General features: G+C 65.2%; 51 protein-coding genes and 1 tRNA gene (1 of these 52 running past the window's edge). 29 read left to right on the top strand and 23 right to left on the bottom strand.

Annotated features, from left to right (window positions below):
* The 3 genes from ychF to OPU69_RS16515 all read right to left on the bottom strand — a co-directional run.
* Positions 1-654, bottom strand: partial view of a redox-regulated ATPase YchF gene (gene ychF / locus OPU69_RS16525; protein WP_498512555.1) — the 5' portion only. It extends 447 nt beyond the left edge of the window; 654 of the gene's 1,101 nt are visible here — the first part of the coding sequence; the start codon lies at positions 652-654; its stop codon lies off the left edge, out of view.
* 90 nt (positions 655-744) lie between these two features.
* Positions 745-1,740 carry an SDR family oxidoreductase gene (locus OPU69_RS16520; protein ID WP_498512553.1) on the bottom strand — a complete coding sequence of 332 codons (996 nt, stop codon included), beginning with the start codon at positions 1,738-1,740 and terminating at the stop codon, positions 745-747.
* 127 nt (positions 1,741-1,867) lie between these two features.
* A complete protein-coding gene (locus OPU69_RS16515) occupies positions 1,868-3,769 on the bottom strand; it encodes a PhoX family protein (RefSeq protein WP_498512551.1) in 1,902 nt (633 codons plus the stop codon).
* A 215-nt stretch (positions 3,770-3,984) separates the two neighbouring features.
* Between OPU69_RS16515 and aac(3) the strand changes: the two genes are divergently transcribed.
* A complete protein-coding gene (gene aac(3) / locus OPU69_RS16510; protein WP_498512549.1) occupies positions 3,985-4,782 on the top strand; it encodes an aminoglycoside 3-N-acetyltransferase in 798 nt (265 codons plus the stop codon).
* On the opposite strand, the gene OPU69_RS16505 is transcribed toward aac(3), so the two are convergent.
* The 5 genes from OPU69_RS16505 to OPU69_RS16485 form a co-directional block, all read right to left on the bottom strand.
* A complete protein-coding gene (locus OPU69_RS16505) occupies positions 4,779-5,609 on the bottom strand; it encodes a hypothetical protein (protein ID WP_498512547.1) in 831 nt (276 codons plus the stop codon). The two genes, aac(3) and OPU69_RS16505, sit on opposite strands and share 4 nt — an antisense overlap.
* Positions 5,606-6,175 (bottom strand): aminoacyl-tRNA hydrolase, encoded by a 570-nt coding sequence (gene pth, locus OPU69_RS16500; protein WP_498512545.1) that lies wholly within the window; start codon positions 6,173-6,175, stop codon positions 5,606-5,608. Before pth ends, OPU69_RS16505 begins: the two co-directional genes overlap by 4 nt.
* Before the next feature lie 113 nt (positions 6,176-6,288).
* The gene (locus tag OPU69_RS16495; protein ID WP_060979890.1) at positions 6,289-6,900 is read right to left on the bottom strand and encodes a 50S ribosomal protein L25/general stress protein Ctc; all 612 of its coding nucleotides are present in this window, start codon (positions 6,898-6,900) and stop codon (positions 6,289-6,291) included.
* A gap of 119 nt (positions 6,901-7,019) precedes the next feature.
* Positions 7,020-7,940, bottom strand: coding sequence for a TraB/GumN family protein (locus OPU69_RS16490; protein WP_060979891.1), 921 nt, complete (start codon positions 7,938-7,940; stop codon positions 7,020-7,022).
* Between the two features lie 38 nt (positions 7,941-7,978).
* Positions 7,979-10,315 (bottom strand): patatin-like protein, encoded by a 2,337-nt coding sequence (locus OPU69_RS16485; RefSeq protein WP_060979892.1) that lies wholly within the window; start codon positions 10,313-10,315, stop codon positions 7,979-7,981.
* A gap of 122 nt (positions 10,316-10,437) precedes the next feature.
* On the opposite strand from OPU69_RS16485, the gene radA reads away from it, so the two are divergent.
* The 9 genes from radA to OPU69_RS16440 all read left to right on the top strand — a co-directional run bounded on the left by radA (position 10,438) and on the right by OPU69_RS16440 (position 19,235).
* Positions 10,438-11,817 carry a DNA repair protein RadA gene (gene radA, locus OPU69_RS16480; RefSeq protein WP_498512542.1) on the top strand — a complete coding sequence of 460 codons (1,380 nt, stop codon included), beginning with the start codon at positions 10,438-10,440 and terminating at the stop codon, positions 11,815-11,817.
* A gap of 11 nt (positions 11,818-11,828) precedes the next feature.
* Positions 11,829-12,332, top strand: coding sequence for a CvpA family protein (locus OPU69_RS16475; RefSeq protein WP_498512540.1), 504 nt, complete (start codon positions 11,829-11,831; stop codon positions 12,330-12,332).
* 20 nt (positions 12,333-12,352) lie between these two features.
* Positions 12,353-12,787, top strand: coding sequence for an iron-sulfur cluster assembly scaffold protein (locus OPU69_RS16470; RefSeq protein WP_498512538.1), 435 nt, complete (start codon positions 12,353-12,355; stop codon positions 12,785-12,787).
* A 4-nt stretch (positions 12,788-12,791) separates the two neighbouring features.
* Positions 12,792-14,582, top strand: a complete 1,791-nt coding sequence (locus tag OPU69_RS16465) for a monovalent cation:proton antiporter-2 (CPA2) family protein (RefSeq protein WP_498512536.1) — start codon at positions 12,792-12,794, stop codon at positions 14,580-14,582.
* Between the two features lie 74 nt (positions 14,583-14,656).
* Entirely contained in the window at positions 14,657-14,935 is a 279-nt protein-coding gene (locus OPU69_RS16460; RefSeq protein ID WP_060979896.1) for a hypothetical protein, read from the top strand.
* 122 nt (positions 14,936-15,057) lie between these two features.
* Entirely contained in the window at positions 15,058-17,781 is a 2,724-nt protein-coding gene (secA, locus tag OPU69_RS16455; protein ID WP_060979897.1) for a preprotein translocase subunit SecA, read from the top strand.
* A 6-nt stretch (positions 17,782-17,787) separates the two neighbouring features.
* Entirely contained in the window at positions 17,788-18,540 is a 753-nt protein-coding gene (locus OPU69_RS16450) for a sulfite exporter TauE/SafE family protein (RefSeq protein WP_498512534.1), read from the top strand.
* Positions 18,541-18,597: 57 nt separating this feature from the next.
* Positions 18,598-18,855, top strand: a complete 258-nt coding sequence (locus OPU69_RS16445) for a type II toxin-antitoxin system Phd/YefM family antitoxin (RefSeq protein WP_498512532.1) — start codon at positions 18,598-18,600, stop codon at positions 18,853-18,855.
* Complete coding sequence (locus OPU69_RS16440) at positions 18,852-19,235, top strand: type II toxin-antitoxin system VapC family toxin (protein ID WP_060979900.1); 384 nt, start codon at positions 18,852-18,854, stop codon at positions 19,233-19,235. The genes OPU69_RS16445 and OPU69_RS16440 overlap by 4 nt, the downstream gene beginning before the upstream one ends.
* An 8-nt stretch (positions 19,236-19,243) precedes the next feature.
* Here OPU69_RS16440 and OPU69_RS16435 read toward each other — a convergent pair.
* Both OPU69_RS16435 and OPU69_RS16430 read right to left on the bottom strand, forming a co-directional pair.
* Positions 19,244-19,318: transfer RNA gene (locus OPU69_RS16435), tRNA-Asn, on the bottom strand.
* 94 nt (positions 19,319-19,412) lie between these two features.
* Complete coding sequence (locus OPU69_RS16430; RefSeq protein WP_060979199.1) at positions 19,413-20,201, bottom strand: NAD kinase; 789 nt, start codon at positions 20,199-20,201, stop codon at positions 19,413-19,415.
* Between the two features lie 189 nt (positions 20,202-20,390).
* Between OPU69_RS16430 and OPU69_RS16425 the strand changes: the two genes are divergently transcribed.
* Entirely contained in the window at positions 20,391-21,929 is a 1,539-nt protein-coding gene (locus OPU69_RS16425) for an EAL domain-containing protein (RefSeq protein ID WP_498512529.1), read from the top strand.
* A 177-nt stretch (positions 21,930-22,106) separates the two neighbouring features.
* On the opposite strand, the gene mfd is transcribed toward OPU69_RS16425, so the two are convergent.
* Together mfd and OPU69_RS16415 are read right to left on the bottom strand one after the other, a co-directional pair.
* Positions 22,107-25,604 (bottom strand): transcription-repair coupling factor, encoded by a 3,498-nt coding sequence (gene mfd, locus OPU69_RS16420; protein WP_498512527.1) that lies wholly within the window; start codon positions 25,602-25,604, stop codon positions 22,107-22,109.
* A gap of 28 nt (positions 25,605-25,632) precedes the next feature.
* Positions 25,633-25,899, bottom strand: a complete 267-nt coding sequence (locus OPU69_RS16415) for an FAD assembly factor SdhE (RefSeq protein WP_498512525.1) — start codon at positions 25,897-25,899, stop codon at positions 25,633-25,635.
* 102 nt (positions 25,900-26,001) lie between these two features.
* Here OPU69_RS16415 and recG point away from each other — a divergent pair, with 102 nt between their 5' ends.
* Positions 26,002-28,059 carry an ATP-dependent DNA helicase RecG gene (gene recG, locus OPU69_RS16410; RefSeq protein ID WP_498512523.1) on the top strand — a complete coding sequence of 686 codons (2,058 nt, stop codon included), beginning with the start codon at positions 26,002-26,004 and terminating at the stop codon, positions 28,057-28,059.
* Positions 28,060-28,074: 15 nt separating this feature from the next.
* Here recG and OPU69_RS16405 read toward each other — a convergent pair whose 3' ends face one another.
* Positions 28,075-28,509 carry an MAPEG family protein gene (locus tag OPU69_RS16405; protein ID WP_498512521.1) on the bottom strand — a complete coding sequence of 145 codons (435 nt, stop codon included), beginning with the start codon at positions 28,507-28,509 and terminating at the stop codon, positions 28,075-28,077.
* Positions 28,510-28,694: 185 nt separating this feature from the next.
* Between OPU69_RS16405 and rpmF the strand changes: the two genes are divergently transcribed.
* The 5 genes from rpmF to OPU69_RS16380 all read left to right on the top strand — a co-directional run bounded on the left by rpmF (position 28,695) and on the right by OPU69_RS16380 (position 31,768).
* Positions 28,695-28,871, top strand: coding sequence for a 50S ribosomal protein L32 (gene rpmF / locus OPU69_RS16400; RefSeq protein ID WP_023837736.1), 177 nt, complete (start codon positions 28,695-28,697; stop codon positions 28,869-28,871).
* A gap of 49 nt (positions 28,872-28,920) precedes the next feature.
* The gene (gene plsX / locus OPU69_RS16395; protein ID WP_060979193.1) at positions 28,921-29,991 is read left to right on the top strand and encodes a phosphate acyltransferase PlsX; all 1,071 of its coding nucleotides are present in this window, start codon (positions 28,921-28,923) and stop codon (positions 29,989-29,991) included.
* On the top strand, positions 29,988-30,980 hold the full coding sequence (locus OPU69_RS16390; RefSeq protein WP_498512519.1) for a beta-ketoacyl-ACP synthase III: 993 nt from the start codon (positions 29,988-29,990) through the stop codon (positions 30,978-30,980). The genes plsX and OPU69_RS16390 overlap by 4 nt, the downstream gene beginning before the upstream one ends.
* A 115-nt stretch (positions 30,981-31,095) precedes the next feature.
* Positions 31,096-31,395, top strand: coding sequence for an integration host factor subunit alpha (locus tag OPU69_RS16385; RefSeq protein ID WP_081097194.1), 300 nt, complete (start codon positions 31,096-31,098; stop codon positions 31,393-31,395).
* The gene (locus OPU69_RS16380; RefSeq protein WP_498512517.1) at positions 31,388-31,768 is read left to right on the top strand and encodes a MerR family transcriptional regulator; all 381 of its coding nucleotides are present in this window, start codon (positions 31,388-31,390) and stop codon (positions 31,766-31,768) included. Before OPU69_RS16385 ends, OPU69_RS16380 begins: the two co-directional genes overlap by 8 nt.
* Positions 31,769-31,776: 8 nt before the next feature.
* Here the strand turns inward: OPU69_RS16380 and OPU69_RS16375 are convergent, their stop codons facing one another.
* From OPU69_RS16375 to OPU69_RS16365, 3 genes are read right to left on the bottom strand one after another with little or no spacing between them, the layout of a single operon-like run.
* Positions 31,777-32,319, bottom strand: coding sequence for a GNAT family N-acetyltransferase (locus tag OPU69_RS16375; RefSeq protein ID WP_498512515.1), 543 nt, complete (start codon positions 32,317-32,319; stop codon positions 31,777-31,779).
* Positions 32,312-32,857 carry a SixA phosphatase family protein gene (locus OPU69_RS16370; protein WP_498512513.1) on the bottom strand — a complete coding sequence of 182 codons (546 nt, stop codon included), beginning with the start codon at positions 32,855-32,857 and terminating at the stop codon, positions 32,312-32,314. The genes OPU69_RS16375 and OPU69_RS16370 overlap by 8 nt, the downstream gene beginning before the upstream one ends.
* Positions 32,854-35,685, bottom strand: coding sequence for an ATP-dependent DNA helicase (locus tag OPU69_RS16365; protein ID WP_498512511.1), 2,832 nt, complete (start codon positions 35,683-35,685; stop codon positions 32,854-32,856). The genes OPU69_RS16370 and OPU69_RS16365 overlap by 4 nt, the downstream gene beginning before the upstream one ends.
* 67 nt (positions 35,686-35,752) lie before the next feature.
* Between OPU69_RS16365 and OPU69_RS16360 the strand changes: the two genes are divergently transcribed.
* The 3 genes from OPU69_RS16360 to OPU69_RS16350 are packed head-to-tail and all read left to right on the top strand — an operon-like array spanning position 35,753 to position 38,920.
* A complete protein-coding gene (locus tag OPU69_RS16360) occupies positions 35,753-37,321 on the top strand; it encodes a lysine--tRNA ligase (RefSeq protein WP_498512509.1) in 1,569 nt (522 codons plus the stop codon).
* A complete protein-coding gene (locus OPU69_RS16355) occupies positions 37,318-38,298 on the top strand; it encodes a magnesium and cobalt transport protein CorA (RefSeq protein ID WP_498512507.1) in 981 nt (326 codons plus the stop codon). The genes OPU69_RS16360 and OPU69_RS16355 overlap by 4 nt, the downstream gene beginning before the upstream one ends.
* Before the next feature lie 58 nt (positions 38,299-38,356).
* Positions 38,357-38,920: a type 1 glutamine amidotransferase domain-containing protein gene (locus OPU69_RS16350; protein ID WP_498512505.1), complete on the top strand. Its 564-nt coding sequence runs from the start codon at positions 38,357-38,359 to the stop codon at positions 38,918-38,920.
* Positions 38,921-38,929: 9 nt separating this feature from the next.
* On the opposite strand, the gene OPU69_RS16345 is transcribed toward OPU69_RS16350, so the two are convergent.
* The gene (locus OPU69_RS16345) at positions 38,930-39,871 is read right to left on the bottom strand and encodes a fatty acid desaturase family protein (protein ID WP_498512503.1); all 942 of its coding nucleotides are present in this window, start codon (positions 39,869-39,871) and stop codon (positions 38,930-38,932) included.
* A 233-nt stretch (positions 39,872-40,104) separates the two neighbouring features.
* On the opposite strand from OPU69_RS16345, the gene OPU69_RS16340 reads away from it, so the two are divergent.
* The 4 genes from OPU69_RS16340 to OPU69_RS16325 all read left to right on the top strand — a co-directional run bounded on the left by OPU69_RS16340 (position 40,105) and on the right by OPU69_RS16325 (position 42,855).
* A complete protein-coding gene (locus OPU69_RS16340) occupies positions 40,105-40,629 on the top strand; it encodes a DOMON-like domain-containing protein (RefSeq protein ID WP_498512501.1) in 525 nt (174 codons plus the stop codon).
* 31 nt (positions 40,630-40,660) lie between these two features.
* The gene (locus tag OPU69_RS16335; protein ID WP_498512499.1) at positions 40,661-41,857 is read left to right on the top strand and encodes an exo-beta-N-acetylmuramidase NamZ family protein; all 1,197 of its coding nucleotides are present in this window, start codon (positions 40,661-40,663) and stop codon (positions 41,855-41,857) included.
* A 108-nt stretch (positions 41,858-41,965) separates the two neighbouring features.
* The gene (locus tag OPU69_RS16330; RefSeq protein WP_060979180.1) at positions 41,966-42,388 is read left to right on the top strand and encodes a hypothetical protein; all 423 of its coding nucleotides are present in this window, start codon (positions 41,966-41,968) and stop codon (positions 42,386-42,388) included.
* 71 nt (positions 42,389-42,459) lie between these two features.
* On the top strand, positions 42,460-42,855 hold the full coding sequence (locus tag OPU69_RS16325; protein ID WP_498512497.1) for a hypothetical protein: 396 nt from the start codon (positions 42,460-42,462) through the stop codon (positions 42,853-42,855).
* Positions 42,856-42,858: 3 nt separating this feature from the next.
* On the opposite strand, the gene OPU69_RS16320 is transcribed toward OPU69_RS16325, so the two are convergent.
* A complete protein-coding gene (locus OPU69_RS16320; protein WP_060979178.1) occupies positions 42,859-44,091 on the bottom strand; it encodes an SEL1-like repeat protein in 1,233 nt (410 codons plus the stop codon).
* A gap of 110 nt (positions 44,092-44,201) precedes the next feature.
* Between OPU69_RS16320 and OPU69_RS16315 the strand changes: the two genes are divergently transcribed.
* Both OPU69_RS16315 and OPU69_RS16310 read left to right on the top strand, forming a co-directional pair.
* Positions 44,202-45,347, top strand: coding sequence for a sterol desaturase family protein (locus OPU69_RS16315; RefSeq protein WP_498512495.1), 1,146 nt, complete (start codon positions 44,202-44,204; stop codon positions 45,345-45,347).
* 188 nt (positions 45,348-45,535) lie between these two features.
* Complete coding sequence (locus OPU69_RS16310; RefSeq protein WP_498512493.1) at positions 45,536-47,224, top strand: PAS domain-containing sensor histidine kinase; 1,689 nt, start codon at positions 45,536-45,538, stop codon at positions 47,222-47,224.
* Positions 47,225-47,245: 21 nt separating this feature from the next.
* Here the strand turns inward: OPU69_RS16310 and OPU69_RS16305 are convergent, their stop codons facing one another.
* Positions 47,246-49,777: a TonB-dependent receptor domain-containing protein gene (locus tag OPU69_RS16305; RefSeq protein WP_498512491.1), complete on the bottom strand. Its 2,532-nt coding sequence runs from the start codon at positions 49,775-49,777 to the stop codon at positions 47,246-47,248.
* 409 nt (positions 49,778-50,186) lie between these two features.
* Between OPU69_RS16305 and OPU69_RS16300 the strand changes: the two genes are divergently transcribed.
* Positions 50,187-50,438, top strand: a complete 252-nt coding sequence (locus OPU69_RS16300) for a type II TA system antitoxin, ParD family (RefSeq protein ID WP_060979174.1) — start codon at positions 50,187-50,189, stop codon at positions 50,436-50,438.
* Entirely contained in the window at positions 50,435-50,746 is a 312-nt protein-coding gene (locus tag OPU69_RS16295) for a type II toxin-antitoxin system RelE/ParE family toxin (RefSeq protein ID WP_066113988.1), read from the top strand. The genes OPU69_RS16300 and OPU69_RS16295 overlap by 4 nt, the downstream gene beginning before the upstream one ends.
* 8 nt (positions 50,747-50,754) lie before the next feature.
* On the opposite strand, the gene OPU69_RS16290 is transcribed toward OPU69_RS16295, so the two are convergent.
* The 4 genes from OPU69_RS16290 to OPU69_RS16275 all read right to left on the bottom strand — a co-directional run bounded on the left by OPU69_RS16290 (position 50,755) and on the right by OPU69_RS16275 (position 55,849).
* Complete coding sequence (locus tag OPU69_RS16290; RefSeq protein WP_060979172.1) at positions 50,755-51,156, bottom strand: hypothetical protein; 402 nt, start codon at positions 51,154-51,156, stop codon at positions 50,755-50,757.
* A gap of 176 nt (positions 51,157-51,332) precedes the next feature.
* Entirely contained in the window at positions 51,333-53,342 is a 2,010-nt protein-coding gene (gene rpoD, locus OPU69_RS16285; RefSeq protein ID WP_066044448.1) for an RNA polymerase sigma factor RpoD, read from the bottom strand.
* Positions 53,343-53,511: 169 nt separating this feature from the next.
* The gene (dnaG, locus tag OPU69_RS16280; RefSeq protein WP_498512487.1) at positions 53,512-55,383 is read right to left on the bottom strand and encodes a DNA primase; all 1,872 of its coding nucleotides are present in this window, start codon (positions 55,381-55,383) and stop codon (positions 53,512-53,514) included.
* 10 nt (positions 55,384-55,393) lie between these two features.
* Positions 55,394-55,849: a GatB/YqeY domain-containing protein gene (locus OPU69_RS16275; protein ID WP_060979169.1), complete on the bottom strand. Its 456-nt coding sequence runs from the start codon at positions 55,847-55,849 to the stop codon at positions 55,394-55,396.
* A gap of 225 nt (positions 55,850-56,074) precedes the next feature.
* Between OPU69_RS16275 and OPU69_RS16270 the strand changes: the two genes are divergently transcribed.
* The coding region (locus OPU69_RS16270) for a carbamoyl-phosphate synthase domain-containing protein (protein ID WP_498512485.1) at positions 56,075-56,735 on the top strand (661 nt) is incomplete at its 3' end.

Raw genomic sequence — 56,735 nt, 5'->3', positions numbered from 1 at the left:
GCCGGTCGCCGCGCTGCCTTCGTCGACATTGCAGACATAGAGCACGGGCTTGGAGGTGAGCAGCTGCGCCTGCGCGAGCACGCGGGCTTCTTCGTCATCGGCAGGCTCGGTCAGCCGCGCGGGCTTGCCTTCGCGCAGCAGCTCGAGCGCCTTGCCGAGCACCGACGCGCCGATCTTCGATTCCTTGTCGCCCTGCTGCCCGCGCTTGACCAGACCGGGGACGCGCTTCTCCAGGCTCTCGAGATCGGCGAGCAGAAGCTCGGTCTCGACCGTCTCGGCATCCGAGATCGGATCGACCTTGTTCTCGACATGCTGGATGTCGTCATCCTCGAAGCAGCGCAGCACGTGGACGATGGCATCGACCTCGCGGATATTGCCGAGAAACTGGTTGCCCAGGCCCTCGCCCTTGGATGCGCCGCGCACCAGGCCCGCGATATCGACAAAGGCGAGCTGGGTCGGAATGATCTTCTGGCTGCCCGCGATCGCGGCCAGCTTGTCGAGACGCGGATCGGGCACCGCGACATTGCCGACATTGGGCTCGATCGTGCAGAACGGATAGTTCGCCGCCTGCGCCGCCTGCGTCTCGGTCAGCGCGTTGAACAGCGTGGACTTGCCGACATTCGGCAGCCCGACAATACCGCATTTGAAACCCATGATTTTCCCAGCCTGAAAGTGTTTGTCGGCGCCTGCGCCGATCCTGGCTGCGCCCTAGCGCCATTGCCGGGGCAATTCCAGTGCCTCCGCTCAGCCGATTTCGTGCACTGCCTTGACCCAGGGGCCATAGGGGGAGCCGCCCAGCATCTGGACCTGCACCTTCGCAGAAACCTCGTTGATCGCCTCTTGCGGCTTGGGACCGGGATGCACAGCGCGGCGCAGGGGACGCTGGCCGGCGGGCAGCGCCATGATCTCGGCGATGGCGCGGGGCACATCCATCGGATCGGCCGAGCGACCGCTGCCATCCTCCGTGCCCATGCGCGCCACCACCGCCGGATAGGCCGCCGCGCGCACGGCATCGAGCCGCGCCTTGAGCGCGCCGGTATAGCGGTTGCGGTTGCGCCAGACATCGGTGGGATAGCCGCCCGGTTCGATGATCGTCACGTCTATGCCATGCGGCACCAGCTCATAGGCCATCTGCTCGCTCAAGGCTTCGAGCGCGAACTTGGTCGCGGAATAATGCCCGCCATTGGGGACGATCACCCGGCCGAGCTCCGAGGAGATGTTGACGATCAGGCCCCGCTTGGCCTTGCGCATCGCGGGCAGCGCCGCGCGGGCGACGCGCTGGGCACCGAACACGTTGGTGTCGAAGATCAGCTTCGTTGCCTCCATGTCCTGCAATTCGACCGGGCCGGTAATGCCGATCCCGGCATTGTTGATGACGACATCAAGCGCGCCACCGGCTTGCGCCTCGGCTTCGAGCACGGCCCTCGCGACCATGGCCTCCGAAAGGACATCGAGTTCGAGCACGGTGATGTCCAGCTTTTCGGTCTCCGCCGCGTTGAGCAGTTCGCTGGCCTGGGGGCGGGGCAGGTTGCGCATGGTCGCGAAGACCTTCGCACCGGCGCGCGCATAATACAGTGCGCCGAGAAAGCCGAAGCCGGTGGCGGCGCCGGTGATGAGAATGGACTTGCCCTTGAGATCGGGGGCTACCGTCGCCTGCGCGGCGACACGAGGCGCAAACGCCGCCATTCCGGCAAGAGCGCTACCGCCAAGCACGTCGCGGCGATGGGGAAATTCGGCCATGGCTGTCACTCCTGAAAGACTGCGGCCGCCAGCATCGCAAAACCTGCTGGCGGCCGCAAATGTTTCAGGGACTTGGGCGTTCCTGTTACGGTTAACCCTCAGCCCGCAGCGCAAGATTGCGGAACGATCAGTTGCCCACCGGCTGCTTGTCGGTGCGCGTCACCACGATGGTCGACGAGCGCGGCTTTTCGCCGGCGATCGGCCAATTGCCTGTCGGGTGCTGGATGTTGATGAAAAAGTCGGTGAGGCTGGGCGTATAGGCGATGCCGGTAATCTCGCAGCCGAGCGGACCGACCAGGAAGCGCTTGGACTGCTTCGTGCGCTGATCGACATGGAACATCGCATTGTGCCCGAACGCCTGGTCGATGGTCACGCCGCTGACGCCCGATGTGCCGGGGACCGAGTGGTCGGTCTGTACCCAGAGGCGGCCCTGCGGATCGATGCGGATGCCGTCGGGGCTGGAGAAGGTGTCGCCGTTGATATTGCCGACGAGGTTCTCGCCGCCCGGACGCAGCGCCGGATCGCCCGCCAGCAGGAACAGTTCCCAGGTGAAGGTGGTGGCGAGCGGCGAATCGCCCGATTCGCGCATCTTGAGGATATGGCCGTGGCGGTTGGTGACGCGCGGGTTGGTGGCATCGGTGACGCGGCGACCCGAATTGTTGGTCAGCGCGACGAAGATCGCGGTGTTGTCGGGCGCGACGGTGATCCATTCAGGGCGGTCCATCACGGTGCCGCCGGCGACGCGAGCGGCCGATTTGGTGTTGATCAGCACATCGGCCTGGTTGCGGAAATCGACGACGGTCGGGGTCGGTGGCGTGGTCGACTGGCTGACATTGCCGGGATCGCGTGCACCCACAACCAGGCCGTTCTGACCCTGCTGCAGCAGACGCCATTCGCCGGTGCCGTCCGCGTTGAAGCGCGCAACGAACAGCTGACCGAAATCGAGCATGTCGATATTCGCCGCGCGGTTCGTGGCGCTGAACGCGCGTTCGCAGACGAACTTGTAGATGCAGCCCGGGGTCGCATCGTCACCCATGTAGAAGGCGACGCGGCGATCGGCATTGGCCATGAACGCGGTGTTCTCATGGTCGAACCGGCCCATCGCGGTGCGCTTGGTCGGCTGGGCGAGCTCCTGGAACGGATCGATCTCGACCACCCAGCCATAGTCAGTCGCAGGCTGGCTCGGGTCGAAATAATTGTCCGTGGTTTCCTCGCAGGTGAGATAGGTGTTCCACGGCGTGCGGCCGCTGGCGCAGTTGTTGAGCGTGCCCTTGATCGGGTTGCTCAGCAGCCCCGCCGCCGGACCGCCGACGCGATAGGCCGAGTTGCCGGTATAGCGCTTGTTGTAGCGCGAATTGGGCACGACCGACCATTTGCCGTCCGCGCCCTTGGCGATTTCCACCACGCCGACGCCGACCGCCGAGAGCGCGAGCTGGCGCTGCGCGGCGGTGGCCGATGCCGGGTTGCTGGTGACCGCAGCCACGTCTGCATCGCTCATCAGGATGTTGAAATCGGGATATTCGAAGTTCACCGCCAGCACGCCTGACGTGTTGGCATCGGTGTTGGGAATGGCGAACAGCTCCATGCCGTCATGGTTGCCGCCGGCCCATTTCTCGGCCTGGCCGGGAGTGGGGAAGGAGCCGTTGAAGGCTGCAACGCCGGGCTCGATCAGATCGCCCGCCTTGAGCAGCACGGCGGTCTCATATCCGGTGGGCACGGTGACGCGGTCGTTCTGGTTGGCCGGGACCGAGTTGAACGTGACCGAGAAGCTTGGGGCAGGGGCCGGGGTCGGTGTCGGCGTCGGTGCGGTTCCGGTATTGGGGGGCAGCGTGACATTGTTGCCCGCGCCATTGCCGTCACCGCCACAGCTTGCGACCATCGGCGCCAGCGCCAGGCCGAACAGGCCGTTCACCAGGATCTTGCGGCGCGACGGATTGGCCGCGACGATCGCTTCCAGGCTGTTGGGATCGTCATGGTCGGCATTTTCGATGCGATAGGGCGCGCGCGCCGCGTCGGTCAGGTGAGACAAGGTGATTCCCCCGAAAAATCATGGTGTTGATGCCGCGTTCAGCCCCGCGCTGATGCGGCGTGCGCGTGTGTTGCCCGAATTGCGCGCGATCGTGATGGCGGCGCGATGACAGGTCGAAGAAAGCTGTGCGTCACGAACAAGACATCGTTTCGGGGGCAATTTGCCGCTCCCCCAAGGACTTGTCTCAGGACCCGTCCGCACACATCTGCGCGAGCATGAAAGCCTTTTGGACTGTTGACGATCTCGCGCGCGATCTGGCGGCGCTGGGCCTGGGGCAGGGCGATATCGTGCTGGGTCATGCCGGTCTGCGCAGCATCGGGCCGATGATCGCGGGGCCGGATACGCTGATCGCGGCGCTGCGCCAGGTGGTGGGGGCCGAGGGCACGATCATGGCCTATGCCGACTGGCAGGGCGCCCCCGAAGCGGCTTGCGACGAGGAAGGGCACATACTGCCCGAATGGCGCGATCATGTGCGGCCGTTCGATCCCGCCGCATCGCGCGCGATCCGCGACAATGGCGCGTTTCCCGAGTTCCTGCGCACCACGCCCGGTGCGCTGCGCAGTGTCAGCCCCGGTCCTTCGATGGTCGCGCTGGGGGCGAAGGCCGCATGGCTGATCGATCCGCACCCGCTCGATTATGGCTATGGCCCCGGCACCCCGCTGGCGCGGCTGGTCGAGGCAGGCGGCAAGGTCGTGATGATCGGCGCGCCGTGGGAGACGATGACGCTGCTCCACCATGCCGAACATCTCGCCGATATTCCGGGCAAGCGCTTGGTGCGCTGGGACGTGCCGTTCTTGGAGGACGGGCGGACGGTGTGGCGCACGGTCGAGGAGTTCGACACCGGCAATCCGGTGGTTGATGGGCTGGACGACGACTATTTCGACGAAGTGGTACGCGATTTCGTCACGGCGGGCGGCGGACGGCAGGGCAAGGTCGGCGCGGCCGATGCGCTGCTGGTCGATGCGCCCGCGATGACGCGCTTTGCGGTCGAGTGGCTCGAGCGCCGCTTCTAGCCGCGCCGCGCCGCGAGCAGACCGATGCCGAGCCACAGGCCGAGCGGGAAGCTCATGCCTGCGCCGACCAGCGGAACTGGGAACCAGCCGAAGATCGGCGCGGCGCAGGCGACTGCGATATAGAGCGCGAGCGCGCGCGCGGCGACATCGTCCAGCCGCAGCGCGAAAAGAATCGCGGGGATGGCCGCCAGGCTCGCTACGGCGGCCCAGGCGAGTGCAGGCGCGGACGCATGCGCAAGCTGGATGATCTGCTCGACCTCCGGCACGGGTTGAAGCGGATCGGCGCGCAGCAGCGACAGCGCGGCGATTCCGAACAGGCAGAGCGCCGTGACCAAAGCGGAGATGCGCTTGTCGGTGACCAGGATGGCAAAACCAGCAAGCGCGAGCGCGAACGCCTGCGACGCATCGGGCTGCAGCGCGAGGATCGCGGCGAGCAGCGTCGCGATGATCGGCACCAGCCGGTGCCGCGCGCCGAGCCGCGCCATCGCGACGATCGCGGCGGGCAGGACGAGCGCGGCGATGTTGACGAACAGTGGCCCAGCGGCGAGCCAGCGATGCACGCCCTGCTGATCCGGGCCGACCAGCGTCGTCGCCACCAGCGCCAGCGCGCCAAGCGCAATGCCGATCCAGGCCCTGGACGAGGGCGCGGTCCGCGCGATCGCGAAGGCCGCGCCGCCGCCAAGCACCCAGGCGATGACATTGGGGATCCAGCGCATCTGCGGCGTTCCGCTCAGCACCATCGCCGCGATGCCGCAGCCGGTCGCGATCAGCGACAGCAGGGCGAAAAGGGCGAGCAGCCGGGTATCGCTGCGAGCGGCAAGGCTCATCCCTGCTGCCTCATCGCGACATCGTTCATGAAGCGCACGTCGTCGTCCTGCGTCAGCCAGCCGGCTTCCGCGCCGATCGCGCCGAGCATGTCGGTGAGGTCATCGAGTTCGGTCTTGGCGAAATTGCCGAGCACATGGCCCGTCACCCGGTCCTTGTTGCCGGGATGGCCGATGCCGATCCGCACGCGGCGGAATTCGGGGCCGATATGCTGGTCGGCCGAGCGCAGGCCGTTATGCCCGGCGGTGCCGCCGCCGCGCTTCACCTTGACCTTGAACGGGGCAAGGTCGAGCTCGTCGTGAAATATGGTGACGTCCTGCGGTTCGAGCTTGAAGAAGCGCATCGCCTCGCCGATCGCCTGACCGGACTTGTTCATGAAGGTCGCTGGCTTGAGCAGCAGCAGCTTCTGGTGGCCCAGACGGCCTTCCTGCGCCCAGCCCTGAAAGCGGCGCTTGGGCGGCTCGAAACCGTGCATGTCGGCGATGATGTCGATCGCCATGAACCCGACATTGTGCCGGTGCAGGGCATATTCGGGGCCGGGATTGCCCAGGCCAACCCAGATTTGCATGGAACCACTCCCTTTGGTTCAGGGAGGGGCGGGGAGAGGGGCATCGTGCCAGCCTCTCGACATTCCCCTCTCCCAACCCTCTCCCCCAAGGGGGAGAGGGCGAGAAAGATGGATTACTCGCCAGCCGGCGTTTCGTTGTCGCCTTCGCTCGACTTCAGCGCCGAGGGAGCAACGATGGTGGCGATGGTGAAATCGCGGTCGGTGATCGCCGAGGTCGCGCCCTTGGGCAGCTTGACCGCAGAGATGTGGATCGAATCGCCGACATCGGTGCCGGTGACGTCGATCTCGATCTCGTCGGGGATGTTGGTCGCGTCGCAGACCAGTTCCAGCTCGTGACGCACGACGTTGAGCACGCCACCGCGCTTCAGGCCGGGCGAGGCTTCTTCGTTGACGAACACGACGGGCACGGCGACTTCAACGGTCGCGCCCTTGGCGATACGCAGGAAATCGACATGGATCGCGCGGTCGCTGACCGGGTGGAACGCCACGTCCTTGGGCAGGGTGACGATCGTCTTGCCATCGACTTCGATCTCGACGATCGAGTTCATGAAATGGCCGGTGCCGAGCAGCTTGTTCAGCGCGCGCTCTTCGACATGGATCGTTTCCGGATCCTTCTTGTCGCCGTAAATGACGGCGGGTACACGGCCTTCGCGGCGGAGTGCACGGGAGGCTCCCTTGCCTGCCCGATCACGCAGCTGGGCCGACAGGGTAAGCGTATCGCTCATAAACTGTCTCCAGATTACAGATGGTCAAAATATCCCCGGCCACGCCTCCAGGGATGACCATGGCGTCGGGGAAGCGGTGCGCATAGTCGCGACTCTCGCAAAAAGCAAGCGTTTCGGGCCTATTGGAGGCGGGTGATCGTATAGCCCTTCGCCTCGAGCAGCGCCTGGACGCTGTCATCGCCCGCCAGATGCGCTGCTCCGACTGCGACAAAGGGCCTGGCGCCGAGGCTCAGCAGGTCCTCGATCTGCGCGGCCCAGTCGCGGTTGCGGCGCACCAGGATGCGTTCGCGAATCTGCGGACGTTCGAGAAGGCCGCGATTGGCGGCTTCGGCAAGCTTTTCGGGCTCGCCCTTGAGCCACGAGGTCACCATGTCGCGATAGGCCCTGGGGGCATTGTCGGCATCGGCGATCACGCTTTCGAGCATCGCGCGCTGATCGGCCTCGGCCAGCTGATCGAAATAGGTGAACTGGCGCGCAGGCGTCTCGAGCCCGATCACTGGCTTGTCGCGCCGCCGGTAGCGCGCGGCGAGCACGCGCTCGACACCTTCTTCCCGCACCATCGCCAGATTGGCGGTGGCGGCGCCCGCGAGCGAGATCGCCGCGGCCCAGCTTTCGAGCGTCTCGAACCGCGCGGGCGCGAGGCGGCTGGCAGCGCGCAGCGCCTCGCCCTTGTCGCGCAGCTCGGGCGGCAGGCGATCTGCGAGAGGCGGCTGGCCCGGGCTGTTGCCAAGCTCCTGGAAGGTTTTCGTGATATCGGCAGAATTCTCGAGGCCCACGACTTCGAGCACCAGCCGGTCGGACCGATCCATCGCCTGCTTCATCTTCGGGCTGATCCATCTGATGTCAGTGGGCAGCGCGTGGATGCCGCCGAACAGCCAGGCTTCGCCGCCATTCGGCCCCTGGACATGCCAGAGTGCAGGCGTGCCCTTTTTCGGGCCGTCCCAGGCGGCCATCCCCATGTCGAGAAACGGAAAGCCGCTGCACGCCTGGATCATCAGGAGCAGCGGCAGCATCAGCCAGCGGGCGATCGTGGAATTCATGGGCACCAAGCTAGGGATGCAAGCGCGCAAAGCAAAGCCTAACCGCCGAACGCCGCCTCGATTTCGCGGCGGATGCCGGGGACCAGATCGGGATCGGTGGTCAGCACCGCCGCTTCCTCATCGCAGATCGCCAGGAACGCGCGGCGCTTGAAATCGGCGAGCAGATGCGGCGGAAACAGGCTGCCGTCGGGCATGGACGAGGCGATGATGTCGATCAGCCGCTCGGCCCCGTGCAGGCGTCCCCAGAGATAGTCGTTCTCGCGATACGCGCGGCTGAAGAATGCGCCGAAGCTGTTGAACTCGATGCCCTTGAGCATCGCCGCCGCGCCGCCCTGACGCAGCGACTGGCAATCGTCGGGCGAGATGCGATCGACCTTGATCGGGTCATATTCGTTCTGCCCTTCGCCCTGGAGCAGCGGCAAAGTGGCGATGTCGTAGAACGGAAAACCGAGATAGGCGAGCAGCAGCGAACGGCGGCTCTCGCGCGGCAGCAGCGCAAGCGCGCCTGCGAGCTGCTCGTCGACGATCCCATCCGCGCTGCGCAGGTCGCGGCGGGCAGCGAGTTCGGCAATCGCCATGGCCGGGTCGTCGATCGCACCTGCGGCAATATCGGCAAAGCCCTGGCCGAGATGGTCTGTCGTCTCACGGTCGAGATAGTGCGAAAGGCAGGCGTAGAGCGTTTCGTGCATCGCGACCACCGCTTCGGGCGGTGTGCGGCCCGATTGCGCGATATCCTCGCCCAGCCGCCGCGCCAGGAAGCGCAAGCGGCGGATGCGGAAGCCCAGGTCCTGGGTGCGGAAGAACAGGATCGCCTCGTCGCTGGCCCCGCCGCCCTTGCCCGAGAGCCGGTCCATGCCGCTGCGGTGCAGCTCCGCGCGAATGGCCTCGCGCAATCGCTCGGCGTAGAGCGCGCGCGGGCCACGATGCGCGCGGCGGAGCGTGTCGACCATGTCCTCGACGATCGTCGCGAGCTTGAGCTGCGCATAGGAGGCATAGGCAAAGCCCGCCATATGCGCGGCGCGGTCCTGCGCCTTGTTGCGCCATTTGGTCAGCCGCTGCGGCGTCGGGCTGTCGAGGAACAGGGTGTAGCCGAACAGCTTGCTCACCGTTTCCTCGACCTCGGCGCGCAGCGCATCGGTGATGGCGCGCATCTGGCGCACGCGCGACGAGCGGCGCTCGATGCCTTCCAGATTGTCGCGGATCGGCTGTTCGCGCGGAATGTCCGAGATCGCGCCGAAAATGGTCGAGAAGAAGCCGGGCAGCCGTTGGCCCATGGCATCGCGTTCGCGCGACTGGTCCATGCCGCCGACGATATCGGGCTTGGGGTCGATATAGACGAAGCGCCGGTCGATCTCGCGATGCGCGGGCCGGTCGCGCAGCGCGTCGATCGCCTGGGCAAAGGGGGCGTTGGCGAGCACCGATCCATCGATCAGCACCGCGCTTTCGGCCTCGCCTTCGGCATATTGCTGGGGGAACACGCGCGCCAGAAACGCCTCGCGCCCGGGCCAGTGCCTTTCTCGTCGCGCCAGCATCCGGTCCATCTCCGCGACGTTGAAAGGCGGGAAGGCACCCGGAAAGCTCGCGGTGGCGCGCGCGGCGAACACGAGCTCGGCTGGATCGGCGAGCGAATCGTCGCGGCCGCGCAGATAGCGAAAGCCTATGGAAAGCCGGTGCTCGGTCTCGACCACCTCGGCCGGGCTGTTGAGGCGCAGCCGCTCGAGATGCCCGCGAAAGTCGGTAACGGTGACGAACAGGTCGAGCGGCTGGCCGAGCGGAAGCAGGCGCGGGCCTGCGGGCGTCGCCGCCATCGCCTCCATCGCCTCATACAAAAGCGCGGAAAATCCGGTGCCGCTGAACGGCGGGGCGAACCAGCGCGCGCGAACGAGGCGCGAGAGCTTGGTGCGCACCTCGGCGCGCGCTTCGGGCGCGACGCTGCGGTCGAGCGCGCCGCCGGGCCGCCGCAGCAGCAGCCAGACGAGCGGCTGCGCCCAGAATTTGGTGAAACGCGAAAACGGCCGCGCATCGGGATCGAGCAACCGGTCGATATCCGCGCATTCGAGCCACATGCGGGTCAGCGGTTCGAGCGACTGGCCGCTGGTCAGCGCCTGGGCCAGGAACACGCCGTTGATGCCGCCCGCGCTCGCCCCGGCAATGATGTCGGGCAGCAGCCGCAGCTTGACCTGGCTTTGCGCGGCAAAGGCCTCGAACAGTTCGCGATACACGCTCTGGCTGCCGCTCGCCGGGGGATCGCCCGCGTGGAAATTGCGGCTGGCACGGGTTGCGCGCCAGATTTCCTTGGTGATGCCGTGCATATAGACCGCGAGGCTGATGCCGCCATAGCAGACCAGGGCGATGCGGAGTTCCTTCTGGCGCATGGCGGCGGCGCGGACCTTTTCGTTCAGCCTCTTCTTGTCACTTCGTCTGCACGCTATCGATGTTACGCTGCAAGCGCAAAGCGCCAATTGCGTTCCAGTTTTGTTCGGGCTATGCGCGTGCCATGGCAAAGCCGCGCAAAACCTATGTCTGCCAGGCCTGTGGCAGCGTCTCCAACCGCTGGCAGGGCCAGTGCCCCGATTGCGGCGAGTGGAACACGCTCACTGAACAGGCTGCGCCGACGGCCTTTTCGGCGCGGCACGACCTGCAGACCGGCGGGCAGCGCATCCAGCTCGCCCGGCTCGACGCTGCGGTCGAGCTGCCGCCGCGCATCTCGACCGGCATTGCCGAGTTCGATCGCGCGCTGGGCGGCGGGCTGGTGGCGGGATCGGCAACGCTGATGGGCGGCGATCCGGGCATCGGCAAGTCGACCTTGCTGCTCCAGGCCTCGGCCAATATGGCGCGGGCAGGCCATGCGATCGTCTATATCAGCGGCGAGGAAGCGGCGGACCAGGTGCGGCTGCGCGCGCTGCGGCTGGGCCTTGCCGATGCGCCGATCGATCTCGCCTCGGCGACCTCGGTGCGCGACATCCTGACCACGCTGCGTGCCATGGAATCGCCAGTGATGCTGGTGATCGATTCGATCCAGACGATGCACAGCGACCTGATCGAAGGCGCGCCGGGCACGGTCAGCCAGGTGCGCGCCTCGGCGCAGGAGCTGATCCGCTATGCCAAGGACAGCGGCTGCGCGGTGATCCTGGTCGGCCATGTCACCAAGGATGGAAATATCGCAGGGCCGCGCGTGCTCGAGCATATGGTCGATACGGTGATGAGCTTCGAAGGCGAGCGCAGCCACCAGTATCGCATCCTGCGATCGATCAAGAACCGCTTCGGCGCGACCGACGAGATCGGCGTCTTCGCGATGGAGGAGGCGGGGCTGTCCGAGGTCGGCAACCCGTCGAGCCTGTTCCTGAGCGATCGCGACGCGCAGATGCCGGGCACCTCGGTCTTTCCGGCGCTGGAGGGCACGCGGCCGGTGCTGGTCGAGATCCAGGCGCTGACCGTACGCCTGTCGAGTGGGGCGACGCCGCGCCGTGCGGTGGTCGGCTGGGATTCGGGACGGCTGGCGATGGTGCTGGCGGTGCTCGAGGCGCGCTGCGGGCTGAGCTTCTCGACCGCGGAAGTTTATCTCAATGTAGCGGGCGGCTATCGGCTGTCCGATCCGGCGGCGGATATGGCGGTGGCGGCGGCGCTGGTCTCGGCACTGTCCGAACGGCCATTGGGCTCGGGCACGATCGTGTTCGGCGAACTCGCGCTGTCGGGCGAGCTGCGCCCCGTCGCGCATTCCGGGCTGCGGCTGCGCGAAGCGGCGAAGCTCGGCTTCGAAAAGGCGCTGGTGCCCGCCAGCGTGACGGCGAAGGCGTCGGGCGATACCGGCGGAATGCGGCTCAGTTCCTATGCGCGGCTGGCAAATCTCGTTGACCAACTGCTGGGCCGCAACTAGCGGTTCGCCTCATGACCGCATTCGATGTCCTTGTCCTCACGCTGCTTGCGGGCGGCGCGATTCTGGGTTTCCTCAACGGCTTCGTCTATGCGGCGATCTCGCTCATCGCCTGGGTGGCGGGCATCTTCGCGCTGCGGCTGTTCCATGCGCCGGTCACCGCGCTGCTCAAGGAGCCGGTGGGCAATGATGCGGGCGCGGCGGCGCTCGCGTTGGTCGGCATTTACCTCAGCGTCTATCTGATCGGCAAGCTGATCGCGACCTCGCTGCGCAGCCGCACGCGCAAATCGGTGCTGGGGCCGATCGACCGGGTGCTGGGCTTCGGTTTCGGCGCGGTCAAGGGGCTGATCCTGGCGACCTTGACCTATCTGCTCGTCACCATGCTGCACGGCATCGTATGGCCGAACGAGGGCCAACCCGAATGGATCACCGACAGCCGCACCTATCCGCTGCTCAACGCCAGCGGTACCGCCCTGGTCGATCTCTACGACTATCAGCAGACGCTCGGCGATGAGTGAGCCGCGCCGCCGGGTCCGCCATGGCTGAGGTGCTGTATACGCCTGCCATCCTCGCGCTCGCGGTGTCGCTCGCCGATCATCCGCTGACCGACGATCTGCCGCACCGCGCCGAACTGCGGTCGCAGAGCTGCGGGTCGGTGGTGAAATTGGGGCTGGCGCTTGATGGGGACCGGCGGGTCGAACGCTTCGGCGTGCAGGCGACCGCCTGCGCACTCGGCCAGGCCTCGACCGCGATCCTCGCAGCGCATGTCGCGGGGCAGGGCAGCGACGCGCTGGTGGCGGCGCGCGACGATCTGGCGGCATTCCTGGCGGGACAGCGGAACGATCCCGGCACCTGGCCGGGAATCGAGCATCTCGTCAGCGCCTTGCCCTATCCGGCGCGGCACGGTTCGATTATGCTGCCCTGGCGCGCGACGGTCGCTGCGCTCGACCTTTCGGCCCGAACGGACACCTGAACGCATGGAACATGGCGGCGATATCTTCCTCTCGGGCACGGTGCTGCTCGCCGCTGCGCTCGCCTTCGTGCTGCTGTTCCGCAGGCTGGGGCTGGGGGCGGTGCTGGGCTATCTGGTCGGCGGCATCATCATCGGGCCGCAGGTGCTCGGGCTGGTCGCCGATCCCGAGCTGATCGTCGGTTTCGCCGAGATCGGCATCGTGCTGCTGCTCTTCCTGGTCGGGCTCGAACTCGCCCCGGCGCGGCTCTGGCAGCTGAAGCGCGACATATTCGGGCTGGGCTTGTCGCAGGTCGTGGTCTGCGGGCTGGTGCTTGCCGGGTTCGTCTTCCTCGTCACCGGTTCTACCTGGGGCGCGGCATTGGGGCTCGGGCTACCGCTTGCCTTGTCCTCGACCGCGCAGGTGCTGCCGCTGCTGCAATCGCAGGGACGGTTGAACACGCCCACCGGCGAGCGCGCCTTTTCGATCCTGCTGTTCCAGGACCTGTCGATCGTCCCGCTGCTGACGATCATCGCCGCGCTGTCGCGCGCGCCGCAGACCGGACCGCAGACACCGGGCTGGCTGCTCGCCCTCTATGCGGTCGCGGCGATCGCCGGGCTGGTCCTCGCCGGGCGTTATGGCCTCGCGCCTTTGCTTAAGCTGATCGGCAAGGTGGCCGAACGCGAGCTGTTCATCGTCGCCGGGCTGCTCGCGGTATTCGGCAGCGCCGCGCTGATGCACAGCATCGGGATTTCGGCGGCTTTGGGTGCGTTCATCGCGGGGGTGATGCTGGCGGACTCGCCCTTCCGGCACGAGCTTGAGGCGGACATCGATCCGTTCCGCTCGATTCTGCTCGGGCTGTTCTTCCTCGGCGTCGGCATGATGCTCGATATCGGCGTGATCATGGCCGATCCGCTGTTCGTCGTCGCGATGGCGCTGGCGCTGGTGGCGATCAAGGTCGCCATCATCTTCGGCATCGCCAAGGCGTTCGGCATGGAAAATCGCGCCGCGTTCGTGCTCGGCCTGCTGCTCAGCCAGGGCGGCGAATTCGCCTTCGTGCTGTTTGCCGAGGCGCAGGCGGCCTTGCTGATCGAACCTTCCGCCGCCAGCCGTTTCGGTGCGATCGTCACCTTGTCGATGGCGACCACGCCCTTCCTGATGCTCACCACCCGGCTGTTCGGCGGGGTGCGCGGGTCGGGCACCGAGGACATGGTCGATCCCGAACAGGCGCGCCAGTCGAACGCGATCGTCATCGGCCATGGCCGGTTCGGCCAGGCGGTAGCCCAGATCTTCGCTGGAGCAAGCATCTCGGTGACGCTGATCGACATCAACCCTGATCAAATCCGCCTCAGCGGCGAATTCGGCCGCAAGGTCTTCTATGGCGATGGCACCCGCATCGACCTGCTGCGCCGGGCAGGCGCGGAAGGCGCAGGCGCGCTGCTGTTCTGCATGGACGACAAGAATTTCGGACCTGATCAGATCGAACCGATCGCGCATGCCTTTCCAGACGCGAAGATTTTCGTGCGCGCCAACGACCGTCGCCAGCTGCTCGCATTAAAGCACGCACCGATCGCGGCGGCGCAGCGCGAGCTGTTCGAATCCTCGGTCAAGCTGGCGCATACCGCGCTGCTGCGCACAGGGATCGACCCCATCGTCGCCGACCGCGTGGTCGAGGAATTCCGCCGGAGAGACTGCGAACGGCTGGAACTCCAGATGGAGGCCGGCAGTATGAGGGCGGGAATGCACCTGAGCTTCGGCGCGGTGGATTCGGAGGCCTTCGACCCGCAGGCGCTCGATCCGCAGGCCGAACAGGCATGACCGTCCGTGCAAGACCATGGACGAATGGCCTGCCATTGCCTATGTAACCGCCTGAACAGGATGACGTGCTCCCAGTGAAACTGCTTCTTGCCCTGCTTGCGCTGTTGACCGGATTTTCGGTGAGCGATGGCGTGCGCCTGGCCGATCCGGCCCTGGCGCAGGGCAATGGCGTGGTTCGCGACTCGCAGATTCTGGCCGAGGACTGCCAGGTCGCGATCAGTGCCGCAGTGCTGCTCGTCGTGACGCTCCTGCCGCTGATCATCGCCTTGCGGCCGAGCCAGCACCGCCTGATTGCGCGCACCATCCGTGTCGCGCCGCTTACCGTCCATCGTTCGGACCGGCTGCTCCAATAAGCTGCAATCCGGCGCGTCTTTCGATGCGTCTTCAGCCCCTGTCCTGACCGGGGCCGGCCAGACACGTGTGCCTGTGCCTGGCATTCGACCGTTTCTCCCAAGTTTTCCAAGGAATTATCGCCATGCTGGGCGCCATTGCCAAATCGCTTTTCGGCTCTGCCAACGACCGCTACGTCAAGGGCCTGCTCAAGATCGTCGACAAGATCAACGCCTTCGAGCCGCAGATCTCCCCCATGTCCGACGAGGAACTGCGCGACCAGACGCTCAAGTTCCGCGCGCGCCTTGAAGCGGGCGAGACGCTCGACGACATCCTGCCCGAGGCTTTTGCCACCGTCCGCGAAGCCTCGATCCGTACGCTTGGCATGCGCCATTTCGACGTCCAGATGGTCGGCGGCATCGTGCTCCACCGCGGCGAGATTGCCGAAATGCGCACCGGCGAGGGAAAGACGCTGGTGGCAACGCTCGCCTGTTACCTCAATGCGATCGAGCGCAAGGGCGTCCACGTCGTCACGGTGAACGACTATCTCGCTGCGCGCGACGCCGAATGGATGGGCCAGGTCTATCGCTTCCTGGGGCTTACAACCGGGGTGATCGTGCCCAATCTCAACGAGACGCAGCGGCGTGAGGCTTATGCCGCCGACATCACCTATGCGACCAACAACGAGCTCGGCTTCGATTACCTCCGCGACAACATGAAGCACGAGCGCAGCCAGATGGTGCAGCGCCCGTACAATTTCGCGGTGGTCGACGAGGTGGACTCGATCCTGATCGACGAGGCGCGCACCCCGCTGATCATCTCCGGCCCGACCGACGACAAGTCCGAAATGTACATCGCGGTCAACGCGATCGTGCTCAAGCTCGACGAGGCGGATTACGAGAAGGACGAGAAGTCGCGTTCGGTGATCCTGACCGAGGACGGCACCGAGAAGGCCGAGCGGCTGCTCGAGGAAGCCGGCCTGCTCACCGGCAGCAACCTGTACGATGTCGAGAACACGCAGATCGTCCATCACCTCGATCAGGCGCTCAAGGCCAATGTGATGTTCAAGCGCGACATCGATTATATCGTCAAGGACGACCAGATCGTCATCATCGACGAATTTACCGGGCGCATGATGGACGGGCGCCGCTGGTCCAACGGCCTGCACCAGGCGGTCGAGGCGAAGGAGGGCGTGCAGATCAAGCCCGAGAACCAGACGCTCGCCTCGATCACCTTCCAGAACTATTTCCGCATGTATCCCAAGCTGTCGGGCATGACCGGGACGGCGGCGACCGAAGCGGCGGAATTCTTCGACATCTACAAGATGAACGTGGTCACCATTCCGACCAACAACCCGATCCGCCGCATCGACGAGGAGGACGAGTTCTACAAGAACACGACCGACAAGTTCCAGGCGATCGCCAAGGCGATCCGCGAGAAATACGAGACCGGCCAGCCGGTGCTGGTCGGCACGGTGTCGATCGAAAAGTCGGAAATGCTCTCCGAATTCCTGAACAAGGAAGGCGTAAAGCACAGCGTACTCAACGCGCGCTTCCACGAGCAGGAAGCGCATATCGTGGCGCAGGCGGGCCGTCTGGGCGCGGTGACCATCGCCACCAACATGGCGGGCCGCGGAACAGACATTCAGCTTGGCGGCAATGTCGAATTCCGCATCGACGACGAACTGCGTGACATGCCCGAGGGACCGGAGCGCGATGCCGCGATCGAACGGATCAAGGCGGAAGTCGCCGCCGAAAAGCAGCAGGTGCTCGATGCCGGCGGCCTGTTCGTGCTGGGCACCGAGCGGCACGAAAGCCGCCGCATCGACAATCAGCTGCGCGGCCGTTCGGGCCGTCAGGGCGACCCCGGCCTTTCGCGCTTCTATCTCTGCCTCGAAGACGACCTGCTGCGCATCTTCGGACCAGATACCCTGTTCTCGCGGATGATGAAGAACAACCTGGCCGATGGCGAGGCGATCGGTTCGAAATGGCTGTCCAAGGCGATCGAGACCGCGCAGAAAAAGGTCGAGGCACGCAACTACGACATCCGCAAGCAGGTCGTCGAATATGACGACGTGATGAACGACCAGCGCAAGGTGATCTACGAACAGCGTTCGGAGATCATGGACGCCGAGGCGGTCGACGATGTCGTCGCCGACATGCGCGCCGACACGGTCAACGCGATCGTCGGCGAAGCCTGCCCGCCGGGCAGCTATCCCGAGCAGTGGAATGTCGCGCAGCTCAAGGCGCGCGTCTCCGAGGTGTTCGGGCTGGAACCCGACATCGACGCCTGGCTGCAGGAAGATGCGGTCGATCCCGAAATGCTCGAGCAGCGCATCCGCGAGATGGCCGAGGCCAAGGTGGAGGCCAAGGCGAGCGAGATCGAGACCGGCATGTGGCGCTCGATCGAGAAATCGGTGCTGCTGCAGAGCCTCGACCATCACTGGAAGGAGCATCTGGCGACGCTCGATGCGCTGCGCCAGGTCGTGTTCCTGCGCGCCTATGCGCAGAAGACGCCGATCAACGAATACAAGAGCGAAGCGTTCGGCCTGTTCGAGCGCATGCTCGAGGTGATCCGCGAGGACGTGACCGGCACGATCATGAATTTGGAAATCCGCGAACCGGAAGTGCCCGCATTGCCCGAGCTGCCCGATTTCCTGACCACCCATTTCGATCCGTTTACTGGCGAGGATAACAGCGCGGATATCGACGGCGGCACCTTGGGTACCGTCACCGCCACGCTGCCGCCGCGCCAGTCGCCGCTGCCTGAGGCCCCGGTCGATCTGGTCAGCAGCGAGATCAGCCGCAATGCCCCGTGCCCGTGCGGATCGGGCCGCAAGTACAAGCACTGCCACGGCAAGGCTGCCTGAGCCGTCATGTGGGGGCTGGCTGCCGGCTTCGCGCTGACGGCTCTGCTCTATGCGTCGGTCGGCTTTGGTGGTGGATCGACCTATAATGCGCTGCTGGTGCTCGCCGGGACAGACTATAAGCTGCTCCCGGCGATCGCTCTGGTGTGCAACCTGATCGTGGTGACCGGCGGTACCTTTCGCTTTGCGCGGGCAGGGCAGGTACCGTGGAAGCCGCTCTGGCCGATCCTGCTGCTGTCGGCGCCCTGTGCCTGGGCGGGCGGGCGGCTGCCGGTGGACAAGCCGCTGTTCGTCGCGCTGCTGGGCTCGGCGCTGCTGGTCGCCGGGCTGCTGATGCTGTTCCAGCGCGAGCCGGGGCAGGGCACCGCGCCGCGCTCGCAGCTCAACTGGGGCAGCGTTCCGATCGGCATGGGCGTCGGATTTTTCAGCGGCATTGTCGGCATCGGCGGCGGGATATTCCTGGCACCTGTGCTGCACCTGTTGCGCTGGGCGAGCGCGCGCCAGATCGCGGCCAGCGCCAGCGTGTTCATCCTGGTCAACTCGCTCGCCGGCCTTGCCGGGCAGTTGATGAAAGCGGATGCTGCCGCGACCCCGGCTACGATCCTGGCCTATTGGCCGCTATTCATATCCGTGCTGATCGGCGGGCAGATCGGCAGCCTGGCCGGCGTGAAGCTGCTCCCACAAAAGCTGATCCGCATCGGTACGGCAGTACTGATCCTCTACGTCGCGGGGCAACTGCTCTGGCAGCGGTTCGGGGTTTAGGATTGATTTGGACCATCTTTTGGTCTAAAATTCGGGTGTCGATCTGGGAGATTTTCCATGGACGTGTCCGTATCCGACGCGAAAGCGCAGCTCACCGATCTCGTCAGGCGGGCTCAGGCGGGCGAAGAGGTCGTGCTGACCCGGCACGGACAAGCCGTTGTACGGATCGTGCCAGTAGCTCCGGTAACCACTGCCGCAGCCCGAAAGAAGGTGCTCGAAACGGTCCGCAGGGCTGTTGCGGGCAAGTCCTGCCCTGGTGCCGTAGCCGCGCGCAGCCAGGACTATCTCTATGGCGATGACGGCCTGCCGCGTTGATCGCTGTCGACACCTCGGCGCTGATGGCGATCTTGCTGGACGAGGATTCAGCGTCGGCCTGTGCCGAATGTCTCGCGTCCGATCAGCCGCTGATCATGTCTGCAGCGACATTGTCAGAAGCGCTGATCGTCGCTGGAGGGCGAAATCTCGGACCGGAAATGGCGCAGATGGTGTCGGGGCTGGGGATCGAGATTGTCGCGGTGACAGAGGATTTCGCCAAGCGCGTCGCCGCAAGCTACTCACGATGGGGCAAGGGCATCCACCCCGCATCGCTCAATTTCGGAGACTGCTTTGCCTATCAGCTGGCGAAGGACCGAGAATGCGGACTTCTCTATGTCGGGAATGATTTTGCGAAAACGGATATCGCGTCAGCGATCTGACAAAAGGCTGGCTCCCCGAGTAGGATTCGAACCTACGGCCAAGTGATTAACAGTCACCTACTCTACCGCTGAGCTATCGGGGAACGCTCTTTTGCCTTCCGGAGGAGGCGATGCTCCCCGGGAGAAGCGCGCCTATAGCACCGGGTTTTTTGGTTTGGCAAGCACCTGATTTCATGTTCAGACGATAAATTGTTCGGCCGAAATGCGGTCGTCCAGGCTGTGGCCCGGATCGAACATCAGCGACAGGCGGCGGTTGGGGTCGATGGCGATCTGGATATCGCGGATATCGCGCACCTCGCGCTGGTCGGCCACCGCGCTGACCGGGCGTTTGCCGGGTTCCAGCACGCGAAAGGTAATCTGCGACGAATCGGGCAGCAGCGCGCCCTTCCACCGGCGCGGGCGGAACGGGCTGATCGGGGTGAGCGCCAGCATGCCGCAGCCCAGCGGCAGGATCGGGCCGTTGGCGGAGAGATTGTAGGCGGTCGAGCCCGCCGGCGTCGCCACCAGCACGCCGTCGCAGACCAGCTCGCCGATTCGCACCGCGTTGTTGACGCTGACCTCAAGCTTGGCGGTCTGGCGCGTTTCGCGCAGCAGCGACACTTCGTTGATCGCAGGATAGGTGACGCGCTCGCCGCTCATCGTCGTCGCGGTCATCGACAGCGGCAGCACCTCGAAGCTCTGCGCCCGGTCCAGCCGGTGCACGATGCTGTCGCCGCTGCGCCACAGGTTCATCAGGAACCCGACGGTGCCTAGGTTCAGGCCATAGACGGGTACGATCCGCCCGCGTTCGAGCATCTGGTGCAGCGTCTGCAGCATGAAACCGTCGCCGCCCATGACGACGACGATATCGGCCTCGTCCAGGCTGGCCCATTCATGCGCCGCCTGCACCTCGCGCGCCGCCTTGCGCGCCCGTTCGGTGGGAGAGACGGCCAGCGCAATTTTGCGGTCAATAACCGATGGGGGCATGTTCCACGCCTTATCTTATGGGTGACAGGGTCTTAACGGATCGGTGCTAATGCGCCAATGTTTCTTGGGCGGTTGCGCATGGTGCCATGACAGGGCATCGCGCGGCAGTGTTCCTGCAAATGGGGGCGGGGTCTGGACAGCAGCGGATATCGGGACAGGCCGACCTGGCGCGGCAGCAGCGCTGGCGCGGTGGACACGGCGCTCGCGGCGGCGCTGGCGGCGTGCGGCTTTGCGCCTGCCGGGAACGGCCCTGCCGATCTGCTGGTTGCGGACATGCGCGGCAAGACCGATGACCTGCCACGCGAGATCGCCAGTCATGCGGGTCCCGGCCTGCTGATCTGCGACAGCGCGTGGCCCGGCCTTGCGCATCCTCTCCCCGCCGCGATCACGCATGCGCTGGTCGCGCCATTTGCGGATGAGGCGCTGCAATTGCAGCTGCGGCTGATCCATGGCCAGCTGGCCTGCCGGAACGAACTGGTGCCCGATCTGCACAAGCGAATCGCCGATTTTGCGGCGGCGGGCGAGGGGGCTTTGCACGCGATGCTGATCGGGCTGCGCCGCATGCCTGCGGTCAACGCGACCTATGGCACTGCGGTGGGCGATGCCGCGCTCGAGGCGATGGAGCAGCGACTCGAACGGCAGGCGGCACGGCTTTCCTCCGGCAGCGCGCTGACGTTGCGCCTGTCGGGCGGCGATTTCCTGATTGCCTATGCCATGGCCGAAGAGCGGCTGGGCTGGCAGGTCATGGCCGAACGGATGCTGCGCGTCGTTTCCGAACCGCTCGACGTCGCCGGGCACCGGCTGCGGCTGACCGCGCGCGCGGCGCTCGCGGTGGCGCGTGAGGGCGAGGGGCCGGTGTCGCTGCTCGACCGGCTGTCGGCGGGGCTCGCCCAGGCGCGCGAAAACGCCGCCGATCCGGTGCGCTGGGCCGATCGCCAGTCCGACCATGCGCCGCAGAGCGGCTATCGGCTCGAACAGGACATCGTCCAGGCGATCGAGCGCGACGAGATCACCGTATTGTTCCAGCCGCAATTCTCGGTCGAGACCGGAAAGATCACCGGGGCCGAGGCGCTCGCCCGCTGGCAGCATCCGCAATATGGCGAGATCGGCGCGGGCACGCTGTTCGCCATCGCCGACAAGGCCGATTTCACGCGCGCGCTATCGCGGCATATCCGCCAGCGCGCGATGCAGCACGCGGCGCGCTGGACCGGACCGCTCGCGCCGCTCAGGCTGTCGCTGAACGTGACCGCCGAGGATCTGGGCGAAAAGGGCTTTGCCAAGCGCGAACTGGCGATGCTGGCCGAGGCCGGGTTCAGCCCGCGCCGTCTGACGCTGGAAATGACCGAGCAGGCGCTGGTGCCAGACCTCAAGCGCGCGGCAGCCCGCTTTGCTGCGCTGCGCGAGGCGGGGGTGCGCATCGCGGTCGATGATTTCGGCACCGGCTATTCGAGCCTGCTGTATCTCAAGCGCCTCCCGCTCGACTATCTCAAGCTCGACCATGCGATGACGCGCGATATCGGCGGCGCCGAGGCGGACAGGATCATCGTGCGGTCGGTCATCGCGATGGCGAGGGCGCTCGACCTCAAGGTCACCGCCGAGGGGGTGGAGAGCGACGCGCAGCTGGCCGCGCTGCGCGACGAGGGCTGCGACTATTTCCAGGGCTTCCTGCGCGGTCGGGCGATGGAGGCGGAAGTTTTCGCAGAGTTTGCGCGGGAGGAACTGGGGTGACTGAACCTGCTCTCTCCCCTTCAGGGGAGAGATAGCGAGACTTGCGAGCTTGCTCGCTAGTCGCAGCAGAGAGGGGCATCTGGGAACAAGAACGTCTGCGCACTTGCCCCTCTCCCAACCGCTGACCGAGGCGCGTGACTCGGTCTGCCCCCTGAAGGGGAGAGGGCTCCTCGCGCCTTACCCTGCCTTCGCACTCTTCTTCACAATGCCCGCCAGGCCCTTGGAAAGCTGGATCAACCCGTTGATCCGCGAGGCCGGATCGCTCCACACGCGCTGGATCAGCAGCTTCTGGTCAGGGCGCAGCTTGGCGGTGCCCTTGAGCCGCTCGACATAGGCGAGCAGACCGGGGACGTCGGGGAAGCTGTCGTTATGGAAGCTGACCAAAGCCCCCCGCGCGCCGACATCGATCTTGGCGACGCACGCGGTGATGCAGTTGAGCTTGATCTCGATCAGCTTGATGAGGTTGCTCGTCGCATCGGGCAGCGGGCCGAACCGGTCGATCATTTCCGCCGCGAACGCTTCGATCTCGGCGCGATTGGTGAGGTCGTTCATCCGGCGATAGAGCGCCATGCGCACCGCCAGATCGGGGACATAATCCTCCGGAATCAGGATCGGCGCGTCGACCGTGATCTGCGGCGAGAATTTCTGGCGCGGCAGATCGAGCGACAGGCCGCCCGCCTTGGCCTCGAGAATCGCCTCCTCGAGCATCGACTGGTAAAGCTCGAACCCGACCTCGCGGATATGGCCCGACTGTTCGTCGCCGACCAGATTGCCCGCGCCGCGAATGTCGAGATCGTGGCTGGCGAGCTGGAAGCCCGCGCCCAGCGTGTCGAGATCGCCCAGCACCTTGAGCCTTTTCTCTGCCGTTTCGGTCAGCACGCGGTTTTCGGGCGTGGTCATATACGCATAGGCGCGCGTCTTGGACCGCCCGACGCGTCCGCGCAGCTGGTAGAGCTGGGCCAGGCCGAAGGTGTCGGCGCGGTGGATGATCAGCGTGTTGGCGCTGGGGATGTCGATGCCCGATTCGACGATGGTGGTCGACAGCAGCACGTCATATTTGCGGTCGTAAAAGGCGCTCATCCGTTCCTCGACATCGGATGGGGCCATCTGGCCGTGCGCCATGATGTGGCGGATCTCGGGTACCTCGTCGCGAATGAATTCGCTGAGCTTGTCGAGATCGCTGATGCGCGGCGCGACGAAATAGGACTGGCCGCCGCGATAATGCTCGCGCAGCAACGCCTCGCGCAGCACCACCGGGTCCCAGGGCATCACATAGGTGCGCACCGCGAGGCGATCGACCGGTGGCGTCTGGATCACTGAAAGTTCGCGCAGGCCAGACATCGCCATCTGCAGCGTGCGCGGGATGGGCGTTGCGGTCAGCGTCAGCACATGGACATCGGCCTTGAGCGCCTTCAATCGCTCCTTGTGGACCACGCCGAAGCGCTGTTCCTCGTCGATGATGACGAGGCCCAGCCGCTTGAACTCGACCGACTTCGCGAGCAGCGCGTGCGTGCCGATGACGATATCGGTGGTGCCATTGGCCAGGCCCTCGCGCGTTGTCTTGGCTTCGCTCGCGGTGACGAGGCGCGACAGGCGGCCGATATTGAGCGGAAAGCCCTGAAAGCGCTCGACGAAATTGGTGTAATGCTGGCGCGCGAGCAGCGTCGTCGGCGCGACGATCGCGACCTGCATGCCCGACATGGCGGCGACGAACGCCGCGCGCATCGCCACCTCGGTCTTGCCGAAGCCGACATCGCCGCAGACCAGCCTGTCCATCGGCTTGCCCGAAGCCAGATCCTCGAGCACCTCGGCGATCACGCGCTCCTGGTCCTCGGTTTCCTCGTACGGGAAGCGGTCGACGAAGCTCGCATAGACGCCCGGCTCGACCTCGGCGACATCGGCGGTGCGCAGCGCGCGTTCCGCTGCGGTCTTCATCAGCTCGCCCGCGATCGCCTGGATGCGTTCCTTGAGCTTGGCGCGCCGCCGCTGCCAGGCCTCGCCGCCCAGCTTGTCGAGCGCGACGCCCTCGCTTTCCGAGCCATAGCGGGTGAGGACGTCGATATTCTCGACCGGAACGTAGAGCTTGTCGCCGCCGGCATAGGTGAGCCAGACGCAATCGTGCGGGCTCTTGCCGACGGGGATCGAGACCAACCCCTCATAGCGCCCAATGCCATGGTCGATATGCACGACGAGGTCGCCCGCGGCGAGCGATTGCAGCTCGGCGAGAAACGCATCGGCGGACTTGCGCTTTTTGCGCCGCCGCACCAGCCGGTCGCCGAGCAGGTCCTGTTCGGAGAGCAGCTCGTAGCGCTCGGTGGCAAAGCCGTGATCCTGCGGCAGCACGACCATGGAGGCCATGCCGGTTGCCGCCTGGCCCAGGGCTTCCTGCCAGCTGTCCGCGAGCGCCATGCGCGCAAGCCCATGGTCCTTGAGCAGGCCGAGAAGGCGGCTGCGCGAACCTTCCGAATAGCTCGCGATGATCGCGCCCTTGTCCGCCTTGCGAAGCGCATCGATATGCGCGGCGGCGGCGGCATAGACATTGTCGCCGCGTGCGCGCTCTGCGCCGAAATCGCGCGCGGTGCGATAGCCCAGGCCCAGGACGCGCTGCGATTCGGGTTCGTCATGCCCGCTGACGAGGTGGATCGGCGTCTCGTCTGCTGCGGCGCGCCATTCCTTGGGCACCAGATAGAGTGCGGAGGGCTTGAGCGGACGATAGCTGCCCGCCTTGTCCTCGTTCCCGCGCTGGCGGTTGGCATGATAGTCGGTGATGCTCTCGAAGCGCTGGTCGGCGGCGGCATCCGCGCCCGAATCGCGCAGTACGATGTCGGCATCGTCGAGATGCTCGAACAGCGGCACCAGCCGCTCCTCGATCATCGGCAGCCAGTGCTCCATGCCCGCCAGCCTGCGCCCATCGCTGATCGCCTGATAGAGCGGGTCGGTGGTGGCATTGGCGCCGAAGGCCTCGCGATAGGCGCTGCGGAAGCGTTTGATGCTGTCGGCGTCGAGCAGCACTTCGGATGCGGGCAGCAATATGTGCCGCTCGACCCGCTCGGTCGAGCGCTGCGTGCCCGGATCGAACGCGCGCATCGTGTCGAGCTCGTCGCCGAAGAAATCGAGCCTGAGGCCTGAATCCATCCCCGCCGGGAAGATGTCGATCAGGTTGCCGCGCACCGCGAACTCGCCCGAATCGGCGACGGTGTCGGTGCGGGCATAGCCCTGGCGCACCAGCTTCTCGATCAGCGCCTCGCGCGCGATCATCATGCCGGGCTTGAGCTCCGCGCCCACCTGGCGAATGCGGAACGGGGTCAGCGTGCGCTGGGTGACCGCATTGGCGGTGGTGACCAGCAGCTGCGGGCCCCCGGCGGGCTGCTGCAGCATCCAAAGCGCTTTCAGCCGCCGCGCGGTGATGCCGAGCGAGGGCGAAGCGCGGTCATAGGGCAGGCAGTCCCAGGCGGGAAATTCGATCGCTTCGAGGTCCGGCGCATAGAAGGGCGCGGTCTCCGCCACCGCATGCATCAGCGCATCGTCGGGCGCGATGAACACCACGCGCCCGCCCTGTTTGCGCGCTGCGGCGGCGCGGGCGAGGTCGGCCAGCAGCAGCGGCAGCGCGCCGGGTGCGACCCCGGCGAGCGTCAGCGGCACGGTCGCCTGAAGAATGCGGCTGATGCTGTCCACGAAAGTTCTGCCTTGCGCGCCGGTAAGGTCAGCGCGGGATGTTGATGAAATCGAGCTGGCGGAACGCGTCCATCTGCGGCCCTTCGAACTGCTCCGGCACCGGCTGCTTGCCGATGGCCCAGGCCATGATGTCGACGTCCTGCTCCTCGATCAGCGTCTCGAACCAGTCGAGCTCGGCGTCCGACCAGTCCTTGCCATAGCGGTCGAAAAAGCCGCCGATCATGTAATCCGCCTCGCGCGTGCCCCGGTGCCAGGCGCGGAAGGCCAGGCGGCGCAATCGGGTTTCGCGGTCCATGCCAGAAGTTCCTTTGCTTGCGGCGTGGGCCGGGCCTGCCTAAGACGGGTCAGGATTCCAGCCAGCAGCACATGTCAGTGCGTTGCGTTTTTTGCGATAGCCATGCGCCCCGATATACTCAACCCCGCATTCGCCGAGATCGAGAGCCTCAAGGGCGTCGGCGTGAGCTTGCAGAAGCCGTTCGCGCGGCTGGGCATTTCGCGGGTCAAGGACATGGCCTATCATCTGCCCACCGGCTTCATCCGCCGTCGGCGGGTGGACAATGCCGATCAGGCAGGCACGGGCGAGCAGATCATCATCGCGCTGACCGCGACAGGCTATCGCTCCAGCCCCGGGCGCGGGCCGACGCGAGTGATCGCCGAGGATTCGATCGGCAACCACATTGCCCTCGTCTATTTCGGCGGCAATCCGGGCTGGGCCAAGAAGCTGTGGCCGCTGGGCGAGACGAAGCTGGCGGCGGGCAAGCTCGAGATCTGGGGCGAGTCGTGGCAGATCGTCCATCCCGATCATGTCGTCGCGCCTGAGGATGCCGACCAGATCGGTGAGGCCGAGCCGGTCTATCCGCTCGCCGAAGGGCTGGGGCAGAAGCGCGTTGCCTCATTGGCGGCGCAGGCACTGGCGCAATTGCCGCCGCTGCCCGAGTGGATCGAACCGACGCTGAAAGCACGCGAACAATGGCCCGGCTGGCATGAGGCGCTTGCCGCCGCGCATCAGGGAATGGACGAAAAGCCGCGCGAACGGCTGGCCTATGACGAGATATTCGCCAACCAGCTCGCTTTCGCTCTGATCCGGCAGTCGAACCGCAAGCGCAAAGGCGTCGCGCTGCAAGGCGACGGGCATCTGCGCGATGCGCTCAAGCTGCCCTTCGCGATGACCGGGGCGCAGCAGCGGACGATCGCGGAGATCAACGGCGACATGGCGCAGCCGGTGCCGATGCTGCGGCTGCTGCAGGGCGATGTCGGTGCGGGCAAGACGCTGGTCGCGGTGATGGCGATGCTGAACGCGGTCGAATGCGGCGGGCAGGCGGCTTTGCTCGCGCCGACCGAAATCCTGGCGCGCCAGCATTTCGACACGATCTCGCGCATGCTTTCGGGCCTGCCGGTCAGCATCGCGGTGCTCACTGGGCGCGACAAGGGCAAGGCTCGCGAGGCGACGCTGATGGGGCTGGCGGATGGGTCTATCCAGATCGTCATCGGCACGCACGCGCTGTTCCAGGAGGCGGTGCGCTATCGCAATCTCGCGCTCGCGGTGATCGACGAGCAGCACAAGTTCGGCGTGTCGCAGCGGCTGATGCTGCAGGAAAAGGGCAGGGCGACGCCGCACCTGCTGGCGATGACCGCAACGCCGATCCCGCGCACGCTGACGCTCAGCCATTATGGCGAGATGGACGTCTCGCGGCTCGACGAACTGCCACCAGGGCGCCAGCCGATCGAGACGCGCGTCATCGCCGACGATCGGCTGTCCGAGATCGTCGATGGGCTTGCGCGGCATATCGAGCGCGGTGGTCAGGCCTATTGGGTGTGCCCGCTGGTGATGGACAGCGAGACCAGCGATCTTGCCGCCGCCGAGACGCGTGCGGCGCAGCTTGCCGAGCGCTTTCCCGGCAAGGTCTCGCTGGTGCACGGCCAGATGCCGGTCGAGCGCAAGGACGCAATGATGGCCGATTTCGCCAGCGGCAAGACCGCTTTGCTGGTCGCGACCACGGTGATCGAGGTTGGTGTGGACGTGCCCAATGCGACGCTGATGATCATCGAGGCGGCGGAGCGCTTTGGCCTGGCGCAACTCCACCAGCTGCGCGGGCGCGTCGGGCGGGGCGACCAGAAATCGGTCTGCGTGCTGCTGCGCGGAAGCGCGCTCAGCGAGACGGCGCGCGCGCGGCTCGCGCTGATGCGCTCGAGCCAGGACGGGTTTCATATTGCCGAAGAAGATCTGCGGCTGCGCGGCGGCGGCGAGCTGCTCGGCACGCGGCAATCGGGTGACAGCGCATTCCGCATCGCCAGCCCCGAACAGGTGCAGCGCCTGATCGGCACGGCATCGGACGATGCCCGGCTGCTGATGGACCGCGATGGCGGGCTCGACAGCGAGCGCGGCCAGGCGGCGCGCACCGCGCTCTATCTGTTCGAGCGCGATTACGGCGCGAAGCTGCTCCGGGGCGGGTGAGGTCCCGGACCGGCGTTACGCTGCGGGCATTATGCTCGCGACATAGATGGCATAGCCCGACAGGCCGAGCAGCGTCAGCATCGAAGTCAGCGTGCCGATCATCCGGCCGATGCCGAACGCGCCGCCATCCATGCCCAGGCCGTGCGCCAGCCGGCCGATCATGTAGACCATGCCGACCACCCACAGCCAGGTCGCAGCATAGCCCGAACATTCGAGCGCACCGATCAGCACCAGCACGAAGGGCGTGTATTCGACGAAATTCGCCTGCGCGCGCATGCGGCGGATGACGAATTCGTTGCCGCCATCGCCCACGCTGACCTTCTGGCTGGTGCGCACCTGGCCGATGCGGATGGCGAGCCACAGGTTGATCAATCCGGCAGCAGCGGCCATGGTCAGTGTCAGCGGCAGGTTCATGCGTATCGTCCCCTCGTTGGCGGTCGTCCGCGTCATGGCGACCAATTGTGCAGCGGACTAGCGCGACAGAGCTTGCAACGCACGAGATTTTCGCTATAGCGCCGCCTTCGCACGCGAATGGGCCGTGTCGCTGTATCGGCAGGCCGCGCCAGGCGCTTCCTGTTGGGGCGTCCCGGCAATATCGCATTGATTGACAAGCAATTTAAGGTTAGCAGGCTGCCATGGCTGTTCCTAAGAGAAAAACTTCGCCCTCCAAGCGTGGCATGCGTCGCAGCCACGATTCGCTGACCATCGACGCGTTCAGCGAATGCTCCAACTGTGGTGAACTGAAGCGCCCGCACCATGTCTGCGGCGCATGCGGCCATTATAACGGCCGTGAGGTGCTCGAAGTCGCCTGATCCTTATCAGACGGTCTTTGCACTTTTTCAGGGGGATTAACCGGTGCCGATGAAGCCGCGGATCGCGATTGATGCGATGGGCGGTGATGAAGGCGTGCGGGTGATGCTGGGCGGGGCGGCCGAGGCGCGCCACCGCCACGAGCGTTTCACCTTTCTGCTGGTCGGCGACGAAAAGCAGATCAAGCAGGGCCTGGACAATCACCCCAATTTGCGCGCGGCGTCCGAGATCCTTCACACCGAAGAGGTGGTGAAGGGCGAGGACAAGCCCAGCCAGGCGCTGCGCAAATCCAAGAACAGCTCGATGGGACTCGCCATCCAGGCGGTGAAGTCCGGCGATTGCAGCGCTGCTGTAAGCGCCGGCAATACCGGCGCGCTGATGGCGATGGCCAAGCTGGCGCTGCGCACCATGCCGGGGATCGATCGGCCCGCGCTCGCCGCATTGCTGCCGACGCTCGAAGAGACCGACATGGTCATGCTCGACCTTGGCGCGAATACCGAGTGCGACGCGCGCAACCTCGTGCAGTTCGCGATCATGGGCGCGGTCTATTCGCAGATCATCTTCGGCTTTGAAAAGCCCCGCACCGGGCTGCTCAACATCGGCACAGAAGAATCGAAGGGCACCGAGGCGATCCGCGATGCGGCTGCCGCGCTGCGCGCCGCGACGCACCTGCCGATGCAGTTCCAGGGTTTCACCGAAGCCGACAAGATCTCGCGCGGCGATGTCGATGTGGTCGTCACCGACGGCTTTTCGGGCAATATCGCCTTGAAGGCATTGGAAGGCACCGCCCGCTTCGTAACCGATCTGCTCAAGCGCAGCTTCCAGTCCTCGCTCCGCTCGAAGATCGGCTTCCTGATCTCGCGCCCGGCGACCGAGTTGCTCAAGCACCATCTCGACCCCAACAACCATAATGGCGCGGTGTTCCTGGGCCTCAATGGCGTGGTGGTGAAAAGCCACGGATCGGCCAGCATCAAGGGTGTGGCGAACGCGGTCGAGGTGGCCGCGCGGCTGGTCGAGGACAATATCACGCAGCGCATCGGCGATGTGCTGAAGGATTTTGATACCAGCGCGATCGCCAGCAACGGCGCCGCTTCCAATGGATCGGGCGAATTTCTCAAATGACTTTTCAGGCTCCGGCGACGCGCAGTGTCATTCTCGGCACGGGATCGGCACTGCCAGCCAAGCGGGTATCCAATGCCGAACTGGCTGAAACCGTCGATACTTCGGACGAATGGATCACCGAGCGCACCGGCATCAAGTTCCGCCATGTCGCCGCGCCGGAAGAGACCACGGGCACATTGGCAATCCAGGCGGCCAACAACGCGCTCGAAGCCGCAGGGCTGGCAGGCAGCGAAATCGACCTGATCGTGCTTGCGACAGCGACCCCCGACCATACCTTCCCCGCCACTGCGACCAAGGTGCAGTCGGCGATCGGAATGGTGGGCGGCATCGCTTTCGACGTCGCGGCGGTCTGCTCGGGCTTTCTCTATGCGCTCAGCGTAGCGGACAGCATGCTGCGCACCGGCATGGGCAGCCGCGCGCTGGTGATCGGCGCGGAAACCTTCAGCCGCATTCTCGACTGGGAAGATCGCGGCACCTGCGTGCTGTTCGGCGATGGTGCGGGCGCGGTCGTGCTCGGGCTTGAAACCGCCGCGGAGGGCGATAGCGCCGCACGCGGCATCCTGACGACCCAGTTGCACGCCGATGGTCGCCACCACGACCTGCTCTATGTCGATGGCGGGCCTTCGACCACCGGCACCGTCGGCAAGGTCCGGATGAAGGGGCGCGAAGTGTTCCGCCATGCCGTGGTCAATCTCGCCGAAGTCATGGAACAAGTGCTGCACCGGCTGGGCCTGACCAGCGCGGATATCCACTGGGTGGTGCCGCACCAGGCCAATGCCCGCATTCTCGATGCGACCGCGCGCAAGCTGGGTCTGCCGCCCGAAAAGGTGGTGGTCACCGTGGACCAGCACGCCAATACTTCGGCCGCGTCGGTTCCGCTCGCGCTCGACACCGCCGTGCGCGATGGGCGCATCCAGCGCGGCGACCTGCTGGTGCTCGAAGCGATGGGCGGCGGTCTTACCTGGGGGGCGGCGGTAATCCGCTATTAACCTCACGCAAATTTGTCGCGCAATCGCCTCTATTCGCACTGTTTTTACATAGCCTCGATTTGCCATTATAACTTCGATCCGCTATCCTGCTCTTGGCGGGTTAGGAGACGGGGCGATGCGTTCAGTGGGTACTTTGACCAGGGCTGATCTGGCAGATACGATCAACAATCAGGTAGGGCTGTCGCGCGCCGATGCGGCGCAGATGGTCGAATCGGTGCTCAACCACATGACCGATGCGCTCGAGCGCGGCGAGAACGTGAAGATCTCGGGGTTCGGCACCTTTCTGTTGCGCGACAAGGGCGAGCGCGTCGGGCGTAACCCCAAGACGGGGGTGGAGGTTCCGATCACCCCGCGCCGCGTGCTGACCTTCCGCGCCAGCCAGATCATGAAGGAAAGGATCATGGCGGGTGACTGATCCGATGGGCTCCTCCGGCAAGGCCGAGGGCGCGATGCGCACCATCGGCGAGGTTTCGGCCGAACTGGGGGTGAAGCCTCACATCCTGCGCTATTGGGAGGCGCAGTTCGACAGCATCAAGCCGCTCAAGCGCGCCGGCGGGCGGCGCTATTACCGGCCCGAGGATGTCGAGACGCTGCGCACGATCGACCGGCTGCTCAACTGCGAGGGCTTTACCGTGCGCGGCGCGCGGCAGTATTTGGCGGGCAAGGCGGCGAAGCCGGCGCATGCCGCAGCAGCACCTGCACCCTCCGCGTCGGCCGCGCCTGCGATCGATCTCGCGGCCTTGCGCGCGATCCGCGACCGTTTGGCAGCAGCGCTCGAAGCGGCCTGAGCCACGCGTCAGAGCGGCTTGCGCATGATCCAGTCGGTGAACGGCACGTTGCCGGTCATGAACTGCTGCTGCCCAACCTTCTCGAACCCGAAGCGCTCGTAGAATCGCTGCGCATCGGGATTGTTGGTATAGACGCACAGGTACAGGCACGTGGCCGCGCGGGCACAGGCCTCCTCAATCACCGCGTCCATCAGCCTGCGGCCCAGACCCGCGCCCTGCCAGCCCGACAGCGCGTAGATGCGCTTCAGTTCCACCGATCCGGGCTGCGGCTCGATATCGAGTTCGGGCGGGCTCATCATCGCATAGCCGACCGGCGCGCCGAGCGGCGTTTCCAGCAGCCAGAACGCGTAGTCCGGCTTGTTCAGCCAGCCGGAATAGCGGGCCTCGCCGTGTTCGATCGAACAATGGTCGATCAGCGCTTGCCCCGGATGATCATGCGCAAAGGCGGTTAGAAAGGTGGCCGAGCCGATCAGCGCGAGCTTGGCGGCATCGTCCGGTCCCGCACGGCGCAGGATGGTTTCGGGCAGGATTCTTGCCGTGGCGTCAGTCATCGTCCTGCGGCCCCAGCTCGGGGTCGAGATCGCGCGGGCGGGTCACCTCGACCAGCTTGGCGGTGCGGTTGTCGAGCTTTGCCCAGCTGTCGATCGCGATATCCATGATCGCAAGCGCGGCGGTGGGGAATTTCTCCTCGACGACATCGCGCAACGGGCTGGAGCCATCATCGGGCACCAGATCGAACACCAGATCCTCGAGCCCCGGATTGTGCCCGACCATCAGCACATGGCCCGCGCTGTCCTCGACGCCGCGCAGCACGTCGATCAGCGTCACCGACGAGGCAAGATAGATGCGGCGGTCCCAGTCGGGGTGCAGCGTCTGGCCATAGGCGGTCTCGAAATGGTCGATCGTCTCGGTGACGCGCACCGCAGGCGAGGCGACGACCGCGTCGAACACCATCTTCTTCTCGGCGGCGTAATAGCCCATCGCCTTGGCACCCTTCAGGCCCCGCGCGTTGAGCGGGCGGTCGAAATCGCGCAGGGAGCGGTCCAGCCAGTCCGATTTGGCGTGCCGCAGCAAGGTCAGCCTTTTCATCGCATCTCTCCCCCCGGTCCCGTCACGGGATCGATTCGCGCGCCCTCATTTGCCAGCGCAGAAACGCCAGATTGCACCGCTTGTAAAGCTTCCGAAAGCGTGACCCGTCGCACCGGCGTTCCGGGCGGAAAGGCGCTAAGCAGGCGCGAGGGGAAGGCGGAGGAGAGCATGACGAAACGCCCGCGATCGTCCGCGCGGCGAATCAGCCGCCCGAAGGCCTGGGCGAGGCGCGCGCGGATGATCATGTCGTCATATTGGGTGCCGCCGCCTGCGAGCTTGCGCGCGCGGTGCAATATGTCGGGCTTGGGCCAGGGCACGCCCTCCATGATCACCAGCCGCAGCGAATCGCCAGGCACGTCGACCCCGTCGCGCAAGCTGTCGGTGCCGAGCAGCGAGGCGCGCGGATCGTCGCGGAAGATGTCGACCAGCGTCCCGGTCTCCATCGGATCGACATGCTGCGCGTAAAGCGGCAGGCCCGATTGCGCGAGCCGGTCGGCAATGCGGCCATGCACCGCGCGCAGCCGCTTGATCGCGGTGAACAGGCCCAATGCTCCGCCACCGGCGGCCTCGATCAGCCGCCCATAAGCCCCCGCGAGCCCGGCAATATCGCCGCGCTTCACATCGGTGACGATCAGCACCTCGGCCTGATTGGCATAATCGAACGGGCTGCGCGCCTCGAACAGCTCGGGCGGCTTTTCCAGATGCACCGCGCCGGTGCGCATCATCGCCGGGGTCCAGTCCTCACCGGCCTTGAGCGTCGCGGAGGTGACGAGCACCCCATGCGCGGGCTTGATCACCGCTTCGGCGAGCGGCTTGCCCGGATCGAGCCAGCGCCGGTGCAGACCCATGTCATATTCGCGCCCCTCGACCCGGTCGAGCGCGAGCCAGTCGACGAAATCGGGATCGGCCGGGCCACCGATGCGCCCGAGCAGCGAGGCCCAGGCGGCGAGCAGATCGATGCGCCAGCCGAGCGAGGCAATCGCACCTTCGATCCGCGCACGCGCCGGGCCGTCGAGCCAGTCGGGCGGGTCCTCGATCAGGATTTCAAGCCTGCGACCCAGCGCCACCAGCGGCTGGTGCAAGGCATGGATGGCGCGCGCAGCCTCCATCGCGGCGGCGATCAGCGGGCCGTCGAGCTCGGCAAGCTCGGTTTCCAGGCCATAGCCTGCATCCTCCGCGCCGCTTTCGTCGCGGGCATAGACGGTGCCGCGGATCGCGGCGAGCAGCTGCTCGATCTCGCCCGAGGGCGCGCCTTCGCGGATGCGCGCGAGCCAGCCTTCGCCGGGCAGCGCTTCTGCCGCGATCCGCGCCGCCTCGATCGCCCGCCCGCCCGCCTCGTCATAGGAGGCGACGTCGGAGAGGCGCGCGGCGAGGCCCCGGCGGCGACCGCGCGACTTGCCCTCGGGCCCCATCACCCAGCGGCGCATCTCGACCGTTTCCTGTCCGGTCAGTGCGACCGCGAACATCGAATCGGCGGCATCGTGCAGGTGATGGCCTTCGTCGAAGATGATCCGCGTCGGGCGGCCCTGCTGCTCGCGCGCGCGGGCGGCGTTGACCATCACCAGCGCATGGTTGGCGATGACCAGATCGGCATTCTGGCTCGATCGCGCAGCGTGCTCGATGAAGCATTTGCGGTAATGCGGGCAGCCGGCATAAACGCACTCGCCACGCCGGTCGGTGAGCGCGGTGACGCCTGCGCGCCGGAACAATGTGGTGAGCCAGCCGGGCAGATCGCCGCCGATCATGTCGCCATCGCGGCTGTACGCGGCCCAGCGCGCGACCAGCTGCGCGAGGACGGCGGCGCGGTTCTGGAAACCGCCCTGCAATGCGTCCTCGAGGTTGAGCAGGCAGAGATAATTCTCGCGCCCCTTGCGGATGACCACGCGCTTGCGGAACTCGGCCTCGCCCGCATAGATGCGCTCGGTCTCGCGCGAGAGCTGGCGTTGCAGGGCCTTGGTATAGGTGGAGATCCACACCGTGCCGCCCGCTGCGTGCGACCAGAGCGAGGCGGGGGCGAGATAGCCCAGGGTCTTGCCGATCCCGGTACCCGCTTCTGCCAGCAGCATGTGCGGTTCGGCGCGCTTCTCACGCGGGGCGAAGATATGCGCGGCGGTGCGCGCGAACTGGCGCTGGCCCTCGCGGCGTTCGGCACCGGCGCCGGTGAGCGCTTCCAACTGCGCTTCGGCGTCATTCTCGGCCAGCGTGATCTGGCGCGGCTGCGGGCGAGGGGGCTGCTCTTCCCATTCGGGCAGGCGCGAGAACAGCCAGCGCTCGGCTTTTTCGGGGACTTTGAGGTGGCGCGAGGCGACGCCTGCCCAGGGCCAGCGCAAGCGCGCGAGTGCCTGCAAGCCCGTCCACGCGCCCTCGCGCTGCGGCCAGTCGGGGCGCTCGAGCGTCGCGATCAGCGCCTCGGCAGCAGCGTGGAGCAGCGCGGGAATCGAGGATTCGGGGAGACCTTGTTCAGCCCTCTCCCCTTTAGGGGAGAGGGTTGGGAGAGGGGACTGCAACGCCAGCTCGGGCGCGTTCCCCCCTCCCCTAAAGGGGAGAGGGAGTTCCAGCTTCAAGGCCCGCGCCAATCCCATCGGCGTCGGCACCATGAACTGCGCCGGGTGGACGAAGGCGAACAGCTCGAGCAGGTCGAGCCCGGAAAGCTCCGGATAGCCCAGCCGCTGCGCGATCAGCGGCGCGTTGAGCATGATCAGCGGCGTCTCGGCCGCGCGGGCGATCGCCTCGCCCTTGGAGATGCGCACCGCAGGCTTGCCGGGATGCGCGAACCAGATCGCGCTATGGCTTGCATGCAGGGCTGGAAAGTTTAGGGAAGCGATCATTACCCGCCTTATATGGCGACATCGGAACGAAAAGGAAACACGTGTGAGCGCGTATCGCGAAGCTGCAATGCGATCCAAGGCATGGCCGTTCGAGGAAGCGCGCAAGCTGCTGAAACGCTATCCGAACGGCAAGTCGGAAGCGCAAGGCCCGATGCTGTTCGAGACCGGCTATGGCCCCTCCGGCCTGCCGCATATCGGCACGTTCCAGGAGGTGTTCCGCACGACGCTCGTCCGCCGCGCTTATGAAACCCTGACCGACGGCGCGCCGACGCGGCTGGTGGCGTTCAGCGACGACATGGATGGCCTCCGCAAGGTGCCCGACAATGTGCCCAATCCGGAAATGCTGCGCCAGCATCTGGGCAAGCCGCTGACCCAGATCCCCGATCCGTTCGGCAAGTTCGAAAGCTTCGCGCATCACAACAACGCGATGCTGCGCGCCTTCCTCGACCAGTTCGGCTTCGATTACGAGTTCGTCTCCTCGACCGAGCGTTACCGCAGCGGTGCGTTCGACGAGGCGCTGCGCGGCGTGCTGCGCAACTATCAGGCGATCCTCGACATCATGCTGCCGACGCTGCGTGCCGAGCGTGCGGCGACCTATTCGCCGATCATGCCGATCAGCGCCAAGTCGGGCGTGGTGCTGCAGGTGCCGGTCGAGGTGGTCGATGCCGAGGCCGGGATCGTGCGCTTTGTCGACGAGGGCGAGACCATCGAGCAATCGGTGCTGTCGGGTGGCGCGAAGCTGCAATGGAAGGTCGACTGGGCGATGCGCTGGGTGGCGCTGGGCGTCGATTACGAGATGTACGGCAAGGACCTGACCGATAGCGGCGTGCAATCGGGCAAGATAGCGCGCGTGCTCGGCGGGCAAAAGCCCGAGGGCATGATCTACGAGATGTTCCTCGACGAAAAGGGCGAGAAGATCTCCAAGTCCAAGGGCAACGGCCTGTCGATCGAGGAATGGCTGCGTTACGGCAGCGAGAACAGCCTGGCCTTCTACATCTTCCGCGAGCCCAAGGCGGCCAAGCAACTGCATCTGGGCGTCATCCCGCGCGCGGTGGACGAGTATTTCCAGTTCCGCGACAACTGGCACGGCCAGGACGCCGACAAGCGCCTGGGCAACCCCGCACACCATATCCATGCGGGCGACGTGCCTGCGGGCAGCCCGCCGGTGAGCTTCGGCCTGCTGCTCAATGTCGTCAGCCTGCCGGGGATGGACGACAAGGACCTGGTCTGGGGCTTCGTGCAGAAATATGCGCCGGGCGTGTCGCCCGCGACGCATCCCGAGCTCGACGGGCTGATCGAGAATGCGGTCAACTATGGCCGCGATTTCATCGCCCCGACGCTTAAGCGCCGCTGGCCCGAGGGCAAGGAGATCGACGCGCTGACCCGGCTGGACAATGAGCTGGCCGAGCTGCCCGAAAATGCCAGCGCCGAGGATATCCAGAACATCGTCTATGCCATCGGCAAGGACGAGGCTTATGGCTTCGGCAACCTGCGCGACTGGTTCAAGGCGCTGTACGAGACGCTGCTGGGATCGGAGCAAGGCCCGCGCATGGGCAGCTTCATCGCGCTCTACGGCATCGCCAACACCCGCAAGCTCATCGCTGAGGCGCTTGGGCGACCGGTCGAGGCTGCATGACCGTCATTGCCGCGCGCCTCTATCGCGATGGCGAGCGGGTGCGCGACATCGACCTGACGCAGCCGCTGCCATCGCTCGACGATCCTTCGGACCTGCTCTGGATCGGGCTGCACGAGCCCAGCGAGGCCGAGCTGATGCCGATCCAGTCGCAGCTCGGGCTGCACCCGCTAGCGGTGGAAGATGCGCTCGACCGGCGGCATCTGCCCAAGATCGAGCAATATGGCGAGCATCTGTTCGCGGTCGCGCGCACCGTCCATCTCGACGAGAGCGACAGCAACACCGCGATCACCTATGGCAATACCGCCATCTTCATGGGGCGGCAGTTCATCGTCACCGTACGGCACGGTTCGCTGCGCGACCATGGGCCGATCCGCCACAAGCTCGAGGCGACGCCGCGATTGCTGAAGCGTGGTGCCGATTTCGTGCTGCACGCGATCCTCGATTTCATCGTCGACGGCTATCTCGAGGTCATCGACACGCTGGAAGACAAGGTGCTGGGTATCGAGGACCGCTCGCTCGACGCGTTTCTCGACCGCGACGAGACCGCGCAGCTCTTTTCGCTGCGGCGCGATCTGTTCCGGCTGCAGCGCGTGCTGAGCCCGATGCAGGATGTCGCCAACCGCTGCATGCACCTCGAGCTGCCGCAGATCGATGCCGACATCCATCCCTATTTCCGCGACCTGCACGACCATGTCCGCCGCGCCGATTATCGCGTCGCCGGCCTGCGTGACACGCTGACATCGGTGATCGAGACCAGCGGCCTGCTCGAGCAGCAGCGCCAGGGGGTCATCACCCGCCAGCTCGCCGCCTGGGCCGCGATCCTCGCGGTGCCGACCGCGATTGCCGGGATTTACGGGATGAACTTCGAGTTCATGCCCGAACTGCAATGGCGATACGGCTATTTTCTCGTGGTGGGCGCGATGGTGACGATCTGCATCGGCCTCTACATCCGCTTCAAATGGGCGAAATGGCTCTAGGGAACGGGTGTGCGCCGCATCCGTAGGGGAGGTGAACCCCCAAAACGGAGAATCCCCCATGAGCCTTCCCGACCTTTCCGGCCGCAAGATCTGCATCCTCGCCACCCATGGCTTTGAAGAGTCCGAACTGATCCAGCCGCGCGACGACCTCAAGGGCGCGGGCGCCGATGTCATCATCGTCTCGCCCGAAAGCGGCGAGATCAAGGGCTGGAAGGGCGACGACTGGGGCAAGAGCGTCAGCGTCGATGCGCCGCTTTCGGGCGCGCGGGTCGAGCAATATGACGCGCTGGTGCTGCCGGGCGGTCAGATCAACCCCGATCTGCTGCGCGTCGAGCCCGAGGCGCTGGCGCTGATCAAGGTCTTTGCCGATGCGGGCAAGCCGGTCGCGGCCGTGTGCCACGCGCCGTGGCTGCTGGTCGAGGCGGGCCTGGCCAAGGGCAAGACGATGACGTGCTACAAGTCGATCGTCACCGATCTCAAGAACGCCGGAGCGAACTTCGTCGATCAGGAGGTCGCGATCGACGGCAATATCATCACCAGCCGCTGCCCGGACGATCTGCCCGCCTTTGGCAAGGCGATTGCCGAGATGGTCAGCGAAAAGGCCGACGCCGAAATGGCGTGATGCATCAGGTCATGCGGCGGGTTTGATGACCTGCCGCATCACCGCAGCATAGCCGGGCGCGATAGTCATCCGCCCGGCATGCCCGCCCTCGACGAGCATGCGGTGCGCTTTGGGCAGATTATAACAGGGCAGCCCCATGAACAGGTGGTGCTCGCTATGGAAATTCACCCAATAGGGCGCGACTGTCGCCCTCTCCAGCAGGTTCGCGTGCGTGGTGCGCGCATGGGTGAACGGGTCCTCGCTGCCCGTGCTGGTGCAGGCATGCTCGGCGATATTGCGAATGCGCAAGTAAAGCTGAAACGTGGTCGCCAGCGCGATCAGCCAGATGAGGTACGGCAGCGCGCCCAGGCCTGTGGCGAACGAGAGCGCCAGCAGCACGATCTGCGCGGCCAGAAAGCGCAGCGTTACCTTGCCGATGAACAGATTCTGTTCCTTCGCACCCGGTCCGAAGCCCTTGATCGCCATCGCAAGTTGCGCGCCGCGCTGCTTGATGAAGGTCTGGCCGGTGAGGTCGCGGAACACCTTGCGCATCAGGCTGGCGCGCGTGGTGGGGAAGGGCGCGGAGAGCGACAGGTCCGGGTCCTCGGGCTGCTGCGTATAGCGATGGTGCGTCAGGTGATAGGTGCGATAGGCGTGCAGATCGGTGCCCATCGGCACGCCGGTGATCCATTGGCCGACCCAGTTGTTCACCGCGCGATTGGGGTGGAGTAGCCCGTGCGCGCCTTCGTGCATCAGGATGGCGAGGCCGAGCTGCCGTCCGCCGATCAGCAGAACCGCGATCACCCAGGCCCACCATGTGCCGAGCCAGGCCGCGCCGCAGGCGAGCGCGACGATCGTGATCCAGGCGTGCGCGACCAGCGCGAGACCCTTCCAGCGCGACACGGCGGTGAGTTCGCGAAACGCTTCGCGCCCGAAGATCTGAGACGGATTGGCGGCCTTGACCAGCGCCATGATGCTCTCCCGATGCGCTTGGTGCGCTTTACGTTTGCGTCAGTCTAGCATTGCTCGATGAAAGCGCAAACTCCGTCATTTGCGCGGGGTTCTCGATCGACCGTCTCGTCATTCCCGCGAACGCGGGAATCCCGCTTTTTTCTGCGGAGGGAGAAGAATAAGCGGGACCCCCGCATTCACGGGGGTGACGAAAAGGGTTGTGTATCGGGTGGTTGGCCGCGAATGTTCCGGGCATGTCGCAGCGTCTCCATCCCCATCCCGATTTCGCCGCACCCGATAGCGTCGCGCTGTCGGTTAGCTGGTTCATATCGGAAAACCAGACGCTCACCATCGCCTACCACGTCGCCGACCCGGGCAATCGCATTCTCTGGCCCGCCCCGGCACAGGGCCGCAGCGATGGCCTCTGGCAGCACACGTGTTTCGAGGCGTTCATCGGTTCGACCACCGGCCCCGCCTATGCGGAGTTCAACCTCGCGCCCTCGGGCGCCTGGGCGGCCTATGCGTTCGACGATTACCGCTCCGGAATGCGCGATCTCGCCGTGAGCCGCGACCCGCAGATCGCGGGCGCGGGCGGGCTGTGGAGCGCCACGATCCCGCTCGCGGAGCTCAACGCGCTGCTCGGCCCGGCACCCTGGCGGCTGGCGATCACCGCTGTTATCGAAGCGCGCGACGGAGCCAGGAGCTACTGGTCGCTCGCGCATCCGCCGGGCAAGCCCGATTTTCACCACCCGGATTGTTTTGCCGCGCGGCTCGGCTAAACAGCGCGCATCATCTTGCAGCGAGGCCCCCATGCTCTTCGGTATCGATCGTCTTCTGGCAGAGCCTGATCTGCGTACGCCGCTGAAAGGCCGCCGCGTCGCATTGCTCGCGCATCCTGCATCGGTCACTGCCGATCTCGTGCATTCGCTCGATGCCCTTGCCGCGCTCGACGACATCCAGCTGACCGCCGCGTTCGGGCCGCAGCACGGGCTGCGCGGCGACAAGCAGGACAATATGGTCGAAAGCCCGGATTTCACCGATCCGGCGCACGGCATCCCGGTGTTCAGCCTCTATGGCGAGGTGCGCCGCCCGACCCCGGCGATGATGGGCAGCTTCGACGTGATCCTGATCGACCTGCAGGATCTTGGTTGCCGCATCTACACCTTCGTCACGACGCTGCTCTACATTCTTGAGGCGGCGGCGGAGCACGGCAAGTCGGTCTGGGTGCTCGATCGGCCCAATCCCGCCGGGCGTCCGGTCGAGGGGCTGACATTGCGGGAGGGCTGCGAAAGCTTTGTCGGGGCAGGGCCGATGCCGATGCGCCACGGGCTGACGCTGGGCGAGATGGGGCACTGGTTCATCCGGCATTACGGGCTCGATGTCGATTATCGCGTGGTCGAGATGCAGGGCTGGCAGCCCGAGGCCGCGCCCGGCTTCGGCTGGCCGACCGACCGGCTCTGGGTCAATCCCAGCCCCAATGCGCCCAATGTCAACATGGCGCGCGCCTATGCCGGCACGGTGATGCTGGAGGGCACGACACTGAGTGAGGGCAGGGGGACGACCCGCCCGCTCGAGCTGTTCGGCGCACCCGACATCGACGCACGCGCCGTGATCGCGAAGATGCATGCTCTCGCGCCCGAATGGCTGACCGGCTGCGCCTTGCGCGAGATCTGGTTCGAGCCGACCTTTCACAAGCATGTCGGCCAGCTCTGCCACGGCGTGCACATCCATGCCGAAGGCAAGTTCTACGACCCCCATGCTTTCCGTCCCTGGCGCGTCCAGGCGCTCGGCTTCAAGGCGATCCGCGCGCTCTATCCCGATTACCCGCTCTGGCGCGATTTCCCCTACGAGTACGAACTCGGCAAGCTGGCGATCGACGTGATCAATGGCGGTCCGGGGTTGCGCGAATGGGTTGATGACGCGAGTGCGCAGCCGGGTGATCTTGATTGCCTTGCCCGCAGCGACGAGACTGCCTGGCAGACAGTGGGCGACTTGAAGCTTTATTAAGCATCACTGTTATCTGCAAATCATTGCAGTAATTGCGGTATTTGACGCGTCTTAAGCCGGGCAATTCGTGCTTACCAAATTTTCATTCGACTCAACTAAGTCGATTTTATGGACGCGATTTACAAAATTGAGGTCGATCCGGTAAACAATATTCTCCGGCAGTATCTCGCTGGTTTCTTCGAACCGGCGGATGTCGAGCGCTTTGTCGCAGACCGCAATGCCGCCTTTGGCCAGCTGACCTGCGGGCCGAACCAGCATCTGGCGCTGGTCGACGCGCGTCACGTGAAAATCCAGCAGCAGGATGTCGTCCAGGCCTTTCAGGCGGTGCTGTCCAATCCGCCGCTCCGGTCACGCAAACTGGCATTTGTCGTCTCCCGCTCGCTCGTCCGCAAGCAGTTGCAGCGCGCCGCCGCAGGGCGTGATGCGCGCTTCTTCTACTCCGTCGCGGAGGCAGAGGCCTGGCTGCTGGGCAGGGATGCCGCGCCGTCGCGCAGCATGGGGGCGACTGCGCCGGAGCGATATCTGGCCTAACGATAGCCGACCGCTTTTGGCTCTCCGCGATCGATTACCAAATTTTCACGACCACGGGATATCCAGCCGATATGGGGGCAATATTTCGAATCACAGTCGATCCATCGACCAACATGGTGCGGCAATATCTCGCTGGCTTTTTCGAGGCTGCGGACGTCGAGCGGTTCGTTGCGGCGCGCAACGCGGCGCATGAGCGGCTGACCTGCGGTCCCAACGAGCATGTGACCCTGGTCGATGTGCGCGACATGAAGATCCAGCCGCAGGAGATCGTGCAGGCGTTCGGCGCCGTGCTCGCAGGGCCGCGCTACCGCTCGCGCAAGCTGGCCTTTGTCTTCTCGCAATCGCTCGCCCGGATGCAGCTGATGCGCGCGAGCGAAGGGCGCGATGCGCGGATGTTCACCGATATCGACGAGGCCGAGGCTTGGCTGCTTGCCGCGGACGATGCAGAAAGCAGCATCGCGGCCTGAGATCTAGTTGCCGGCCAGGAACGCGCGCGCTTCGTTGTGCGCGGTCGGATTCTCCTCGGCTTCCTCCGGCAGTTCCAGCGCGCGCTGATACAGGCGGCCCGCCGTTGCCCGGTCGGTCGCGGCGCTGGCAGGGACGGCTTCGGCGCGCTCGAGATGGTTGCTGGCGGCAGACGCGCAGATTTCGGCGCTGGGTCTGGCCAGGTTGAGACAGGCCTGATCGAAGGTTTCGACCAGCTGCGCGAGCTCGGTGCTGCTCAGCTTCGCGGCAGGCTCGTACAGCCGCCAGCAATGCTCTTCGGCTTCGGCGAGGCAGGCCTTGATGTCGGCAAGGAAGAGGAGCCCGCTGTCGACCGAGCGGATCGGCGGCGCGGCCCGCATCAGATCAGCCAGGCCGCTGCAATAGCCGAACTGGATCGCGCAGGCACGATCGAGAAACTCGTAACGCCTGTCCCAGCCTTCCGCGCTGCTGTCGGTGCCGCGGACGAGATCGGCCGCCAGTGCGCAACCGTGCACGGCGCCGCCGCTGCACGCCTTGTCAGCCAGTGCAGCGATGCGGGCGGTGTCCTTGGGGCCGAGCCGGGCGAGCAGCCATTCGCCGAGCATCGCGCATGCTCCGACCCGCTCCTCATCACAGGCGCTCGTAAGGGCCGGATCGACGGCAGCCTCGAACCGCGCCGCCAGCGCCGGGTCATGGACCGCAGAGGTGGAAAGCCCGGTCAGCGCGGCGCCCTCGATGCAGGAGGGACCGTATTTCAGCTCGAAACAGGCCTTTGCGAGCAGCGTCACCGCGCGGGGCTTGTCGATCATCGCGCTGTTGTTGGCCAGCATGTCCGCCAGGCGATGGCACGCAAGCGGGTTGCCGGCCTCGCAGCCGCTGGTGAAGATCGTCCGTGCCCTGGTCCAGCGCTCGGCGGCTAGCCTCAGGTCCTGGCGCTTGTCGTGCCGCCGCGCAGCGATATCGGCCTGATGCTCGCATCCCATGCCCAGCCCACCTTCGCAGGCCGAGCGAAAGGCGGCAGCAGCCAGATTGATCTCAATGGGTTCGCCTATACCGCGTTCCAGCGCGATTCCGCGGACCAGACAGGCATCGGCCTTGCCCGCCTGGCAGGCCGCGGCCGCAGAATCGACCTTGTCTCGAGCTATGACCGATCCATCGGGCATGGTGACCTGCCCCAGGGCCTGCGCCGGTGCGCACCACGCCAGAACGGTCACTGCCAGCCAGGTCAGAATGCGCATGATGCCCCTTTCGCGTCCGCCCCAGGTCAAAGGCGAACGCGCGCGGTTCGTCAAGATCGCGGAACGTCCCCTAACCATATGTTTGCGCTTGGCCGTCATGCTCGCGCGCGATGACCGCAGAGCAATGGCTGACCCGGATATTCGCAGATCGCGCGCCGCGCCGCTTCGGCAGCGGCTGGTGGAGCGGTGTGCTTTCGATCGCGCTGGGGCTGCTCAGCGTCGCGGCGGTGCTGTGCCTGCACTTTCCGCAATGGCTGACCATGCCCGAATTGCGCGCGCGCTACCCGCTACCGCTGGTGCGCGGTGCGATCGACAGCGCGATCCTGGTGACGCTGGGGCTGGCGGGGCTGTCGATGCTGCTGCGGCGGCGCAAGGCGCTGGGCCTCGCGGGGCTGGCGCTGGCCGGGCTTGCGCTGGCGCTGGGGGCAGGCGGGGTCGCCATTCCTGACGCCCGCCCGACCCGGGTGCATATCGGGCTCGACTGGTTCGTGCTCGGCACGCTGACCACGGCTGCCCTGTTCGTCCCGCTCGAGCGGGCCTTCGCGCTGCGGCGCGAGCAGGGGCCGTTCCGCAAGGGATGGCTGACCGACGCGACCTATTTCTTCATGAGCCACGCGCTGGTGCAATTGATGTCCCTGCTGGTGTTGGTACCCGCGACCTGGGCAGGGCAGAAGCTGGCCGTCGTGCCGGTCCAGACGATTGTCCAGGCGCTGCCGCTGGTGGTGCAGTTCGCGCTGATCGTACTGGTGGCCGATCTGGCGCAATATGCGGTGCACCGCGCCTTTCATGCCGTGCCGCTGCTGTGGCGCTTTCACCGCGTGCACCACTCGGTCACGCAGATGGACTGGCTCGCCGGATCGCGGCTGCACCTGGTCGATGTCATCGTCACCCGCGGCCTTGTGCTGCTGCCGATCGTGATGCTCGGCTTCGATCCCGTTGCCGTCTTTGCCTATCTGGGCTTCGTCTCGGTGCACGCGGTGTTCATCCATGCCAATTTCGCGCCGCGCAGCCCCTTGCTGGAACGCTGGATCGCCATGCCGCGCTATCACCACTGGCACCATGCCATCGAACCTGCGGCATCGGACAAGAATTTCGCGGTCCATCTGCCAATGATCGACCGCTGGTTCGGAACGCATTACATGCCGGACCAGATATGGCCGAATGGCTATGGTGTTGCCGGACTTGTTCTGCCCGACGGCTATGGCAAACAGTTTCTTTCACCGCTTGCAAATCCGCGCCCGACCGATGGCATTTGATTAACATGGATCAATTTGCAGAATAATGTCCAGATTTCGGCAGAATAGCCTGGCTCTGGCCTTGGTCTGCGGCTGCACATTTCATTGGACGTCATGCCATTTGGACGCATAGACCAGAACTGGAGCGAACGGCGCTGTCATTGTCAGGCTGGTGACTGACGAGCGATTCGTGGAAGCGGGAGCATCTGGTGGATCAGGTTCGGGCTTCACGCGTGCAGGAGGCAACCGATGCCGCCGAACTCGATGCACTCTACGCCCGGGCGCCGCTGGGCCTCGGGCTGATCGACCGGGAACTGCGCTTTGTGCGCGTCAATCCGGCACTGGCGGACATGAACGGGTTTTCGCCCGAAGAGCATGTCGGCAAGAAAGTGTGGGATCTGGTTCCCGATCTGCGCGCGATCGCCGAGCCGATGCTGCTCAAGGTGATCGAGACCGGCGAACCGCTGCGCAATGTCGCCATCACCGGCACCACGCTGGCCCATCCCGGCGAAATCCGCGAATGGCGCGAGCAATTCTATCCGATCTTTGTTGGTGAAGGGCAGGTCAGCGGCATCGGCATCATCTGCGAGGATGTGACCGATCGCCGCCGCCAGGATCGCGAAATTCGCGAGCGCGAGGACAAGCTGCGGCGCGTGCTCGACCAGCTGTTCGCCTTTGTCGGCGTGCTGACGCTCGAGGGCCATGTCGATTATGCCAATCGCGCGCCGCTCGACGCGGCCGGATTGCAGCTTGCAGATGTCGCAGGCAAGCCCTTTTGGGAAGCGCCCTGGTGGTCCTATGACGCCGAAGTGCAGGCGCGGCTCAAGCTCGCGATCGAAGCCGCCCGCGCGGGCGAGCTGGTGCGCTATGACGTGCCGGTGATGCTCGGCGATGCGCCGGTAACGATCGATTTCCAGCTCGCCCCCTTACGCGATTCCTCCGGCGCGATCACCGGACTGATCCCTTCGGGCACCATCATCGAGGAACGGGTGCAGGCGCAAAGGGCGCTGCGCGCCTTGGCGGATGATCTCGAAATCACCGTCGCGCGGCGCACGGCGGCGCTGCATGCAGCGAACGCGCAGCTGAAAGAGGAAATCGCCCAGCGCGAGGCGGCGCAGGAGGCGCTGATCCGCAGCCAGAAGATGGAGGCGATGGGCCGGCTGGTCGCGGGCGTCGCGCATGATTTCAACAACATCCTGGCGGCGGTGCTGAGCGGCTTGTCGCTGGTCGGGCGGCGCCTCGACGACCCCGAGGCGCTGAAGCTGGTCGACATGAGCACCAATGCCGCGATGCGCGGCACGGGGCTGGTCAAGCAATTGCTTGCCTTTGCGCGGCAGCAGCGACTCGATCCCGAGCGGATCGACGTGTCGGCCTTTCTCAAGGAACTTGAGCCGCTGCTCGGGGTCTCGGCGGGGGCGGGGATCAGCGTTGCGATCGAGGACGATGGCTCCTGCGGTACCATCATCGCCGATGCCGCACAGCTCCAGTCGGCGCTGCTCAATCTTGTCATCAACGCGCGCGATGCCATGCCCGATGGCGGGGCGGTGCGCCTTGTCGCCCGTGCGGTACACGCGCCGGGCGACGAGGCGCTGCCCGAGATTGCAGAGGGCGACTATGCCGCGATCAGCGTGATCGATAATGGAACCGGCATGGCTCCCGAGACGCTTGCGCGGGTGGCTGAACCGTTCTTCACCACAAAGCAGGTCGGCAAGGGGACCGGCCTTGGCGTGCCGATGGTGCATGGCTTCACGCATCAGTCGGGCGGTGGCCTCAAGATCGAGAGCGAGCTCGGCAAGGGCACAGCGATGACGCTGTTCCTACCCCGCGGGACCGATGCCGATGCACGAGCGGACTTCCATATGCAATCAGGCGCTGCCGGGCTCCCCGACAGCGCCTGACCGTTCCCTCCCTCCCGGAAGTCAGAAATCGAAGCGGAATGAGGCGGAGATCGTCCGTCCATTGATCGCCCTGGCAAAGCCGATGCCATTGGCGGGCACGCTTGCCTGATTCACCTCGAAAATGCCCAATGTGTTGAACACGTTGTTGGCGTTGACCTGCAGGCTGCCGCCATTGAACAGCTTGACCTGGCCGAACAGGTCGACCGTGGTGAAGCCGGGCATGACCAGCAGGTTCGAATCCTGCGAGAAGCTCTTGGTCACGCCGACAATGCTGGCACCCACCACGGCCCGGCCCAGATCCACCGAGGGCGTGGCAAAGAAGGTCCAGTCGGGCTGGTGGCGCGGTTCCTTGCCGGTCAGCGTGGGATCGAGCAGGTCTCGGGTGATCTTCGCCTTGGTATAGGTCGCGCCGATCATCAGGCTGAACGGACCCTTGTGCACCCCGCCTTCCATCTCGATGCCGGTGGCGCGGTAGCGCCGGTCGGTCCGGTTGGCTGCGCCGTTGATCACATTATGGTCGGCAGCCGTGACGCGGAATGCAGTGGCGTTGAAGGTGAAGCCGTCCTTGCGGAACTTGAATCCGCCCTCGAGCTGCTTGACGTTGTCCTGCTTGTCCGTGTTGCTGCGGATCGCGCCGGTGGCATTGTTGATCAGCGGGGTGAACAGCACCTTGTCGGCATTGGCGCGCGCGCCCTTGCTGTAGCGCGCGAACAGCGAGAAAGGCTCTGCCGCGCGATAGTTGATCCCGCCCGAATAGCTGAGATAGCCGTAATTGTAGTTCACCGCTCCGGGCTGGGTGAACGGCAGGAAGGCCACCCGTCGTTCGGCCGGGTTGATCGTCCCGTCGCGGTTGATGTCCTGGGTGATCAGGCCGACACTGCCATTGTTGAGGTCCGCTCCAACCAGCGAACCGCGTACGCGTCCGGTATCATAGCGCAGGCTTCCGCCGATCGCGATCTTGCCGAACTGGTAGTTGACCGATCCATAAGGCGCGAAGACCCTGTAGTTCACGTCAAACGCGCGCCGGAACAGGCTGGTCGCGCGGGCAAAGGCGAAATAGCCATTGAGCGTCTGCGGCTGACCTGCCGCGTTGAAGATATCGACCTGGGCAGTACCATTGTTGCCGTTGGCATCGATGTTCATGGCAGTGTGGAGCCAGGTGGTGTTGAGGTCCTGCGTTGCCAGATAGGCCCCGACCGTGGTGGTCAGCTTGCCGTTGGGCAGTTCCCACACCTTCGAAGCGCGGACGTCGTTGGTGAAATTGTCGAGCGAGCGTGCCCGCACGAACGAGAAGAAATAGAGCGACAGCAGGCCGTTGCCGTTGATCAGGGCATTGGGGTCGATCAGCTGGCCTGCCAGCGGGCCGCTGGCATAGCGCGCGAACGCTCCGACTCCGCCCTGGCCAGCCGCAAAGGCCGACACGGTATTGGCGGTGTTGGGGAAGCCGCGGCTGAAATCGCCACCATTGGCCGCATAGCGCATGCGCTCGGTGATCGTCCAGCCGGCCACCTCGAACTGGGCTTCAAGCCCGATCGACTTGGATTCGGCGCTCTGGCCAGTGGCGACCGGGAAGGCGGCAGGGCTGTTGTTCTGATCGAGCGTGATCACCGGGCCGAGGAACGAGGACAGGATGGTATCGTCGCGCAGGTCGAAGCCCGGAAAGCTGCGGATACGCGGATTGGCGTTGGTGCCGGTGATATTGGCGAAATAGGGCGCGAAGGTCGGCGAGCGGTCGTCGAGATATTTCAGGTACAGCCGGACATAGCCGTTCTCGAACTCGCGGGTGATGTTGAACTTGACCTGGCCGCCCTTCCAGCCATCGAAGCCGTTGTTGCGCGGGCCTTCGCCCTGGCGATAGAAGCCGCCGATATGGAAGCGGGTGTTCTCGCCCAGCTTGCCGCCATAGGTGAAATCGACGCGCTTGGTGTCGAAGTCGACCCCTGTGGTGAGTTGCACCGAGCCGCCCTCGACATCGCCGGTGCGCGACAGGATGTTGATCAGGCCGCCGGGTGAGTTCGAGGCAAAGGTGGAGGCCGAGCCGCCGCGGATCGTCTCGATCGCGTTCACGGTCAGGTCGTTGCGCAGGTAGACATCCGCGCCGACGTTGAACAGATCGGCAAATTCGAGCAGCGGCAAGCCGTCTTCCTGGATCTGCATGTATTTCGATCCACCGGCGGCGAGCGGAAGCCCGCGCACGGTGTAATTGTTGTTGCCCTCGCCGATGCTGGTCGCGACGCGCAGGCCGGCCATGGTGCGCAGCACCTCGCCGATCGGGCGCGGGCCAAGCAGCGTGATGTCATCGCCGCGCAGCGCGCTGGTCGAGGTCGCGCTATCGAGCCGGTCGCGGCCCTTGGCGACGCCAGTGGAGAAAAGTTCCTGCGCGGGTTTTGCGGCAGCGCCCCCCGATTGCTGCGCAGCATCGGCCTCTGCTGCCTTGGTCGCGGCGCTATCGGTGATCGCGCTCTCGGAAGCCGTGGCGGAGGCCGTTGCCGCCCATGCCGGCGCGGCCAGCGCGCAGTAAGATGTAACCAGCAGCAATGCTGTCTTGGACATGATGTATTTCCCCTGCTCAAGCCAGCGCCCTCACGCCGGCATCCTCTTGTCAGGGCTGCTCCCTTGCCCCGACGCTTCAACGGCTATGCGGGGTTGGTAAATTTTGTGTTTACTCCAAAATTGAGGGGTTTGCGTTCAAGGCGTTGAAAAATATATCATTTGCTTTGGCGGCTTTTGGAGGCAAAAATACAATTTAACGGCTTTGGGCTTTCTCTTCTGTGTTCTCACCCGCACAAATAAGCCGCCGCCGCGCCATTGCGAATCGAAGCAATCACCTTGGTGGACAGTCGCGAGGATGGGTCAGGGAACAGGCGATTTTGATATCCGCTACCCGCCCAAGCACTCGCCGTCCTTTTGCCGCCAACTCACATTTGTGCTAATGTGCGTATACCAGCCCGGAGTCCGGATCATGAGCCGTCTCACTATCGACATCACCGATCAGCAGCACCAGAGCCTGAAGGCCATGGCTGCGCTGGAAGGCAAGACCATCAAGCAATATGCACTCGAACGTTTGTTTCCCGCTGGCGCCGACGACCAGGCCTGGAGAGAACTGCAAACCCTGTTGAATGAACGGATCGCCAATGGTTTGGCTGGCAAGCTTTCACCCAAGACGTTCGAGCAGATTGTCGATGACGAGATGACGATAGATCGCAAGGCGTGACCAGCTATGTGCTGACAGCGGATGCCGAGCGCGATCTTCGCGAGATTGTTCGTTACACGCGCAATCAATGGAGCGAGACGCAGGCCCGCCATTACGTTGCCAAATTGTCGTCAGGGATCGAGAAACTCTGCGCTGGGAAAGGGGCCATCAAGCATTTGAGCACCATTCACCCACATTTGCGGATGGCGCGATGCGAACACCATTACGTTTTCTGCCTGGCAAGGGAGGAAAAGGTGCCGCTGGTAATTGCAATTCTGCACGAAAGGATGGACGTGATGGCGCGCTTGGCTGAGCGCGGTTTACTGTGAGCCAGCTTTCAGCGTCCGGACTGCGCTTGCCGGGGCACCAAAGCTCTATGTGCATCCATACCAGCGGATAAAAGCTGTGTCCGCCGATAGCGAACTGCCTGAGCAGCGATCGCATTCTCGATGAAACTATCCATTTCCCGATCATCCAGAGGCCGGAGGTTAGATATCGATAATGTATCCAACTTGAGCCCAAGTTCGCCGGAAGGGATGCAGATAGTGATTTCACCGCTAATGTCTGCGCGGCCAATAGCCTCATCGATCGATCTGCGATTCACTTCAACTAAGGTGCTGTCTAACACCTTCTGCGCGGAAAGACTGGTCTGGACGATCGGGTAGATCTCATCCGAGGCACCGGCAACTACGTACGCGTTGCCTGATATCAAGTGAATGTCCGCATGGTCCAGATTCACCGCCGATCAGCGGAACACCCCATTTGCATCCGGGCACTGGTTCGAGCCGAGTTCTAAACCGCAACCGCTCAACAGTACGGAAAAGCCAACCATCCAATGCTTCAAGCTGACGAACCGAGCGAGTTTGATAGGACTCCGCAGCCATGGATTGGATTCCATGATGCGGAGCGCCACCCTCACTGATCCAGAAAACTCCGCATCTTGCGTGACCGGCTCGGGTGCTTGAGCTTGCGCAGCGCTTTCGCCTCGATCTGGCGGATGCGTTCGCGGGTCACCGAGAATTGCTGGCCCACCTCTTCGAGCGTGTGGTCGGTGTTCATGCCGATGCCGAAGCGCATGCGCAGCACGCGTTCCTCGCGCGGGGTGAGCGAGGCGAGGACGCGGGTGACCGTTTCCTTGAGGTTCGCCTGGATCGCCGCGTCCACCGGGATGATCGCGTTCTTGTCCTCGATGAAATCGCCCAGGTGCGAATCCTCCTCGTCGCCGATCGGCGTTTCGAGGCTGATCGGCTCCTTGGCGATCTTCATCACCTTGCGGACCTTTTCGAGCGGCATCGAAAGGCGCTCGGCCATCTCTTCCGGCGTCGGTTCGCGGCCCTGTTCGTGCAGGAACTGGCGGCTGGTGCGCACCAGCTTGTTGATCGTCTCGATCATGTGCACCGGAATGCGGATGGTGCGCGCCTGATCGGCGATCGAGCGCGTGATCGCCTGACGGATCCACCAGGTCGCATAGGTCGAGAACTTGTAGCCGCGGCGATACTCGAACTTGTCGACCGCCTTCATCAGGCCGATATTGCCTTCCTGGATCAGGTCGAGGAACTGCAACCCGCGATTGGTATATTTCTTCGCGATCGAGATCACGAGGCGGAGGTTCGCCTCGACCATTTCCTTCTTGGCGATGCGCGCCTCGCGCTCGCCTTTCTGCACCATGTTGACGATGCGGCGGAACTCACCGAGCGACATGCCGGTGGCTGCCGCGATGTCCGAAATCTCGGCGCGGATGCGATCGACCGCGCTCGCCTCGTTGGCGACGAAATTCGCCCATTTCTTGTCGATGCCGGCCATGGATTCGAGCCAGGCCTCGTCCATCTCGTGCCCGACATAGCGGTCGAGGAAATCCTTGCGCGGCACCTTGTGACGCTCGGCCAGGCGCAGCATCTGCCCGCCCAGGGCGGTGAGGCGACGGTTGAACGAATAGAGCTGGTCGACCAGATATTCGATCTTGTTGGCATGGAACTGCACCGATTCCACCTCGGCGGTCAGGTCCTCACGCAGTTTCTGATACTGCTTTTCCTTCGCCGCCGGGAAATCGTCGCCGATGCTGAGCGCGTTCAGGCGCTCGCCCTGGATCTTCTCGAACTTGCGGAAGAGGGCGGTAATCTGCGCGAACTTCTCGAGCGCCGCGGGCTTCAGCTGCGCTTCCATCTGCGCGAGGCTGAGCGTGTTGTCTTCCTCGTCATCCTCTTCGGGACGACGCGTGCGACGCTCGGTCAGCTCGTCTTCCTCGTCCTCCGAATCGGTGACTTCCTCGACCTCGTCCTCGTCCTTGAAGCTGGGGCCTGCGGTCTTCTCGCTGATCTCGCCATCATCCTCGCCGTCCTCGGACAGGCTTTCGGGCGCGGGATCCTTGGAGAGCATCGCATCGAGATCGAGAATCTCGCGCAGCTGCATCTCGCCATCGTTGAGCGCGGTCGACCATTCGATGATCGCGTGAAAGGTGATCGGGCTCTCGCACAGGCCCAGGATCATCGTGTCGCGGCCGGCCTCGATGCGCTTGGCGATCGCGATTTCGCCCTCGCGGCTGAGCAGCTCGACGGCGCCCATCTCGCGCAGATACATGCGCACCGGATCATCGGTGCGGTCCATCGTCTCCTTCTTCTTTTCGGGAGAGATGTTGAGCTGTTCCGAACCGTCATCGACCGCGTCGCTGTCGTCGACCGGCTGTTCTTCCGCGCCTTCCTCGTCATTCTCGACGATGTTGACGCCCATTTCGGAGATCGCGGACATCACGTCCTCGATCTGTTCGGACGACATCTGGTCCTGCGGCAGCGCCTCGTTCAGCTCGTCATAGGTGATGTAGCCGCGCTTCTTGGCGCGCGCGAGCAGCTTCTTGACCGATGCTTCGTTGAGGTCGATCAGCGGGGCATCGGTGCCGTCGGTCTTGGGGTCTTTCGGTTCCTTGGCCAATTTGCGTACTTCCTGTCACCTGTGCCGCCGCGGGCTGCGTCCAAGCCTGCGGAGAATTTGCTTTGTTATCAGACCCAAAGGGTCCGTTTCAAATATTTCGCGCTCGTCCCGTGTCCGCCTTGATCGCATGGGGTCTGAACCGCGGCGAGGGCATGCAGCCCGTCCCGTGTCAGCCTCGCTCCGTCAATTCGATCAGGCGCTGGTCAAACGCTTCCTTTCTTGCCCTTAGCTGCTGCTGCTCCAAAAACAAACCGTCTTGCATGTCATTTTCGAATCGGCGCGTCACATCCTGCAACGCCGCCTCCAGCCTGGGGCGGGTAATCATCACTTCGATCGCCTCGGCAAAGTCTTCCGCAATCCGGGCCTCGCGCAGTTGATCGGGTGGCTCGATCGCCGGGATGCAGAAGGAAAACGGCGGCTTTCCGCCCGATTTCAGCCTGTCCACCGCGTCTGCCAGCCCCCTGGACTGCAATATGGTCATCAGCGTGGGCGGATCAAGACCATCTGCACCGGGCCGGTGCGACGCATCGAGCAGCGCATCGAGCAGGTCGGCCCAGTGGTCGGCAAGCGTGACGAATTCGCTCAGCGTCTCGCTGTGCCGCGCGATCAGCGCCGGACGGTGGATCAGCCCGATCAGCACCCCGCGCACGATCAGGTCGCTCATCAGCTGGCGGCTGAACGCGCGCAGCTCCTCGCTCGGCGGCACGGGCTCGTCGCGCCGCTGCCAGGTTTTGCCCGAAGCACCGCGCTGTTGCGGCGCGCGGGCAGGCGAGGGCGCGCGTGCGGCGAAGAACAGGTCGGAAAAGCGCTGGCCGATCTCGCGGCGATAGAGCGCCTTGATGTCGCCATCGGCAATCGTGTCGGCATGCGCGTTCAATCGCGCCTTGAACCCCGCGCGTGCCTCCGGACTTGTCAGCGGCTGCGCGTTCAGCTCGTGCGACCAGAGGTGATCGAGCAGCCCCGTGGCCTGCTCGAGGCACGCGGCAAAGGCCTGCGGGCCCGAGGCGCGGACGAGATCGTCCGGGTCCTGTCCGCCGGGCAGCGAGACGAAGCCCAGCGACAGGCCCGGCTTGAGCAGCGGAAGGGCGCGCGTCGCGGCGCGCATCGCCGCCTTCTGCCCGGCATTATCGCCGTCGAAGCACAGCAGCGGGCGGTCGACCATCTTCCACAGCCGCTCGATCTGATGCTCGGTCAGCGCAGTGCCGAGCGGCGCGACGCATTCGCCGAACCCCGCCTGGGCGAGCGCGATCACGTCCATATAGCCTTCGACCACCACCACGCGACCGCTCTGGCGCGAAGCGGGGGCGGCGAGGTGCAGGTTGTAGAGCGTGCGGCCCTTGTCGAACAAAGGCGTGTCGGGCGAGTTCAAATATTTGGGCTCGCCTTGGCCCAGGATGCGGCCACCAAAGGCGATGACGCGCCCGCGCGGATCGCGGATCGGGATCATGATGCGCCCGCGAAACCGATCATAGGGCGGTTTGTCGTCGACCTTGATCAGCAGCCCTGCCTCGATCAGCAGCTCTTCGTCGAGATTGCCGAGCGCCGACCTGATGCCGGTGCGGCTGTCGGGCGCAAAGCCGATGCCGAAGCGCGCGATGGTCTCGGCGGTGAGGCCCCGGTTCCTGAGATAGGCGCGCGCCTCTTCCCCCGCAGCGCTGTGCAACTGTACCACAAACCAGTCCTGCGCCGCCTGGCAGACATCGTGCAGCGAGGCCCTCGCTTCTGCCTGGCGCGCGGCGCGCGGATCGGGCGCGGGCACGCTCATCCCCGCTTCGGCGGCGAGCTCCTTGACCGCATCCATGAAGCCCAGCCCCTGATGATCGGTCATGAACCGGATCGCATCGCCATGCGCCCCGCAGCCGAAACAATGGTAGAAGCCCTTGTCGTCGTTGATCGTGAAGCTCGGCGTCTTCTCGTTATGGAACGGGCAGCACGCCTTGTACTCCCGCCCCGCGCGCTGCACCTTCACGTGCCGCCCGATCAGCGTGGACAGCGTGATCCGCGATCTGAGTTCGTCCAGCCATTGCGGGGATAGGGTCATCCTGCCTGGATCAGCCCGCCAGGGCCTCCTTCACCCAGGCGCTGGCCTTGCTCATGTCGAGTTCGCTGCCGTGGCGCGATTTCACTTCGGCCATGACGCGCCCCATGTCCTTGAGGCTGGCCGCGCCCGTATCGGCGACCACCTTGGCGATCGCGGCCCTGGCGGCGGCCTCGTCCATCTGCGCGGGCAGGAATTCCTCGATGACCGCAACCTCGGCCGCTTCCTGCGCAGCGAGTTCGGCTCTTCCGCCCTGTTCGTACATGGCGATCGATTCGCGGCGCTGCTTGATCATCTTCTGCAGCACTTCGGTGACCATCGCATCGTCATCGGCCGGCGCGGCCTGGGTGCGCAGTTCGATATCGCGGTCCTTGATCTTGGCGAGGATCAGCCGGACGGCGGCGGTGCGCTCCTTGTCGCCCGCCTTCATGGCAGAAACCTGCGCAGCTTTCAGCGAATCGCGAATCATGCGCGCGAACCTTTCTTTTCCCGTGGATTTTGGAACAAGCGTTCAGCCTAGCCGGATAAAAATGTTTTTCATAGATTGACCGTGCAACCCACCCGCGCCTAGTGACCCGCCAATTTGGCCGCTGTCCGGCAGGGCGCGTCTCAGGGCTTTGGCCCCGCAACATCCTGCCATATCCTGCGGCCCGGCACATTCGCGACTCATACCGCAACGCAAGGAACACGATCCATGGCGCACGCCACCACCTCCGCTCAACCCCAAGGCGCGACCGGCCTGTTGCTGCTGGCCGATGGCACCGCGATCTGGGGCAGGGGCTTCGGGGCCGCCGGGGCCAAGGCGGGCGAGGTGTGCTTCAACACCTCGATCACCGGCTATCAGGAAATCCTGACCGATCCGAGCTATGCCGGGCAGATCATCACCTTCACCTTCCCGCATATCGGCAATGTCGGCGCCAATCCCGAGGATATCGAGGCCGACGTGCCGCACGCGCTGGGCTGCATCGTGCGCGAGGACGTGACCAACCCCAGCAGCTTCCGCTCGGCGCAGCATTTTTCGCTATGGCTGGCGGCGAACAACCAGATCGGGATTTCGGGCGTGGATACCCGCGCGCTGACGCGCCGCATCCGCGAGGCTGGCGCACCCAATGCGGTGATCGCGCACGCGCCCGATGGCGTGTTCGACATGCCCACGCTGCTCGCGTTGGCGCAGGGCTGGCCGGGGCTCGAGGGCATGGACCTGGCGATCGAGGTCACCGGTGCCGAGACGCGCGGCTGGGACGGCGGCAAATGGACGCTGGGAAGCGGTTACAGCACGCCCTCTCCCCTTGAGGGGAGAGGGAGGAGCCGCGAAGCGGCGGAGGGAGAGGGGCAGTCGCCGACCTCTGCGCAGG

This window comes from Blastomonas sp. 34TW, from assembly GCF_059803595.1.
This window is presented reverse-complemented; position numbering and strand designations above follow the sequence as displayed.

Excerpts from the sequence above, each read along its gene's own strand:
- OPU69_RS16465 (WP_498512536.1), top strand. The coding sequence starts at position 12,792 with ATGGAACATGGCGGCGATATCTTCCTCTCGGGCACGGTGCTGCTCGCC.
- OPU69_RS16315 (WP_498512495.1), top strand. The coding sequence starts at position 44,202 with ATGACCGCAGAGCAATGGCTGACCCGGATATTCGCAGATCGCGCGCCG.
- plsX (WP_060979193.1), top strand. The coding sequence starts at position 28,921 with ATGAAGCCGCGGATCGCGATTGATGCGATGGGCGGTGATGAAGGCGTG.
- OPU69_RS16520 (WP_498512553.1), bottom strand. The coding sequence starts at position 1,740 with ATGGCCGAATTTCCCCATCGCCGCGACGTGCTTGGCGGTAGCGCTCTT.
- OPU69_RS16505 (WP_498512547.1), bottom strand. The coding sequence starts at position 5,609 with ATGAGCCTTGCCGCTCGCAGCGATACCCGGCTGCTCGCCCTTTTCGCC.
- OPU69_RS16300 (WP_060979174.1), top strand. The coding sequence starts at position 50,187 with ATGAGCCGTCTCACTATCGACATCACCGATCAGCAGCACCAGAGCCTG.
- OPU69_RS16355 (WP_498512507.1), top strand. The coding sequence starts at position 37,318 with ATGACCGTCATTGCCGCGCGCCTCTATCGCGATGGCGAGCGGGTGCGC.
- OPU69_RS16370 (WP_498512513.1), bottom strand. The coding sequence starts at position 32,857 with ATGAAAAGGCTGACCTTGCTGCGGCACGCCAAATCGGACTGGCTGGAC.
- OPU69_RS16390 (WP_498512519.1), top strand. The coding sequence starts at position 29,988 with ATGACTTTTCAGGCTCCGGCGACGCGCAGTGTCATTCTCGGCACGGGA.
- OPU69_RS16450 (WP_498512534.1), top strand. The coding sequence starts at position 17,788 with ATGTGGGGGCTGGCTGCCGGCTTCGCGCTGACGGCTCTGCTCTATGCG.
- OPU69_RS16490 (WP_060979891.1), bottom strand. The coding sequence starts at position 7,940 with ATGAATTCCACGATCGCCCGCTGGCTGATGCTGCCGCTGCTCCTGATG.
- OPU69_RS16330 (WP_060979180.1), top strand. The coding sequence starts at position 41,966 with ATGGACGCGATTTACAAAATTGAGGTCGATCCGGTAAACAATATTCTC.
- rpmF (WP_023837736.1), top strand. The coding sequence starts at position 28,695 with ATGGCTGTTCCTAAGAGAAAAACTTCGCCCTCCAAGCGTGGCATGCGT.
- OPU69_RS16415 (WP_498512525.1), bottom strand. The coding sequence starts at position 25,899 with ATGGACCGCGAAACCCGATTGCGCCGCCTGGCCTTCCGCGCCTGGCAC.
- recG (WP_498512523.1), top strand. The coding sequence starts at position 26,002 with ATGCGCCCCGATATACTCAACCCCGCATTCGCCGAGATCGAGAGCCTC.
- OPU69_RS16325 (WP_498512497.1), top strand. The coding sequence starts at position 42,460 with ATGGGGGCAATATTTCGAATCACAGTCGATCCATCGACCAACATGGTG.
- radA (WP_498512542.1), top strand. The coding sequence starts at position 10,438 with ATGGCAAAGCCGCGCAAAACCTATGTCTGCCAGGCCTGTGGCAGCGTC.
- OPU69_RS16485 (WP_060979892.1), bottom strand. The coding sequence starts at position 10,315 with ATGCGCCAGAAGGAACTCCGCATCGCCCTGGTCTGCTATGGCGGCATC.
- OPU69_RS16405 (WP_498512521.1), bottom strand. The coding sequence starts at position 28,509 with ATGACGCGGACGACCGCCAACGAGGGGACGATACGCATGAACCTGCCG.
- OPU69_RS16350 (WP_498512505.1), top strand. The coding sequence starts at position 38,357 with ATGAGCCTTCCCGACCTTTCCGGCCGCAAGATCTGCATCCTCGCCACC.
- secA (WP_060979897.1), top strand. The coding sequence starts at position 15,058 with ATGCTGGGCGCCATTGCCAAATCGCTTTTCGGCTCTGCCAACGACCGC.
- OPU69_RS16365 (WP_498512511.1), bottom strand. The coding sequence starts at position 35,685 with ATGATCGCTTCCCTAAACTTTCCAGCCCTGCATGCAAGCCATAGCGCG.
- OPU69_RS16470 (WP_498512538.1), top strand. The coding sequence starts at position 12,353 with ATGGCTGAGGTGCTGTATACGCCTGCCATCCTCGCGCTCGCGGTGTCG.
- OPU69_RS16475 (WP_498512540.1), top strand. The coding sequence starts at position 11,829 with ATGACCGCATTCGATGTCCTTGTCCTCACGCTGCTTGCGGGCGGCGCG.
- OPU69_RS16375 (WP_498512515.1), bottom strand. The coding sequence starts at position 32,319 with ATGACTGACGCCACGGCAAGAATCCTGCCCGAAACCATCCTGCGCCGT.
- OPU69_RS16495 (WP_060979890.1), bottom strand. The coding sequence starts at position 6,900 with ATGAGCGATACGCTTACCCTGTCGGCCCAGCTGCGTGATCGGGCAGGC.
- OPU69_RS16305 (WP_498512491.1), bottom strand. The coding sequence starts at position 49,777 with ATGTCCAAGACAGCATTGCTGCTGGTTACATCTTACTGCGCGCTGGCC.
- dnaG (WP_498512487.1), bottom strand. The coding sequence starts at position 55,383 with ATGACCCTATCCCCGCAATGGCTGGACGAACTCAGATCGCGGATCACG.
- OPU69_RS16340 (WP_498512501.1), top strand. The coding sequence starts at position 40,105 with ATGTCGCAGCGTCTCCATCCCCATCCCGATTTCGCCGCACCCGATAGC.
- OPU69_RS16345 (WP_498512503.1), bottom strand. The coding sequence starts at position 39,871 with ATGGCGCTGGTCAAGGCCGCCAATCCGTCTCAGATCTTCGGGCGCGAA.
- OPU69_RS16275 (WP_060979169.1), bottom strand. The coding sequence starts at position 55,849 with ATGATTCGCGATTCGCTGAAAGCTGCGCAGGTTTCTGCCATGAAGGCG.
- OPU69_RS16430 (WP_060979199.1), bottom strand. The coding sequence starts at position 20,201 with ATGCCCCCATCGGTTATTGACCGCAAAATTGCGCTGGCCGTCTCTCCC.
- OPU69_RS16385 (WP_081097194.1), top strand. The coding sequence starts at position 31,096 with ATGCGTTCAGTGGGTACTTTGACCAGGGCTGATCTGGCAGATACGATC.
- OPU69_RS16445 (WP_498512532.1), top strand. The coding sequence starts at position 18,598 with ATGGACGTGTCCGTATCCGACGCGAAAGCGCAGCTCACCGATCTCGTC.
- OPU69_RS16360 (WP_498512509.1), top strand. The coding sequence starts at position 35,753 with ATGCGATCCAAGGCATGGCCGTTCGAGGAAGCGCGCAAGCTGCTGAAA.
- OPU69_RS16320 (WP_060979178.1), bottom strand. The coding sequence starts at position 44,091 with ATGCGCATTCTGACCTGGCTGGCAGTGACCGTTCTGGCGTGGTGCGCA.
- pth (WP_498512545.1), bottom strand. The coding sequence starts at position 6,175 with ATGCAAATCTGGGTTGGCCTGGGCAATCCCGGCCCCGAATATGCCCTG.
- OPU69_RS16335 (WP_498512499.1), top strand. The coding sequence starts at position 40,661 with ATGCTCTTCGGTATCGATCGTCTTCTGGCAGAGCCTGATCTGCGTACG.